Annotated in this window: 45 protein-coding genes (1 of these 45 running past the window's edge); 25 read left to right on the top strand and 20 right to left on the bottom strand. The window is 70.9% G+C overall.

What is annotated here, in order from left to right:
• Window positions 1–211: 211 nt before the first annotated feature.
• Window positions 212–1,243, top strand: coding sequence for a LacI family DNA-binding transcriptional regulator (locus tag OG496_RS50785; protein WP_405975806.1), 1,032 nt, complete (start codon window positions 212–214; stop codon window positions 1,241–1,243).
• A 115-nt stretch (window positions 1,244–1,358) separates the two neighbouring features.
• Here OG496_RS50785 and OG496_RS50790 read toward each other — a convergent pair whose 3' ends face one another.
• Both OG496_RS50790 and OG496_RS50795 read right to left on the bottom strand, forming a co-directional pair.
• The gene (locus OG496_RS50790) at window positions 1,359–2,192 is read right to left on the bottom strand and encodes a PIG-L family deacetylase (protein ID WP_405975807.1); all 834 of its coding nucleotides are present in this window, start codon (window positions 2,190–2,192) and stop codon (window positions 1,359–1,361) included.
• Window positions 2,193–2,438: 246 nt separating this feature from the next.
• Window positions 2,439–3,347 (bottom strand): helix-turn-helix transcriptional regulator, encoded by a 909-nt coding sequence (locus tag OG496_RS50795; protein WP_405975808.1) that lies wholly within the window; start codon window positions 3,345–3,347, stop codon window positions 2,439–2,441.
• 208 nt (window positions 3,348–3,555) lie between these two features.
• On the opposite strand from OG496_RS50795, the gene OG496_RS50800 reads away from it, so the two are divergent.
• The 6 genes from OG496_RS50800 to prcB all read left to right on the top strand — a co-directional run bounded on the left by OG496_RS50800 (window position 3,556) and on the right by prcB (window position 10,107).
• Complete coding sequence (locus OG496_RS50800; protein WP_405975809.1) at window positions 3,556–4,533, top strand: aldo/keto reductase; 978 nt, start codon at window positions 3,556–3,558, stop codon at window positions 4,531–4,533.
• 45 nt (window positions 4,534–4,578) lie between these two features.
• Window positions 4,579–5,607, top strand: coding sequence for a zinc-binding dehydrogenase (locus OG496_RS50805; protein WP_405975810.1), 1,029 nt, complete (start codon window positions 4,579–4,581; stop codon window positions 5,605–5,607).
• Between the two features lie 37 nt (window positions 5,608–5,644).
• Window positions 5,645–6,496, top strand: a complete 852-nt coding sequence (locus OG496_RS50810) for an aldo/keto reductase (protein WP_405975811.1) — start codon at window positions 5,645–5,647, stop codon at window positions 6,494–6,496.
• A gap of 249 nt (window positions 6,497–6,745) precedes the next feature.
• Window positions 6,746–8,227 (top strand): hypothetical protein, encoded by a 1,482-nt coding sequence (locus OG496_RS50815; protein ID WP_405975812.1) that lies wholly within the window; start codon window positions 6,746–6,748, stop codon window positions 8,225–8,227.
• Complete coding sequence (locus tag OG496_RS50820; RefSeq protein ID WP_405975813.1) at window positions 8,224–9,180, top strand: YbhN family protein; 957 nt, start codon at window positions 8,224–8,226, stop codon at window positions 9,178–9,180. The genes OG496_RS50815 and OG496_RS50820 overlap by 4 nt, the downstream gene beginning before the upstream one ends.
• Before the next feature lie 72 nt (window positions 9,181–9,252).
• Complete coding sequence (prcB, locus tag OG496_RS50825; protein WP_405975814.1) at window positions 9,253–10,107, top strand: proteasome subunit beta; 855 nt, start codon at window positions 9,253–9,255, stop codon at window positions 10,105–10,107.
• Window positions 10,108–10,257: 150 nt separating this feature from the next.
• On the opposite strand, the gene OG496_RS50830 is transcribed toward prcB, so the two are convergent.
• Entirely contained in the window at window positions 10,258–11,328 is a 1,071-nt protein-coding gene (locus OG496_RS50830) for a LacI family DNA-binding transcriptional regulator (protein WP_405975815.1), read from the bottom strand.
• 82 nt (window positions 11,329–11,410) lie between these two features.
• Here OG496_RS50830 and OG496_RS50835 point away from each other — a divergent pair, with 82 nt between their 5' ends.
• From OG496_RS50835 to OG496_RS50850, 4 genes are all read left to right on the top strand, one after another.
• A complete protein-coding gene (locus OG496_RS50835; RefSeq protein ID WP_405975816.1) occupies window positions 11,411–13,528 on the top strand; it encodes an alpha-galactosidase in 2,118 nt (705 codons plus the stop codon).
• Between the two features lie 213 nt (window positions 13,529–13,741).
• Entirely contained in the window at window positions 13,742–16,066 is a 2,325-nt protein-coding gene (locus OG496_RS50840; protein ID WP_405975817.1) for an ATP-binding protein, read from the top strand.
• Between the two features lie 106 nt (window positions 16,067–16,172).
• Window positions 16,173–17,168: an anti-sigma factor RsbA family regulatory protein gene (locus OG496_RS50845; protein ID WP_405975818.1), complete on the top strand. Its 996-nt coding sequence runs from the start codon at window positions 16,173–16,175 to the stop codon at window positions 17,166–17,168.
• Between the two features lie 143 nt (window positions 17,169–17,311).
• Window positions 17,312–17,995, top strand: a complete 684-nt coding sequence (locus OG496_RS50850; RefSeq protein WP_405975819.1) for an ATP-binding protein — start codon at window positions 17,312–17,314, stop codon at window positions 17,993–17,995.
• Window positions 17,996–18,017: 22 nt separating this feature from the next.
• Here OG496_RS50850 and OG496_RS50855 read toward each other — a convergent pair whose 3' ends face one another.
• Genes OG496_RS50855 through OG496_RS50865 form a run of 3 tightly spaced genes read right to left on the bottom strand, consistent with a single transcriptional unit; the run spans window position 18,018 to window position 19,989 of the window.
• A complete protein-coding gene (locus OG496_RS50855) occupies window positions 18,018–18,713 on the bottom strand; it encodes a phosphatase PAP2 family protein (RefSeq protein WP_405975820.1) in 696 nt (231 codons plus the stop codon).
• The gene (locus tag OG496_RS50860; protein WP_399398273.1) at window positions 18,710–19,315 is read right to left on the bottom strand and encodes a phosphatase PAP2 family protein; all 606 of its coding nucleotides are present in this window, start codon (window positions 19,313–19,315) and stop codon (window positions 18,710–18,712) included. Before OG496_RS50860 ends, OG496_RS50855 begins: the two co-directional genes overlap by 4 nt.
• Entirely contained in the window at window positions 19,312–19,989 is a 678-nt protein-coding gene (locus OG496_RS50865; protein ID WP_405975821.1) for a DedA family protein, read from the bottom strand. The genes OG496_RS50860 and OG496_RS50865 overlap by 4 nt, the downstream gene beginning before the upstream one ends.
• Before the next feature lie 232 nt (window positions 19,990–20,221).
• Between OG496_RS50865 and efeU the strand changes: the two genes are divergently transcribed.
• The 3 genes from efeU (at window position 20,222) to OG496_RS50880 (ending at window position 24,924) form a co-directional block, all read left to right on the top strand.
• Window positions 20,222–22,252 (top strand): iron uptake transporter permease EfeU, encoded by a 2,031-nt coding sequence (gene efeU, locus OG496_RS50870; RefSeq protein ID WP_405975822.1) that lies wholly within the window; start codon window positions 20,222–20,224, stop codon window positions 22,250–22,252.
• 77 nt (window positions 22,253–22,329) lie between these two features.
• Window positions 22,330–23,601, top strand: coding sequence for an iron uptake transporter deferrochelatase/peroxidase subunit (efeB, locus tag OG496_RS50875; RefSeq protein WP_405976866.1), 1,272 nt, complete (start codon window positions 22,330–22,332; stop codon window positions 23,599–23,601).
• A 159-nt stretch (window positions 23,602–23,760) separates the two neighbouring features.
• Window positions 23,761–24,924, top strand: a complete 1,164-nt coding sequence (locus OG496_RS50880; protein WP_405975823.1) for a HoxN/HupN/NixA family nickel/cobalt transporter — start codon at window positions 23,761–23,763, stop codon at window positions 24,922–24,924.
• A 3-nt stretch (window positions 24,925–24,927) separates the two neighbouring features.
• On the opposite strand, the gene OG496_RS50885 is transcribed toward OG496_RS50880, so the two are convergent.
• The 5 genes from OG496_RS50885 to OG496_RS50905 form a co-directional block, all read right to left on the bottom strand.
• A complete protein-coding gene (locus OG496_RS50885) occupies window positions 24,928–25,659 on the bottom strand; it encodes a hypothetical protein (protein ID WP_405975824.1) in 732 nt (243 codons plus the stop codon).
• Window positions 25,656–26,615 carry a hypothetical protein gene (locus OG496_RS50890; protein WP_405975825.1) on the bottom strand — a complete coding sequence of 320 codons (960 nt, stop codon included), beginning with the start codon at window positions 26,613–26,615 and terminating at the stop codon, window positions 25,656–25,658. Before OG496_RS50890 ends, OG496_RS50885 begins: the two co-directional genes overlap by 4 nt.
• A gap of 11 nt (window positions 26,616–26,626) precedes the next feature.
• Window positions 26,627–28,099, bottom strand: a complete 1,473-nt coding sequence (locus tag OG496_RS50895; RefSeq protein ID WP_405975826.1) for an APC family permease — start codon at window positions 28,097–28,099, stop codon at window positions 26,627–26,629.
• Between the two features lie 225 nt (window positions 28,100–28,324).
• On the bottom strand, window positions 28,325–29,728 hold the full coding sequence (sthA, locus tag OG496_RS50900) for a Si-specific NAD(P)(+) transhydrogenase (protein WP_399398270.1): 1,404 nt from the start codon (window positions 29,726–29,728) through the stop codon (window positions 28,325–28,327).
• A 69-nt stretch (window positions 29,729–29,797) separates the two neighbouring features.
• Window positions 29,798–30,004, bottom strand: a complete 207-nt coding sequence (locus tag OG496_RS50905; protein ID WP_405975827.1) for a hypothetical protein — start codon at window positions 30,002–30,004, stop codon at window positions 29,798–29,800.
• Window positions 30,005–30,177: 173 nt separating this feature from the next.
• Between OG496_RS50905 and OG496_RS50910 the strand changes: the two genes are divergently transcribed.
• Both OG496_RS50910 and OG496_RS50915 read left to right on the top strand, forming a co-directional pair.
• Entirely contained in the window at window positions 30,178–32,013 is a 1,836-nt protein-coding gene (locus tag OG496_RS50910; protein WP_405975828.1) for a glycoside hydrolase family 15 protein, read from the top strand.
• Between the two features lie 135 nt (window positions 32,014–32,148).
• On the top strand, window positions 32,149–33,636 hold the full coding sequence (locus tag OG496_RS50915) for an esterase (RefSeq protein WP_405975829.1): 1,488 nt from the start codon (window positions 32,149–32,151) through the stop codon (window positions 33,634–33,636).
• An 85-nt stretch (window positions 33,637–33,721) separates the two neighbouring features.
• On the opposite strand, the gene OG496_RS50920 is transcribed toward OG496_RS50915, so the two are convergent.
• The 4 genes from OG496_RS50920 to OG496_RS50935 form a co-directional block, all read right to left on the bottom strand.
• A complete protein-coding gene (locus OG496_RS50920; RefSeq protein WP_405975830.1) occupies window positions 33,722–36,454 on the bottom strand; it encodes a SpoIIE family protein phosphatase in 2,733 nt (910 codons plus the stop codon).
• A gap of 76 nt (window positions 36,455–36,530) precedes the next feature.
• Entirely contained in the window at window positions 36,531–39,074 is a 2,544-nt protein-coding gene (locus OG496_RS50925) for a SpoIIE family protein phosphatase (RefSeq protein ID WP_405975831.1), read from the bottom strand.
• Between the two features lie 279 nt (window positions 39,075–39,353).
• Window positions 39,354–39,650, bottom strand: coding sequence for a hypothetical protein (locus tag OG496_RS50930; protein ID WP_405975832.1), 297 nt, complete (start codon window positions 39,648–39,650; stop codon window positions 39,354–39,356).
• A 113-nt stretch (window positions 39,651–39,763) separates the two neighbouring features.
• A complete protein-coding gene (locus tag OG496_RS50935) occupies window positions 39,764–40,255 on the bottom strand; it encodes a hypothetical protein (RefSeq protein ID WP_405975833.1) in 492 nt (163 codons plus the stop codon).
• 398 nt (window positions 40,256–40,653) lie between these two features.
• Here OG496_RS50935 and OG496_RS50940 point away from each other — a divergent pair, with 398 nt between their 5' ends.
• Entirely contained in the window at window positions 40,654–41,847 is a 1,194-nt protein-coding gene (locus OG496_RS50940; protein ID WP_405975834.1) for a cytochrome P450, read from the top strand.
• A gap of 61 nt (window positions 41,848–41,908) precedes the next feature.
• Here OG496_RS50940 and OG496_RS50945 read toward each other — a convergent pair whose 3' ends face one another.
• Window positions 41,909–42,403, bottom strand: coding sequence for a MarR family winged helix-turn-helix transcriptional regulator (locus OG496_RS50945; protein ID WP_399390659.1), 495 nt, complete (start codon window positions 42,401–42,403; stop codon window positions 41,909–41,911).
• Window positions 42,404–42,549: 146 nt separating this feature from the next.
• Here OG496_RS50945 and OG496_RS50950 point away from each other — a divergent pair, with 146 nt between their 5' ends.
• Together OG496_RS50950 and OG496_RS50955 are read left to right on the top strand one after the other, a co-directional pair.
• Complete coding sequence (locus tag OG496_RS50950) at window positions 42,550–43,830, top strand: multidrug effflux MFS transporter (protein ID WP_405975835.1); 1,281 nt, start codon at window positions 42,550–42,552, stop codon at window positions 43,828–43,830.
• 363 nt (window positions 43,831–44,193) lie between these two features.
• Entirely contained in the window at window positions 44,194–44,889 is a 696-nt protein-coding gene (locus OG496_RS50955) for a DUF4232 domain-containing protein (protein ID WP_405975836.1), read from the top strand.
• Window positions 44,890–45,028: 139 nt separating this feature from the next.
• Here the strand turns inward: OG496_RS50955 and OG496_RS50960 are convergent, their stop codons facing one another.
• On the bottom strand, window positions 45,029–45,529 hold the full coding sequence (locus tag OG496_RS50960; RefSeq protein ID WP_405975837.1) for a CGNR zinc finger domain-containing protein: 501 nt from the start codon (window positions 45,527–45,529) through the stop codon (window positions 45,029–45,031).
• Window positions 45,530–45,584: 55 nt separating this feature from the next.
• On the opposite strand from OG496_RS50960, the gene OG496_RS50965 reads away from it, so the two are divergent.
• From OG496_RS50965 to OG496_RS50985, 5 genes are all read left to right on the top strand, one after another.
• A complete protein-coding gene (locus OG496_RS50965) occupies window positions 45,585–46,265 on the top strand; it encodes a hypothetical protein (protein WP_405975838.1) in 681 nt (226 codons plus the stop codon).
• A gap of 234 nt (window positions 46,266–46,499) precedes the next feature.
• Complete coding sequence (locus tag OG496_RS50970) at window positions 46,500–46,877, top strand: hypothetical protein (protein WP_405975839.1); 378 nt, start codon at window positions 46,500–46,502, stop codon at window positions 46,875–46,877.
• A gap of 164 nt (window positions 46,878–47,041) precedes the next feature.
• The gene (locus OG496_RS50975; RefSeq protein WP_405975840.1) at window positions 47,042–49,132 is read left to right on the top strand and encodes a hypothetical protein; all 2,091 of its coding nucleotides are present in this window, start codon (window positions 47,042–47,044) and stop codon (window positions 49,130–49,132) included.
• Window positions 49,129–50,670, top strand: a complete 1,542-nt coding sequence (locus tag OG496_RS50980) for a hypothetical protein (RefSeq protein ID WP_405975841.1) — start codon at window positions 49,129–49,131, stop codon at window positions 50,668–50,670. The genes OG496_RS50975 and OG496_RS50980 overlap by 4 nt, the downstream gene beginning before the upstream one ends.
• Before the next feature lie 134 nt (window positions 50,671–50,804).
• Window positions 50,805–51,590 carry an alpha/beta fold hydrolase gene (locus OG496_RS50985; RefSeq protein ID WP_405975842.1) on the top strand — a complete coding sequence of 262 codons (786 nt, stop codon included), beginning with the start codon at window positions 50,805–50,807 and terminating at the stop codon, window positions 51,588–51,590.
• Window positions 51,591–51,599: 9 nt separating this feature from the next.
• Here OG496_RS50985 and OG496_RS50990 read toward each other — a convergent pair whose 3' ends face one another.
• From OG496_RS50990 to OG496_RS51000, 3 genes are all read right to left on the bottom strand, one after another.
• On the bottom strand, window positions 51,600–52,256 hold the full coding sequence (locus OG496_RS50990; protein ID WP_405975843.1) for a response regulator: 657 nt from the start codon (window positions 52,254–52,256) through the stop codon (window positions 51,600–51,602).
• Window positions 52,253–53,569 (bottom strand): sensor histidine kinase, encoded by a 1,317-nt coding sequence (locus tag OG496_RS50995; protein WP_405975844.1) that lies wholly within the window; start codon window positions 53,567–53,569, stop codon window positions 52,253–52,255. Before OG496_RS50995 ends, OG496_RS50990 begins: the two co-directional genes overlap by 4 nt.
• 143 nt (window positions 53,570–53,712) lie before the next feature.
• A complete protein-coding gene (locus OG496_RS51000; RefSeq protein WP_405975845.1) occupies window positions 53,713–55,950 on the bottom strand; it encodes an MMPL family transporter in 2,238 nt (745 codons plus the stop codon).
• Between the two features lie 293 nt (window positions 55,951–56,243).
• Between OG496_RS51000 and OG496_RS51005 the strand changes: the two genes are divergently transcribed.
• On the top strand, window positions 56,244–57,671 hold the 5' portion of the coding sequence (locus OG496_RS51005; RefSeq protein ID WP_405975846.1) for a protein kinase domain-containing protein. It continues 96 nt past the right edge of the window; 1,428 of the gene's 1,524 nt are visible here — the first part of the coding sequence; its start codon is at window positions 56,244–56,246; its stop codon lies beyond the right edge, outside the window.

The raw sequence follows: 57,671 nt of genomic DNA on the forward strand, positions 1-57,671 counted from the left end.
TCCGCGACCGCCTGGTCCGCCTTGTGGGCGGCGTCGAAGGTGGTGGTGGAGTGTCCCCGCCGATCGCGGGCGACGTGCCAACGACCTTCATCGGAAGATCAGGACGTTGGGACGTCATGACAATTTAAAGCGCTTTAATTCCTGGTACTATCGACTCGTTTCTAGAGCGTGTCAAGGGTGTTGCGCGAGAAGATTGCGGCCGGGAGGCACAGTGGAGGACGTCGGGGCGGAACGTCGCCGGGCAGCCGCGAAGAAGCGCCCGCGGCTGGAGGACGTGGCCGCACGCGTGGGTGTCTCCACCGCGTCCGTCTCCCTCGTGCTGCGCGGTGTGGCGGGCCCCAGCGAACGTACCCGGCAGCGGGTCCTGAAGGCCGCCGCCGACCTCGGCTACCAGGTGGACCGCACCGCCAGCCTGCTGGCGAGCAGACGCACGAGGATGCTCGGCGTCATGGTCGACGTCCACAGCCCCTTCCACGCCGACCTGGTCGAGCACCTGCACTCGGCCGCCGAGGAGGTCGGCTACGACCTCGTCCTGAGCACCCAGACCCGCACCCGGGACGAGCGCACCGCCGTCGAGACGCTGCTGGCCTTCCGCAGCGAGGCCCTGATCCTCCTCGGCCCGACCGCCCCCGTCGACACGCTCGCCGCGCTCGACGGCAAGGCCCCCGTCATCGTCGTGGGCCGGCGGATCGAGGAAGGCGAACTGGACGTGGTGCGCACCGCGGACGACGACGGCGTGGGGCAGATCGTCGACCGTCTGGTGGCGCTCGGGCACCTCGCGATCACGTACGTCGACGGCGGCAAGGGCGTGATCGCCACCGACCGGCGCCGCGGATACCGCACGGCCATGCGGCGGCACGGTCTGGACGCGCACATCAAGGTGCTGCGCGGCGACAACACCGAGGCGGCCGGCGAGCGCGCCGCCCGCCACCTCCTCGACGCGGGCGAACTGCCCACCGCCGTGGTCGCGTTCAACGACCAGAGCGCGATCGGTGTGCTGGCCGCTCTGGCCCGCGCCGGTGTCTCCGTCCCCGGCGAGGTGTCCGTCGCGGGGTACGACGACGACAGACTCTCCCGCCTGAGCTGCTTCGACCTGACCACGGTCAGCCAGGGGGCCGAGGAGCAGGCGCGCTACGCGGTGGCCGCCGCCGTGGAACGCCTCGACCAGGGCCGTACCGAGCCCCGAGAGGTGGTCCTCGCCCCGCACCTCGTCGTGCGCCGCACCACAGCCGAGCCGCGCTGACCGGGTCCTTGCCCTCGGCTTGTGGGGTCTGTGCCCTCGATGCCCTTCGACTTCCAGGGTGAGCACGGGTGGGAGGCGGTGTCCCTGGACCCTGCCCTCATCCCGGCCGGGTGGATCAGCGCAGTCCGGCGAAGAGGTCGTTCTCGGGTAGGGCCGCGCCAGTGGTGTCCTGGACGCGTACGAAGGTCTCGATGCCCATCAGCTCGCCGAACCTCTCCTTGCCCAGTTTGAGGAAGAAGATGTTGTCGCCCTGGCTGGCGTGCGCGGCCAACGAGTCGAACTTCTGGCCGCTGAACGCGGTGGTGTCGACCCAGGTGGTGATCTCGTCGTCGGGGAGGCCCATCTTGGCCATCTCGGCCGCCTCGGCGGGGTCCGGTTCCGGCATGTCCGGATGGAACTCGCGCATGATCTCGCCGAACCGCCGCATCCCCGAGCGGGGCATCGTCGTCCAGTACACCTTCGGTGTCGGCTCGGTCATCTCCAGCGCCGCCATCGTGATGCGGTGGGCCTGGATGTGGTCGGGGTGGCCGTAGAAGCCGTTCTCGTCGTAGGTGACGACCACATCGGGTCGGTAGTGCCGCATGAGGTCGGCGAGCCGGGCCGCGCCTTCCTGCACGGGGGTCTGCCAGAAGGATCCGGGGGCGTCGTTGCTCGGCCAGCCCATCATTCCGGAGTCGGCGTAGTCCAGCATCTCCAGATCGCTGATCTTCAGGACCTCACAGCTCGCTTCGAGTTCCTGACGGCGCATCAGGGCGACGGCCGCCGGATCGTGGCCGGGATCGCCCGGCTTGACACCCCCCGGTCCGTCACCGCAACTACCGTCGGTACACGTCACGAGCACCGTGCGGACGCCTTCCGCCGCGTACCGCGCGAGGACCCCTCCGGTGCTGGTGGCCTCGTCGTCCGGGTGGGCGTGCACTGCCATGAGCGTCAAGGGCCGGTCAGTCATGAAAAAGTCCTCCTGCGGACATACGTCGTGGTTCGAGTGCGCGGCGGGCGTACCGCGATGCCGCTCTCTCAGTTGCTGCAACCGCGCCGGCCGGACCGGCTGTTCCCGGCGCGACCGTTTGGTCTTCCAGGCGTCGGCGTTTCGACGCGATCAAGGTACCGGCACGCCCGCATGTCTCGACGCCACACCGGAGGCGTCTGACAACGATCTCGGCCGCCCGAGAGAGCGAGCCGGGGCGCAAGCCGCCTACGGCCGCGGGCCGGTGGCTTTCGGGGCGGGGACAGGACGTCCGGTGGGCCGGGGCGCGGTCATGTCGAGCAGGAGCAGGGCGTCGTGGTCGGGGGTGCCGGGCTCGGCGGTGTAGACGCCGATGCGCTGGCCGGGGGTGCCTTCGACCTGAAGTGACTGGGAGGTGAGGGTGAGCGTGCCGACCTGTGGGTGCTGGAACGTCTTGTGGGCGGGCTTGCGGCCGGTCACTTCGTAGCGCTCCCACAGGCCCGCGAAGTCGGGGCTCTTGAGGAGGAGTTCACCGACGAGGCTGGTGAGGTCGGGGGCGTCGGGAGCGGTGCCGGCGACGGCACGCAGGCGGGCGACGCATGCGGTGATCTGCCGGTCCCAGTCGGCGAACAGACCACGGGCCGCGGGATGCAGGAACAGGTAGCGGGCGAGGTTGCGGTGCGTGGCCGGCCAGTCCTCCAGGCCCGCGTACAAGGCCAGGCCGCCGGGGTTCCAGGCCAGCATGTCCATGCTGCGGCTGATGACGTACGCCGGGTTCGGGCGCAGGGAGTCGAGCAGCAGCTTGAGATGGGGGCGCACGGTTCGGCTGGGCGCGGGCGGCGGCTCGGGGGCGTAGCGCGCGGCGCGGGCGGCGAGCTCGCGCAGGTGCTGGTGTTCCTGGTCGTCCATGTGCAGGGCGCGGGCGAGCGCGTCGAGGACGGCGGGGCTGGGGCGGGTCTCCTTGCCGCGTTCCAGGCGTACGTAGTAGTCGATGCTGATGCCGGAGAGGGTGGCCAGCTCCTCGCGGCGCAGGCCGGGGGTGCGGCGGATGCCCGCGCCGACGGTGAGGCCGACGTGTTCGGGGCTGGTCTGGGTGCGGCGGGCACGCAGATAGCGGCCCAGCTCGGCGCCCTCGCTGTGCGCGCTCTCGGATGCCATGACTCCAGTCTCACCCGCCGGGCACCCGTCGCGCGGGCGGGGAGGGGGGCCCTGTCGTTACCCCTGAAGATCCCGCCCTGCCACACCGCGGCGATCCGGGCCAGGGTGAATGAGGAAGACGCCCGCCCCCTCACCGCCGACCGGCACTACCTGCCGGGCCGGGCGAGAGTGGGAGACCGGGCACCACCACGGATCGGAAGAGGGCGAGATGCGGTACATCAAGCTGCGTGACCTGGAGGTTTCCCGGATCGGCCTGGGCGCGATGGGGATGTCCCACGGCTACACCGGCTCCGGCACCGACGACGCGGAGTCGATCAGGACCGTGCACCGCGCGCTGGAGCTGGGCGTCACGCTCATCGACACCGCCGAGATCTACGGCCCCTACACCAACGAGGAACTCGTCGGGCGAGCACTCAAGGGGCGCCGGGACCAGGTGGTGCTGGCCACCAAGTTCGGCCTGGTCTCCCACGGCGGAGAAGGTGCCTGGAACGTGGACTCCGGCGCGGCGAACATCCGTACCGCCGTCGAAGGCTCCCTGAAGCGGCTGGGCACCGACCACATCGACCTGTACTACCAGCACCGGGTCGACCCGGACACGCCGATCGAGGAGACCGCCGGCGCGGTCGGTGAGCTGATCACCGAGGGCAAGGTGCGCGCCTTCGGTCTCTCGGAGGCCGGCCCGGACACCATCCGCCGCGCGCACGCCGTCCAGCCGGTCACCGCGGTGCAGTCCGAGTACTCCCTGTGGACCCGCGGCGTCGAGGAGCGCGTCCTGCCCGTGCTGCGGGAGCTGAACATCGGCCTGGTGCCGTTCTCCCCGCTCGGCCGCGGCTTCCTCACGGGCACGGTCCGCTCCACCGACCAGTTCGACAAGGACGACTTCAGGCGCGACAACCCGCGCTTCACGGGCGAGAACTTCGGGCGCAACCTGGCGCTCGCCGACGAGGTCAAGGCCCTGGCCGACGAGGTCGGCGCCACGCCCGCGCAGGTCGCCCTGGCCTGGCTGCTCGCCCAGGGCGACGACATCGCCCCGATCCCCGGCACCAAGCGCGTCACCCGGGTCGAAGAGAACACCGCCGCTGACGCCGTCACCCTGACCGCCGGGCAGCTCGACCAGCTCAGCAGTCTGCCGCCCGCCGCCGGTGACACCCACACCGAGGCCCAGGCGCGCCTGCTCGAACGCTGACCTTCCGCACCCCCCCCGTATTCCCCGTTTGGAGTAGTGCCTCTCATGCGCGCAGCCTTGATGTACGGAGCCGGAGACGTCCGTGTCGAGGACCGGCCCGACCCGAAGATCGTGAAGCCCGCCGACGCCGTGGTCCGCGTCGTCGCCGCGTGCGTGTGCGGCAGCGACCTGTGGCCCTTCGCGTCCATGCCCGCCACCGACACCGGCCGTCCCATGGGACACGAGTTCCTCGGCGTCGTCGAGGAGACCGGCGCGGACGTGACCGGGCTGAAGACAGGCGATCTGGTCGTCGCCCCGTTCACCTACAGCGACAACACCTGCGACTACTGCGCCAAGGGCCTGCACATCTCGTGCCGCAACGGCGGCCGCTACGGCTTCGACGGCGTCGACGGCGGGCAGGGCGAAGCCGTCCGCGTCCCGTACGCCGACGGCACGCTGGTGAAGCTGCCGGTGGCCGCCGACTCCGCGCTGTTGCCGTCGCTGCTGGCGCTGTCGGACGTGATGACCACCGGCCACCACGGTGCCGTCACCGCACGCGTCGGCCGCGGCGACGCGGTGCTGGTCGTCGGTGACGGCGCGGTCGGCCTGTGCGCGGTGATCGCCGCGAGGCGGCTCGGGGCCGAACGGATCGTGCTCGCCGGCCGCCATGAAGCCCGTACCGCTCTGGGCCGCGAGTTCGGCGCCACCGACGTGGTCGCCGAGCGCGGCGAGGAAGGCATCGCCCGCATCCGCGAGCTGACCGGCGGCGTGGACAAGGTCATCGAGGCCGTCGGCACCCGCCAGGCACTCGACACCGCCCTCGGCGCGGTCCTGGACGGCGGCACCGTCAGCCGCCTCGGCGTCCCCCAGTACGAACAGGGGCCGATCGGCCCGGCCGAGTTCATGCGCAACATCACGCTGACCGGCGGGGCGAGCCCCGCACGCGCCTACATCGAGCAACTGCTGCCGGACGTCCTCGACGGCACGATCGCCCCCGGCCGCGTCTTCGACCGGACCTTCCCCCTCGACCGGACACCCGACGCCTATCGGGCCATGGCCGACCGCCAGGTCCTCAAGGCCCTCATCACCCCCTGACCCCGCGAACGCGTCCGCGCAGCAAAGGACTTCCCCCATGCAGTACGTAACCCTGAACAACGGCGTCGAGATGCCGCTCCTCGGCTTCGGCGTCTACCAGATCCCCGCCGAGGACACCGAGCGCGCCGTCTCCGACGCGCTGGCCGCCGGCTACCGGCTCCTCGACACCGCCGCCGCCTACGGCAACGAGGAAGCCGTGGGTCGTGCGATCAAGGCCGGCGGCGTCGCGCGCGAGGACCTGTTCGTCACCACCAAGCTGTGGGTCCAGGACGCTCCGGCCGAGGACAACACCAGGCGTGCCTTCGAGACGTCGTTGACCAAGCTGGGCCTGGACCACGTCGACCTGTACCTGATGCACCAGCCCTTCGGCGACGTCTACGGCCAGTGGCGCGCCATGGAAGCCCTCAACCGCGAGGGCCTCACGAAGGCGATCGGTGTCGCCAACTTCTACCCCGACCGCCTCCTCGACCTGATCGTCAACAACGAGATCACCCCCCAGGTCAACCAGGTCGAGACCCACCCGTTCTTCCAGCGCGCCGACTACCAGGACCTCATGCGCGAACACGGCGTGCGGATCCAGTCCTGGGGCGGCTTCGCCGAAGGAAAGAACGACCTCTTCACCAACCCGCTGCTGGCCGGGATCGGCAAGGAACACGGCAAGTCCGTCGCGCAGGTCGTCCTGCGCTGGCTGACCCAGCGCGGCGTCATCGCCATCCCCAAGTCCGTGCGCGCGGAGCGCATGGCGGAGAACATCGACGTCTTCGACTTCGAACTCACCGACGAGCAGATGGCTCGGATCGCCACGCTCGACACCGGTGCCTCGCTGTTCTTCGACCACCACGACCCCGAGATCGTCGCCTGGCTGGCCGAGCGACGTCTGGACGCCTGACTCGCGTTCACGGACGCCGTCCTGATCGCCTCCGGTCTTCCGGTGCGGAGCGTCCAGGCAGGTCAGGCGTATCGGCTCCGCTTCCAGCTGCTTCACGGCGTGTGGGGCCGTCAGCCGCTTGGCTGAATTACAGGCCGCGGTCCCGCCTGCCGCGAGGTAGTTTGTCCATGTTTTCCCTGGCTCCTGCCTTCAGAACCACGGGCTGTAGGGTGCTGGAAACCCTACAAACTGTAGGGGGAGGGGTGGGCAATGTCCGGCAGCGCGTACGCCACACTCGCCGGGACGCGACGGCTCGGACCGCCGACCGCGTCCCGCCGCTCGGAGTACCCGCTCGCCGCGGTGGCGGGGGCCTTCACCCTGGCCCAACTGGTCCTCGTACGCCCTGGGTCGGGCCTCGGCTGGGACGAGACGGTCTACGTCAGCCAGATCAGCGCGCACGCCCCCGCCGCCTTCTTCAGCGCACCCCGGGCCCGCGGCATCTCGCTCCTGGTCGCCCCCATCACCTCCTGGTCCTCGTCCACCACCCTGCTGCGCGTCTACCTCGCCGCCCTCTCCGGCCTGGCACTCTTCCTCGCACTCCGCGCCTGGCGCGGCCTGTTCCCGGTCCGTGTCCTCGCCCTCGCAGGCGCCCTGTTCGCCTCCCTCTGGGTGACCCTCCTCTACGGCATCCAGGCCATGCCCAACTACTGGGTCGCCGTGGGCGCCCTCGCTGCCGCGGGCTGCTGCCTGCGCGCCCGGGCCGACCGCTCCGACCGGGCCGCGCTGTGGGGCCTGGCGGCGAGCGCGTCCCTGATGGCGTGGATGCGCCCGACGGACGCGGTCTGGGCGACACTGCCGTTGCTCGTCCTCGTGATGGCCGGCCGCCACTGGCGTCTGCTCGTCGCCCTCCTCGCCGGGCTCGCCTCCGGTGCCCTGGAATGGGTGATCGAGGCGTACGTCAGCTACGGCGGCCTGACGCAGCGGCTGCACGAGGCCTCGGCCATCGAGGGCGGACTGGGCTGGCACGTCGCGGTCGTCGACCAGCTGCGCAGCCTGGGCGGACGCGCCCTGTGCCGCCCGTGCACGGGAGAGATGCCCAACCCGGCGGTCGACGTCTGGTGGCTCGTGCTGCCCGTACTCGCCGTCGTCGGACTGGTCTTCGCGGTCCGTGCGCGGCGCACGGCGGCCACCCTCGTCCCCCTCGCCTGCGCGGCAGCGGCCGCCTTCCCGTACCTGTTCATGATCGGATACGCCGCTCCACGCTTCCTCCTGCCGGCCTACGCGCTGGTGGCGATCCCGGTCGCCGACGCGCTGATCCACCTGGTCACCAGACCGGCCGGAGCATGGCGGGGGGTGGCCGTGACCCTGCTCGTGGTGGGGCTCGCCGGGCATCTGGCGGTCCAACTCGCCGTCCTGGAAAGGACGGTGAGCCGCACGAACGCCCAGCACCGCGACTGGTCCCGCACCGCCGCCGAACTCCACCGCCTCGGCGTACGCAAGCCCTGCCTGCTCACCGGTCAGGACGCCATCCCGATCGGCTTCTACGCGGGCTGTGCCTCCGCTGCGACCCATGGCCACAACGCCAACACGTCCCTGACGATCATCGACCGCACCGCGCGCAGTATGCCCGTCGCCAACGTCACGCCGACCGGCAGCCGCCCACCCGCGTACGCCCGCGACTGGCCCGCCCACCGTTATGGCGCGCTGGAGCTACGTGTCGCTCCGAGCGCGGGGAAGGGTGGAGGCGGATGACGGCACCGCCCGCCTCCACTCCGACTCCCACCCCCACCCGCCGCCGACACGCTTACTGGCAGACCGCGTTGACCCTCGCTGTCCTGGTCGCCGTCGTCTGTCTGGTGCGGCGGCACTGGCCCGTGCTCGCGAGCGGGGCCGGGCAGCTCGCCGTCGCCGATCAGGGGTGGTTGCTGGTGGCCGCGACGGCCGCCCTCGGGACATGGGTGTCCTCGGCGCTCGCTCAGCAGGGTGCCGTGCCCCAACGGCTGCCCGGCGGACGGCTGGTGGCCTCGCAGCTCGCCGCGTCCGCCGCCAACCACGTGCTGCCCGCCGGGCTCGGCGCCGGTGCCGTCAACCTGCGGTTCCTGATGCGCTGTGGACTGCCGGTCGGCCGCTCGGCCAGCGCTCTCGCCGTGAAGGCGACCGCCGGCGTGGCCGTCCGGATCGTGCTCATCGGCGTTCTCGCCGCCGTCTGTCCGGGTGTGCTGCGCGTCCCGGACATCTCCGTGGGCGTGGTGGGCGTCGTCCTCGCGGTCGTCGTCCTCGTCGCCGTGCTGCTCAACTGCCCGCTGTGGCCCCGGTGCCGGCGCGCCCTGGGCACGGTGCTGACCGACATCCGGGCCGTGCACGTCCGGCCGCACCGGGCTGCCGCTCTGTGGGGCGGCTCGGTGGCCTTCGCCGCCCTGAACTGCCTGGTGCTGATCTGTGTCACCCAGGCCGTCGAACTGCCGTTGTCCCCGGCCCGGGTGGCGCTGCTGTACCTCGCTGCCAGCAGTGCCGCCGCGCTGCTGCCCACGCCGGGCGGCATCGGTTCCCTCGACGCCGCGCTGGTGTTCGCGCTCACCGCCTCGGGAACCACGGCGTCGGCCGCCGCATCCGTCGTCCTCGGCTACCGGCTGCTCACCGTGTGGCTGCCGCTGATCCCGGGCCTGTTGGTGCTCGGGGTGCTGGTCCGGCGCAAGGCGCTCTGACCTCAACGGCGTTTCCCGCGCGGCCGGTTCAGGTAGGAGTCCGATATCTGTCCGCGGGCGAGAGGGAGTTGGATGGCGGAGAACGAGATGAGCGGCCGATTGGCGGACGAGTTCTTCACTCCCGGGACCTCGTCCTTCACCGAGTTCCTGTCGGCGCACCGGCCCGCGCTGCTGCCGACCCGCCGCCCGTTCCCGGCGGGCGTCCACGCCGCCGCCGACCAATTCCCGCACGGCACCACGGTGTTGGCCCTCTCCTACCGCGACGGCGTGCTGATCGCCGGCGACCGCAGGGCCACCATGGGCAACGTCATCGCGCAGCGCGACCTGGAGAAGGTGCACCCCGCCGACGACTACACCGCGGTCGCCTTCGCCGGTACGGTCGGGCTCGCCGTCGACATGGTGAAGCTGTACCAGGTCGAACTGACGCACTTCGAGAAGATCGAGGGCATCCCGATGACCCTCAACGCGAAGGCCACCCGCCTCTCCGGCCTGATCCGCCAGAACCTCGGCCAGGCCATGCAGGGCCTCGCCGTCGTGCCACTGCTCGTCGGCTACGACCCCGCGGCGCCCGAAGGAGCCAAGGGCCGTATCTTCACCTTCGACGTCGTCGGCGGCACCTACGAGAAGCCGGACTTCCACGCCGAGGGCTCCGGCTCCCCGTACGCCAGAGGCTCTCTCAAGAAACTGTTCCACAAAGGCATGTCCCGGCGCGACGCGGCCCTGGCCGCACTGCAGGCCCTCTACGACGCGGCCGACGACGACTCCGCCACCGGCGGCCCCGACATCAACCGCCGTATCTTCCCCATCGTTTCGGTCATCACCGAGGACGGTTTCGAGCGGCTGCCCGAGTCGGAGACCGAGGCCCTGACCCGCGAGATGGTCGCACAACGCCACACCCACCCGGACGGCCCGACCGTCGCGCCGTGAGCGACAAAGGCGGCGCGGTCGCGGTCAGCCCGAGGACACCGGCGGTGGCACGACGGTGCTGCGTTGATGTGCGACGACCGCGCGGAAGACGCCTGACGGATACGGCGAGCCCGGCGGACGTGACGGACAGGGCCACGACGGACGTCCGGCTCAGGCGTCCCGTGGCCCCGAGCTCTCCCGGAGGATGAGGGTGGGTTCGGCCGGTACCGGCACCAATTCCCGCTCATCGGTGTCGAGTTGGGCGCGCAGCAGCCCGAACGCGGCGCGGCCCAGCCCGTGGAAGTCCATCCGGACGGTGGTGAGCGACGGGGTGACGAAAGCGGAGTGCGGGGCGTCGTCGAAGCCGATGACGCTGACGTCCTCCGGGACCCGCCGGCCCGCGTGGTGCAGGGCGCGCAGCACACCCAGCGCCAGGTCGTCGTTGCCGCACAGGATCGCGGTGACGTCCGGGCTCCGGGCGAGCTTCTTCCCCGCCTCGTAGCCGGCCTGGGCGTCCCAGCCCTTGCCGGACGGCGGGGGTGGGGTGACGCCGGCCGCTTCGAGGGCCTGGCGCCAGCCCTCGGCGCGGGGGCCCGCCAGGCGCCGGGTTCCGGTCGAGGCGGGGATGGCGACGTAGTGGACGTTCGCGTGCCCGAGCGACAGCAGATGCTCGGTGGCGGCACGGGCCGCCTCGCGGTCGTCGGCCCACACCGCCGGCCGGCCGGGTGCCCGGCCCGGCGGCGGCGCCTCCACCAGCGCCGCGCACGGCACATGCGCCGGTACGCGGTCCAGGGCGGCGGCGCCGATGCGGTCGTAGCTGATGACCACCAGGCCGCCACCGGTGTCGGCGGCCGCGGCGATCGTCCGGTCCAGGTCGTCCTCCGGGGTCACCACCCGTACACCGAGCGCGTATCCGGCGGCGCGGGACGCCTCCTCCAGGCCCTGCAGGGTGGCCGCGTAGCCGTAGAGGACGGTGTTCGAGGTGATGACCGTGACCGATCGGGTGACGCCGCTGGCGAGGGCGAACGCGGTGGCGTTGCGCCGGAAGCCGAGGGTCTGGATGGCGGTGTCGACGCGCTTCCGGGTCTCCTCCTTGACGTTCGGGTGGCCGTTGATGACCCGCGAGACCGTCTGGTAGGAGACGCCTGCGGCAGCCGCGACGTCGCGGATACTGGCAGATTTCCGCGGTCTCTGAGGGGGGCCGCCGTGGCCGCCGGAGCTTGTGTGACCGGTCACATGCATGCGAGGATTGTGAGCGGTCACAACGTGGGCGTCAAGAGACCGTGACTGGGGATCTACCTTTCGAACCAGAAGGGGAAATGCGTTGACCAGTGTCATAGGAACAGCCGAGAGGTCCCGTATCTGGTCGCATCCGGCGCTCGGGCTGCACGCCGTCGTCGATGCCGCCGGAGCGGTCCGGCTGGGAGCGCCCGAGCAGGACTGGGCCCGCCTGGTGCCTCTCGTCGAGGTCACCGCAACGGGGCACGGGCGCATGTGGTCGGGGGAGCGCTTCATCGAGACGGCGATCGGCGACCGGCTGGCGTACCGCGACCACGAGACCGTGCGGGACGGAGGCGGAGACCGTACGACGATCCGGCTCGCGGACCGCGTGACCGGGCTGCTCGCCGAGGTCACCCTGGAGGCGGGCGTCGACGCGGGCTTCCTGCGCTCGCGGGTACGGCTGGTCAACGAGGGTGCCGAGCCACTCCGGCTGGAGAGCGTGACGACCCTGACCCTCGGCGGGATCACCTCCTCTGTTGCCGCATCCTCCGTTGTCGAAGACGGCCTCGACGGGCTGACCCTGCACTGGGCGGACAACGACTGGCTCGCCGAATGCCGTTGGCACCGGGCCGAACTCCGCGACGAGGTCGTGCCGTTGAGCCGGTTCGCCCACGGGCGCGAGGGGCGCGGCTGCTTCGAGCGCTCCTCGCAAGGGAGTTGGTCCACCGGCCGGCACCTCCCGGTCGCCGCCCTCACCGACCGGGAGGGCAATGCCTGGCTGTGGCAGATCGAGTCCAGCGCGGGCTGGCGCTTCGAGACCGGCGAGCGCGAAGGCGCGGCATACATCGCCCTGTTCGGCCCCGACGACGCCCACCACCAGTGGCACCAACTCCTCGCCCCAGGAGAGGACTTCCACACCGTCCCCGCCGTCCTCGTCCGTGCGGAGACCGGTGGCCTCGACGCCGCCTTCGGAACCCTCACGGACTACCGCCGGGGCATCCGTCGCGACCACCCCGACCACCGCACCCTCCCGGTGATCTACAACGACTACATGAACACCCTGAACGGCGACCCCACCACCGAACGGCTCCTGCCGCTCGTGGAGTCGGCGGCGGCCGCGGGCGCCGAGGTCTTCGTCATCGACGCGGGCTGGTACGACGACGACGCCCAGGGCTGGTGGGACTCCGTCGGCGCGTGGGAGCCCGCGGTCAACCGTTTCCCGGGCGGCATCCAGGAAGTCCTCGACGCCATCACGAAGCGGGGCATGACCCCGGGCCTCTGGCTCGAACCCGAAGTCGTGGGCGTACGCAGCCCGTTGGCCCGGACCCTGCCGCCCGAGGCGTTCTTCCGGCGCGGCGGCCTGCGCGTCACGGAACACGGCCGGCACCACCTCGATCTGCGCCACCCGGCCGCTCGCGCGCATCTCGACGAGGTCGTGGACCGGCTGGTGGGGGAGTGGGGCGTCGGCTATCTGAAGCTCGACTACAACATCAACATCGGCCCCGGCACCGAGAACGGGACCGAGAGCGCGGGCGCCGGACTGCTCGGGCACCACCGCGCCCACCTCGACTGGATGGCCGGACTCCTCGACCGCCATCCCCGACTCGTCCTGGAGAACTGCGGATCAGGCGGCCTGCGGATGGACTACGCCCAACTGGCCGTCGCCCAGCTCCAGTCCACCAGCGACCAGCAGGACCCGCTGCGCTACCCGCCCATCACCGCGGCGGCGGCCACCGCCGCGACACCCGAACAGGCCGCGGTGTGGGCGTACCCCCAGCCGGACCAGACCTTCGACGAGATCGCCTTCACCCTCACCGGCCCGCTCCTCGGCCGTATCCACCTCTCCGGCTTCCTCAACCTCATGAACCAGGAGCAGTTCGACCTCGTCCGCTCGGCGGTCTCCGTCTACAAGGAGGTCCGGGGGGAGATCGGCACGGCGCATCCGTTCTGGCCGCTGGGGCTTCCCGGTTGGGAGGACGGGTGGATCGCGCACGGGCTGCGGGGGGCGGACGCGACGTACGTGATGGTGTGGAGACGGAAGTCGGACGACACCGGCCGCGCTCTCACGGTGCCGCATCTGCGCGGTGCCTCCGTACGCGCGACCGTGCTGTATCCGGGGACCTCGGACGCGGGCGTGGAATGGGACGTGGCCGAGGGGCAGTTGACGGTGTCGCTGCCTCGTGCCGACACCGCTGTTCTCGTTCGGTTGAGCGCCGGCTGAGTCCTGAGTCCTCCGGTCCGGTGGGCCGGAGGACTCCAGCGCTGTCGTTGCACGGCTGATCCACCGGTGATCGCCATGCGGCGTATTTCGTGCATGTTCCGTCAGAAAAGTGCCTTCAACTGGCAATGCCGGACTGCGGATGCTTCGTCCGCGTCCGGCCCATACAGTTCTTGAAGTCCACTTTCGGAGGCGGGACCGATTGTGCAGGTATCCGTGACAAGGCAGAACATCGGCCGACCCGTCAGAGCGTCGAGTTTCGTCGGCCGGCGTCAGGAGACCGCCGAGGTCAAGCGTCTGGTGGCCGCCCACCGGCTGGTGAGTCTGACCGGGACGGGCGGTGTCGGCAAGACCCGGCTGGTGCTGCACGCCGTGCCCCGGTTGGCGCGGGCGTTCGCCGACGGGGTGCACATCGTGCAGCTGGCCGGTGTGCGGGATGCCTCGCTGGTGCCGCTCGCCCTGATCGAGGCGCTCAACATCCGTGACGTGTCGGGTCGTTCGCCGGTGCGGGTCCTCGTCGACCATCTCCAGGACCGGGAGTCGCTCCTCGTCCTGGACAACTGCGAACACCTGGCGGACGCGTGCGCACGGCTCGTCGAGACGCTGCTCGCGGAGACCGCGGCGGTGCGGGTGCTGGCCACCAGCAGACATCCGCTGGACGTGACCGCCCAACACGTCCTGGAAGTACAGCCGTTGGCGACTCCCACGCCGGGCGAGCCGCTGCCGCCGAAGCCCGCGCTGGAGTATCCGGCACTGGCCCTCTTCGCCGACCGGGCCGCCGCCGTCCTGCCCGGGTTCTCCCTCACCACGGCCAATCAGGACGCGGTGGCCGCCCTGTGCCGCCGGCTGGACGGGCTGCCGCTCGCGATCGAACTGGCGGCCGTACGGATGCGCGCCCTCGGAGTGCAGCAGTTGCTCGAACGCCTCGACCGGCGCTACCGGTTGCTGGCCGACGGCGTGGGCGGCGCGGACAGCGAGGACACCCTGCCCCGGCACCGCACCCTGCGCGCGGCCGTCGACTGGAGCCATGACCTGTGCACCCGTGAGGAACGGACGGTGTGGGCGCGCGCCTCCGTCTTCGCCGGGAGCTTCGACCTGGGCGCGGCCGAGGAGGTCTGCGCCGGGCCCGGTCTCGACCGTGACGAGCTGGTGGACGCGGTGGCCGGTCTGGTCGACAAGTCGCTGCTGGTCCGGGACGGCGACGCCGTCCACGCCCGGTACCGGATGCTGGAGTCGATCCGGCAGTACGGCCTCGACCGGCTCCGCGAGGACGGCGCCGGCGCCGAGTCCGCGGCCCGGCGCCGGGTGCGGGACTGGTGCCTGGACTTCGTCGAGGAGTGCGAGCGGCGCTGGTTCGGCCCCGACCAGCCGGAGTTGGTCCGCAGGCTGCACGCGGAGTCGGACCTCATCCGCTCGGCGTTCGAGTTCTGCCTGAACACTCCGGGGGAGCTGCGGGCCGGGCTGAAGCTGGCCGGGCATCTGTGGTTCTTCTGGTTCGCGACCGGCGCCCTGGTCGAGGGCAGGTACTGGCTGGAGCGACTGCTCGCCGCCGCGCCCGAGCCCACCGTCGCACGGGCCCGCGCCCTGTGGGCCCTCGCCCTGATGCTGCTCAGCCAGGGCAACGCCGGCCGGGCCGCGCCCCTCGTCGAGGAGGCCCGCGAACTCGCCCTGCGGCTGGGCGACGAGGCCGAGGTGGCGCACACCTTCTTCGGCCGCGGCGGCGCCTGCCTGATCAGCGGCGACTACGAACGGGCGAGGACCGTGTACGAGGAGGCGCTCGCCCTCCCGCCGCGCGAGGGCGAGTCGATGAGCCTGGTCGGCTTCAAGTACGTGGAGCTGGCCCATGTCCTCGCGATCCAGGGCGAGTACGACCGCGCCATGGCCCTGTGCGAGGAGTTCCGGCAGGTCTGCCTGACCTATGGCGAACAGTGGATCCACTCCTACCTCCTGCGCATCCTCGCCTTCGCCGAGTGGGCCAAGGGCGACCAGACGGCGGCCAGGGTCCACGCCCGGGAGTGCCTGCGGCTCAAGCGGGCGGTCGGCGACGTGTTCGGCACCGGCATGACGCTGGAACTGCTCGCCGCGGTCCACGCCCGCGACGGCGAGGGCCGCCCCGCCGCCGTCCTGCTGGGCGCCGCCAAACGGATCTGGCAGGACGCCCACGTCGCGCTGGACCGCACCCCGTCCCACGGCCCGGTGCGCACCGAGGCCGAGGCCGGTGCCCGCGCGCTGCTGGGCGACGGATTCAAGAACGCCTACCGCGAAGGCCTCGACCTCACCTCGGACCACGCGGTCGCCTACGCGCTGGGCGAGCGGGCGTCCGCGCCCCCGCCGGTGCTCGACAGCCCGCTCACCCGCCGCGAGACGGAGGTCGCCGAACTGATCGCCGAGGGGCTGACCAACCAGCAGATCGCCGACCGGCTGGTCGTCGCACTGCGCACGGCGGAAGGCCATGTGGAGCGCATCCTCAGCAAGTTGGGCTTCACCTCGCGCAGCCAGGTCGCCGTCTGGGCCGAGGCGCGTCGGGTCACCCGCCCCTGATGCCGCACCGGCCGTGACGAGCGCACGGCCGTGACGACGTACTGCCGGACCACGTACTGCAGAGATCACGTACGGCCGCGAACCGAACGAGAAGGAAGGCAGACCGATGGACCACGGAGAACCCACCACACGCACCCGACCCGTCCCACCCGTCCCCTGCGTGAAGCACCACGCCGGCATCCACTCGTCCGACGAGGAGTTCCTGGCGGTGGTGGTGCCGTTCCTCAGGGACGGCGTCGTCGCCGAGGACGAACCGGACCCGGTGGTCATCACCACCCCGCGCAAACTGGACCTGCTGCGGGACGCGCTCGGCCCCGACGCCCGCCGGGTCGACTTCCGCGACTCCGCCCGGTGGTACCGCGGAAGCCCCGCCAACAGCATGGCCACCGCCCTCGACTACTACGTCACGCACGCGAGCCCCGAGGGCCTTCTCCACATGACGGGCGAGCCGGTCTGGGACGGCCGCTCGCCACGCCAGATCCCCGAGTGGAAGCGGTACGAGGCACTCGCCACCGAGCTCTTCACCGGCGCCCCGCCCGACCTGATGTGCCTGTACGACACCCGTACCGCACCACCGGACGTCGTCGAGGCCGCCCGGCACACCCACCCGACGGAGCTCAACCGGCAAGGTATTCAGCCCAGTTCGCTCTTCACGGAGCCCGCCGTCTACGCGGCCCAGGGCCTCGGCCCGCTGCCCGCACCGCCGCGGGAAGCGGTCGGCGTCGGCCTCGACGGGGACCTGACCGCCGGTCACCGGTTCGCGGCGGACCAGGCAAGGGCGCGCGGCATGGCACCCGACGAGGCGACCCGCTTCGGGCAGGCGGTATCCGGTGCCACGCGCTACGCGGCCTCCCAGGGCTGCGACCGCGCACACCTGCGGCTGTGGTCGACCCGGCAGCGCATCATCTGCGAACTGCGCACCCCGCGCGGCCGTATCACCGACCCGTTCCTCGGCTTCCGGCCGCCGGGTCCCGAAATGCGGCCGGAGGACGGGCTCTGGCACACCCGCCAGGTCTGCGAGTTCGTCGACATGAGGTCCGGCGACGGGACGAAAGGGGGGTGGACCATCCGTATGGAGACGGCCCTCGTATCGGCAGGTTGACGAACCGGCCCGCGGATTCGGGTAGTTCCCCCCGCGCCTCGAAGGGCACGGCGGACGCATGGTGGATACGAGGCCGGGTCTGTTGGCGGACCCCGCCTCGCAGCGCACGAGCCGAACGCCCCAGGGGCCGAAGGGAAACGACCATGCCGAACGACCGCCCACGCGGCCTGCCTACCGTGGGCGATGGCTGTACGACGATCCTGGGCCCGGGAAAGTCCTCGGTCCGCCAGGCCAGGGAACTCGTCCGCAAACGGCTCGCCGAGTACGGCCTCCAGGACCTGGTGGACATCGCCGAACTGCTGGTCAGCGAACTCGCCACCAACGCCGTCGTGCACGCGGGCGGCCGCTACCGGCTCACCCTGTCCCTGGGCATCGGCATACTGCGCTGCGAGGTCGCGGACGAGCGGCGGCACCTTCCCCGACCGCCGCACCGGCGCGTCGAGCGCGACGACGACCTCGACGTCGACCCCGACAGCGAGAACGGCCGCGGTCTGTTCCTGGTCGACGCGCTCGCCTACCGCTGGGGCAGCCGCCTCGTCGAGGAGGGCAAGGAGGTCTGGTTCGAGCTGGAGATCGACGCGTCGGACAGCACCGGTGACGACGTGGTGGAGACGGATGTGCACCTTCCGGCACCGGCTGGGCCACGGGCTCAAGAGGCGCACGGCTGCACCGAGTTGGATCACGAGCGGGCGGACCACCACTTCAGCCCCGACGGCGACCGTGCCGAGGATCTCGGACTGCTCGGCCGGTACCACCCACGGCGGCCGGTGCCGGGCACGGTGTCTCGGGCGCCCCACGGTTCGGCACCGGCCGCCGTTTCCGCTTGAGCACGCCCACCGGTGAGCGCGTCTACGGGCGGGTCCGCTCCCGCGCTGGTCCGGCCGGATCCGCCCTCTCGGCGACCAGCCGCGCCGGCAGCCACCGGGCCGCCGCGCACAGGCACACCCCGAGCCAGCCGACGGCGAACAGCCAGCCACCCAGGACATCCGTGAACCAGTGCACGCCCAGATACACCCGGGTCAGTCCGACCAGCGCGCCCCAGCAGCCGACGGCCAGGCAGAGCGGGGTTCTCCCGTGCGGGGCGCGCACGGATATCGCGAGGATCACCAGTCCGGCGGTGAGCGCCGCCGTGGTGGTGTGGCCGGAGGGGAAGGACCAACCCGAGGCGTGGCCCGCCCAGTTGCTCAGCGCCGGGCGGGGCCGCGAGACCAGTTCCATCACGCCGTAGCGCAGGCCCTGGCCGGCTGCGAGGCAGGCCGGGGCGAGGGTCGCGGCGAGGAGGCGTTGGCGGGTGGTGCGGCCGGTGAGGAGTCCGGCGAGGACGACGAGGACGTACGGGATGACGCCCGTGCCGGTCGCGGTCAGACCGCGGGCGAACGCCAGTGCCACGTCCGGGCGGTGCGCGACGGACCAGGACAGCGCGTCCTCGTCCGTGAAGAGCGGAGCGCCCTGGTGCCCGATCACGACCATGCTCAGTACGCCGAACGCGGTCCAGGCGCCGAGGCCCGCGCTGCCCGCCAGTTCGGCGATGTCCTTGCGGTTCATGACACCAGCAGGGGTCGCAGCCGGGTGGCCGTGATCCGGCGGGTCAGTGACTCCGGCCGTCGTCTCAGCAGGACCATCGCGCCGAGCGCCAGGAGCGCGCCGACCGCCACGCCCGCCACGACGTCGTGCGGATAGTGGACCCCGACCCAGACCCGGGAACCCGCCATCGCGAGCGCGGCCACGGCGGCGACCGCACCGAGCCGGCGGGAGACGAAGAACAGGGCGACCGCGGCCGCCGCCGCGATGGTCGCGTGGTTGCTCGGGAAGGACCAGTCGCCCCGCACCGGACACGCCTCCAGTGTGACCACCCGGAGGGTCTGACAAGGTCGGCTCTCCCGCACCGCCGACTTGAGCAGCGAGTCGATGCCGTACGCGGCGACCACGACCACCGGCACGGCCAGCGCCGTCACCGCGGCCTCGGCACCGACCCGGCGCGCCCGCCACCAGCCGACGACCATCAGCACGGCGAACACCACGAGCCCGTACGTCGACCACGCCGACACCGCGCCGTCCAGCCAACTGGGCGCGTGCTGGGCGGAGTCGACCACATCCGTGTAGGCCTCGCCGTCGATCGACGACCCCTGGAAGGCGACCAGGATCATCCGCGCACCTCCCCGGCCTTGGCGGCGCGGGTGGCCTTGCGGGAGCGGTACACCTCGGCGGCGAGGGGCAGCAGCGACACGATCACGATCAGGGCGACCATGGGCAGCAGGTACCTGTCGACGTTCGGGATCGAGGAACCCAGCGCGTACCCGGCGAGCGTCAGCCCCAGGCTCCACACCAGACCGCCGGCCACCTGCCACACGGTGAACGTCCGGACGGGCACGCCGAGAGCGCCCGCCATCGGGTTCAGGACCGTCCGCACGACCGGCACGAAGCGGGCCAGTACGACCGCCTTCGCGTAGCCGTACCGCTCCAGCAGCTCCTCGGCCCGCCGGGCGCCTTCGTGCAGGCGGGCCGAGCGACTGCGGGCGAGCAGGGCGCCGCCCGCCTTCCGCCCGAGCAGATAGCCGCACTGCGCCCCGGCGAGCGCGCCCACCGCCGCCGCGACGAGCAGGGGCGGCAACGACAGCTTCACGGCTCTGTCGGCGCCGCCGGTGCACAACAGGCCCGCCGTGAACAGCAGGGAATCGCCGGGCAGGAAGAACCCGATGAGCAGCCCCGTCTCCGCGAACATCACCACGCCGACACCCAGCACACCGAAGGTGGCCAGCAGCGACCTGGCGTCCAGCACGTTCACGGCGAGCTGGGAGGCCAGGTCCAGGGATGTGGTCATCGGCGCGCGCCCTTCCGCAGGTATGACTGCAAACGATCTGACTACAAATCTGTAGACGGTCTACTCAACTGTAGACGATCGCAGCCCACGGGAAGTTCCGCACTTTTGCCCGGTCGTTGCCGATTCATGACTGATCGACTACATGCATGTAGTCATGATGGTCCGCGGCAGTAAGGCATGCCTTCGCTAACCAACGTCACGGGGCCGGTACGGCCGGGGAGGGCTGCACGACATGTGGGACGACGCGTTTCCGAGCTTTCTGATCGGGCTGCGGGAGGGGCTGGAGGCGGGACTCATCGTCTCGATCCTGGTCGCCACCCTCGTCCGCGCCGATGCCAGGTCCCGGCTGCCGCAGGTGTGGACGGGCGTCCTGGCCGCGATCGCCCTCGCGCTGAGCTTCGGCGCCGTCCTCACCTTCACCGCGGCGAACCTCTCCGCCACGGCCCAGGAAGCCTTCGGCGGCGTCCTCAGCGTGATCGCCGTCGCGTTCGTCACCGCGATGGTGTTCTGGATGCGCCGCTCTGCCCGCACCTTCTCCGGTGAGATCAGGGAGAAGGTGACCGGCGCGCTCGGCATGGGCGCGGGCGTCCTGATGCTCACCTCGTTCCTCGCGGTGGGCCGCGAAGGCCTGGAGACGGCGCTGTTCCTGTGGACCACGGCCCGCGCGGCCGGCGAGTCCGCCGGACCCCTGACCGGCGCCGGCATCGGACTCCTCCTCGCGACGGCCCTGTGCTGGGGCCTGTACCGCCGCGTCCTCAGAATCAACCTGACGAAGTTCTTCACCGCCACCGGCGTCGTCCTGATCGTCATCGCGGCCGGCGTCCTCGGCTACGGCCTGCGCGACCTCCAGGAGGGCGGCATCCTCCCCGGCCTGACCGCCTACGCCTTCGACCTCAGCGGCAGCGTCGACGCCGGCTCCTGGTACAGCACCCTCATCCAGGGCGTGTTCAATCTGATGCCCACGATGACCTGGCTCCAAGTGGTCGGCTACGTCGCCTATTTGGCGGTGGTGATGCCCCTGTTCGTGCGCGGGGTAAAGACGAAATCACCCGACCTCGCGGCTACGACAATCCAGTTGAGCGAGTCACCTCTGTCATCGCGGCGCCGCCCCGTCTGGGTCGTCCCGGTCGCGGTGGTCGCCGTACCCGCGGTCGTGGCCGGTCTCGTCGTCGCCTTCTCCCGCCCCAAGCCCGCGAGTTCGGAGACGGTGGCCGTCTCCGAGACGGAGTGCGGCAAGGGCTTCACCGCGCCCGACACCGGCCGGCAGACCTTCCAGATGCACAACACCGGCGACAAGACCGCCGAGGTGTACCTGATCGACCCGGCCACCAACGCGGTCTACGGCGAGGTCGAGGGCCTCGCTCCCGGCACCACCCGGGACCTCGTCGCCACCGTCGCGGGCGGCTCGTACGCCTGGCGCTGCGTGCCCACCGGCGCGAAGGCCGTCACCTCCGCCACGGTCCATGTCAGAGGCGGGGGAGGCGCGGTGAAGGCGGTCGTCCCCGTCTCCGAGAACGACCTCGCCGCGCCCCTCAAGGCCTACAAGGTGTACGTCGACCAGGGCCTGGCCACGCTCATCACCCAGACCCGGCAGCTCAGTGACGATATCACGGGCAACCACCTCGCCAAGGCGCGCACCGACTGGCTCACCGCCCACCGGACTTACTCCTCTCTCGGCGCGGCCTACGGCACCTTCGAGGACTTCGACCAGAAGATCAACGGCCGGGCCGACGGGCTGGCCGGGGGAGACCAGAACAAGGACTTCGCGGGCTTCCACCGCATCGAGTACGGGTTGTGGCACGGGCAGTCGGCGGCTGAGTTGAAGGTGCCGGCACAGCAACTCGCCGTCGAGGTCGTGGGGTTGAAGAAGGCGTTCCCCACTCAGGACTTCGACCCGGGCGACCTGCCGCTGCGGGCCCACGAAATCCTGGAGAACGCCCTGCAGTTCGAGCTGACCGGCGATACCGACGAGGGCAGCGGCACCAACCTCGCGACCGTCGACAGCAACCTCGCCGGCACCCGCGAGCTGCTCACCGTACTCAAGCCGCTTCTCACCAAGGAGTCCCCGAAGCTGCTCCCCGGCGTCGACGCCGACATCGCCCGGCTGCAGAAGCTGCTCGACTCGGCGCACCAGGGCGGAAGTTGGACACCCGTCGAGCAGCTGGACGAGACGGCGAAGACCCGACTCGACGGCGCCACCGGGCAGTTGCTGGAGGACCTGGCGCCGGTGCCGGACCTGCTGGAGATCAGGAAGTCGGCCTGATGAGCACCGAGAACGACCGATACGGCACCGACGACACCCACCCCACCCAGAACCCCCGCAGCGAAGGGAACCGCCCGATGCCGTCCGCCGAAACCCCTGGCTGTCCGGCCGGAGCCGGTCGCCGTTCCTTCGTCCGGACGGCGCTCGGTGCCGGGGCCGCCGGAGCGGTGCTGGCCGGCGGGGCGTTCGCGCTCGCCGAGACCGGCGGTACGGCTCAGGCGCAGGCCGCCGACACCACGAACGGCGCCAAGGTGCCCTTCCACGGCACCCACCAGGCGGGCATCCTCACGCCCACCCCGGCCGCCGCGACCTTCGTCTCCCTCGACGTGATCGCCGACAACCGGGCCGAACTGGTCGACCTGCTGCGGACGATCACCGAACGGGCCCGCTTCCTCACCTCCGGCGGCACCCCCGCCGACCTCGGTGTCGGCGCGCCGCCCGCCGACAACGGCATCCTCGGACCGGACGTACCCGCCGACGCCCTCACGGTCACCGTCGGTGTGGGCGCGTCCCTCTTCGACGACCGCTACGGACTCGCCAAGGCCAAGCCGCGCCGGCTGACCCCGATGAAGACGTTCCCGAACGACAACCTGCGCGCCGCCGAGTGCCACGGCGACCTGTCGCTCCAGGTGTGCGGCGCGCGCCAGGACACGGTGCTGCACGCGCTGCGCGACATCGCCCGGCACACCCGCGGCGGCATGCAGATCAAGTGGCGCGTCGACGGTTTCCAGAACACCCCGCGCCCCACCGGCGCCCAGCGCAACCTGCTCGGCTTCAAGGACGGCATAGCCAACCCGGACGTGAAGTCCACCCGCGAGACCGACCGGCTGATCTGGGTCGGCGACGGACAGGACGAGCCGGCCTGGGCGAGCGGGGGCAGTTACCAGGTGATCCGGATCATCCGCATGCTCGTCGAGTTCTGGGACCGGGTCTCGCTCAGTGAGCAGGAGCTGATGTTCGGCCGCCGCAAGGACACCGGTGCCCCGCTGGACGGCGCCAAGGAGACGGACATCCCGCACTACGCCAAGGACCCCAAGGGCACGGCGATCCCGCTCGACGCCCATATCCGCCTCGCCAACCCGCGCACCGCCGCCACCGACACCTCGCGGATCCTGCGCCGCGGCTACAACTACGACCGGGGCATCGACGCCGTGGGCAACCTCGACATGGGCCTCGTCTTCTGCTGCTACCAGCAGGACGTGCGGCGACAGTTCGAGGCGACCCAGACGAGGCTGATCGACGAACCCCTGGTCGACTACATCTCCCCGACAGGCGGCGGCTACTTCTACGCGCTGCCGGGTGTGAAGGACGCCAAGGACTGGCTCGGCAGGGGTCTGATGGCGACCTGACCAGGGACTTTCCCTCCCTTTGGGCAAGACCTGCCGTGGTCTTTGCCGACCATTACTGCGAATGGGTTGCAGGTACGGGAGGATGGCACGAGGTTGCTCGCGGCAACCGCGCAGCCATGCTCGCACCCGTACCTGTATCCGGCAGAAAGACCCTCCTCGATGACGGCCGCCCCCGAGTCCATTCCGACCCTCCCTGCCACGACCGCGGCTTCGCGGCCGTCGCTCTGGTCTCGCGTCCGTACGTCGATGACGCGGCAGGAGTGGACCCGGGTCGGCGGGATGGCCGCGTTCGTGCTGGGGCTGCATGTGATCGGCTGGTTCACGCTCGTGTGGATCGTGGCGCCGGGGCACTACAGCGTCGGCGAGAAGTCCTTCGGTATCGGCATGGGCGTGACCGCGTACACGCTCGGCATGCGGCACGCGTTCGACGCGGACCACATCGCGGCGATCGACAACACGACCCGCAAGCTGATGAGCGAGGGGCAGCGACCGCTGTCGGTGGGCTTCTGGTTCTCCCTCGGCCACTCCAGCATCGTCTTCGGCCTGACCCTCCTGCTCTCCCTCGGCGTCAAGGCCCTCGCCAACCCGGTCCGCGACGACAACTCCCAGCTCCACGACGTCACCGGCCTGATCGGTACGACCGTCTCGGGCACGTTCCTCTACGTCATCGCCGGCATCAACCTCGTCATCATGGCCGGCATCTGGAAGGTGTTCCGCCAGATGCGCTCCGGGCACTACGACGAGGCCGCGCTGGAGGAGCAGTTGAACAACCGCGGCTTCATGAACCGCATCCTCGGCCGCTTCATGAAGTCGATCACCAAGTCCTGGCAGATGTACCCGCTGGGCCTGCTGTTCGGCCTCGGCTTCGACACGGCGACGGAGATCGCGCTGCTGGTGCTCGCCGGTTCGGGCGCCGCGTCCGGCCTGCCCTGGTACGCGATCCTGTGCCTGCCGGTCCTGTTCGCCGCCGGTATGTCGCTGCTCGACACGATCGACGGCACGTTCATGAACTTCGCCTACGGCTGGGCCTTCTCCAAGCCGGTCCGCAAGGTCTACTACAACCTCACGATCACCGGCCTGTCCGTCGCCGTCGCCCTGATCATCGGCACGGTCGAACTCCTGGGCCTGTTCGCCGAGAAGCTCGACCTCCACGGCTTCTTCTGGGACTGGGTCGCGGGCCTCGACCTCAACGTCATCGGCTTCCTCATCGTCGGCCTGTTCTTCGCGACCTGGATCGTGGCCCTGCTGGTCTGGAAGTTCGGCCGCATCGAGGACAAGTGGACAGCGAACCTGGCCCAACCGGCGGAACAGCCCGCGGAATAGCCGCTAGTCGGCGGTGAGCTCCGCGAGCTGCTCGGCAGCGGTGACATTGCCTCCGGCGGCAAGCCGCCGCAGTTCGTCCAGATCGTCGAGCTCGGTGGCGGTCTCGACGAGCTGATCGGTCGCAGTCGGGTTGCCTGCATCGGCGAGCCGTCGCAGCTCCGCCAAGTCTCCCTGCTCGGCGGCGAGTTGAATGAGCTCATCGACGGCGTCCGAGCTGCCGCCCTCGGCAAGTCGCCGCAGCTCCTTCAAGTCACCGAGTTCGGCTGCGAGTTGGACCAGTTCGTCGACGGCGTCCGTGTCACCGCTCTCGGCCCGCCCCCGCAGGGCGGCCAGCTCGGAATCGGTCATGACGTACGACCTCCAGGTGGGGGCAGCTCGCCGCTTGCCCTGAGTTGATCGCGATGGGCGTGCCATTCGTCCATGAGCGCGACCATCTTCCTCCAGCGGGGCGCGCTGCTCTGGTGCCGCGTCGGTGAACAGGGCCAGCCCCTCACAGAACCGTGCCGCGTGTTCCGTATGGATCGCGGAGTCGAAGTTCTGCGGCTGCTGGTTCGTCGGATCAAGCCCGACCCGGTCCATCCGCTCACCGGGGGCCCGCGTCCGCCGCGCCATCAGGTAACCCTCCAGCAGGTTGGCCGCGCTGGTGACGGCGGTGCGACCGGTTAGCAGGGCGTCGCCCAACTCGTCGTTCGTCTGGTGCGGCGAGCCGAAGGCCGCGCCGGCAGGCCGCCTCACGGACGCACCCCCAGCTCCTTCCGCCACTTCACGATCTGCTTCTCCGCATCCCCGGTGTACGACCACGGAGTCGTCGTCGCCCGGCGGCCCATCATCCCCAGTACCGCTGTCGAGATGTCCTTCGTGCCCGCGTAACAGGCCGCGTGGGCGAGGTAGTTGAGGTCGCGGAGTTCGCCGGGCGGGAAGGGGCCGTCCTCGCGGGCCGTGATCCAGCGCTGCCAGGTGCGGCGTACGTCGCTGACGGCGCCGTCGTGGGTCCAGTGCTGGCCGAGGCCCACCGCTGCCTGGTGGCCCTTCGCTGCGTCCAGGACGTAGCGGTACTCCTCGACGCGGGCGTACTGCACCAGGACCGGCAGGGTGCAGCCGGGCGGTGCGACACCCGCCGCGTCGCGGGCGAAGTCGTACATCAGGCCGTGACTGCCGTGCCAGCGGGAGGAGTAGTAGTGGAGGACCTGGAGGTGGCCCTCGACGCTGTAGGGGTCGCGCCGGTGCAACTCGTCCCACCAGCGGGCGAGTTCCTGGCGTCGTACGCCTGAGGGATAGAGGCGGGCCACGGAGATCAGGGAGATCCACGGGGTGGGGTCGTCCGGGTACGCCTCCGAGGCCTGGAGGCAGGCCATGACGGCGGCGTCGATGCGGTTCCGGTCGATCGGCACGCCCCGGCCCGCCGCGATGGCCACGTTGAACGCCCGCGCCGTCTCCGTCGCCGCGCGCAGCGTGAGCGCGTCGCCGCTGTGCGGCTCGGCGGCCAGCCACGACTCGACCGTCGAACTGCTCGCGCAGGCCTGCGCGAGCGTCCGGACCCGGTGGCCCCGGCCGAGCCAGTGCGCGCCGGTGTTCCGCAACAGGTCCCGCAGGCCCTGCCAGCGGCCGATGACGATGTCCTGGCGGGCCGAACTGAGGTACGCGTCCCCGCAGTCGGGGTCGAAGTCGGGGGTGTAGCGGTCTCGCGCCATCGGATGCACCCTCAGAAGTCGGTCGGGAGACCCTGATGGACCCGGGACTGTTCGGGCACGAAGTCGTCCGGGACGTAGTCCGTCTCGACGGTGCGCGTGGCGTCGAGGCGCGCGGGGCGGTAGTAGTCGCTGCCCTGCTTCCAGTACCAGAGCATCGGGACCAGCCCTACGGCCAGGCCGCCGATGCCGATGGCGATCGCCGCGTCGCTCAGGTCGCCCAGCGACTCGACGAAGATCCAGAACATGAACAGGGCGCCGAACAGCGGCCACAGCCCGCCGAAGAGGAAGTTCGCCGCCGACTTGAACAGCATCTTGCGGTACGCGACGACCACTGCGAGGCCCGCCAGGCCGTAGTACACGGCGATCTGCAGACCGATCGCCGAGATCGCGTCCGAGAGGATCTCGCCCACCGAACCGAGCGCGTTCGAGGCGATGAACATCACCAGCGCCACCCCGCCGACCACGGTGATCGCGACCCACGGGGTGTTCCAGGTGCGGTGCACCTTGCCCAGCGCGGCCGGCATCGTACGGTCGCGGCCCATCGCGAACAGGGAGCGCGTGACCTGGATGAGGGTCGTCTCCAGGGTCGCGATGGTGGACAGCATCACCGACACGATCAGCAGCTTGCCGCCCCAGCCCGGCCACAGCTCGTCGCCGAGCACCGCCAGCACGTTGGCCTTGTTGCTCTCGATCTGCCGCGAGGTCAGGATGATGTTCACCGCGATGGTGAACACCTCGAAGAGCAGGAAGACGATGCCGACGCCGATCAGGCCCGCGAGTCCGGTCGTACGACGGCTGTTGCGGGTCTCCTCGCTGAGGTTGCTGGTGACGTCCCAGCCCCAGTAGTAGAACGCGGCGATGAGCCCGCCCGACGCGAAGCCCGACACCCCGTCGAAGTGGCTGAAGCCCAGCCAGGACCAGTCGAAGGCGCGGGCGTTATCGGTGTGGACGAGGGCGAACACCGCGAACAGCGCCAGAATCCCCAACTCGACACCGGACATGAGGAGTTGGGCCCGGACCGTGAGCCGGGCCCCGCCGAGCACCACGAGCAGCATGATCACGAACCAGGCGGCGCCGACCACCGTCGACAACGCCGTGTTGTCCGCGAGGCCTTGATCGAAGAGGGACAGGGTCATCGACCCGGCGGGCAGTGACCCGGCGACCATGAAGATGGTCGCGGAGACCACCAGGGCCCAGCCGCTGATGAAGCCCAGAAAGGGGTGCAGGGTGCGGCCCACCCAGGAGTAACTCGCCCCCGCGTTCACGTCGATACGTCCGAGATAGCTGAACGCCAGCGCGATGCCCAGCATCGGTATCGCGCAGTACAGGAGCGCCGCCGGACTGGCCACCCCCACCGCGCCGACCAGCACCGCCGTGGTCGCGGCCAGCGAGTACGCCGGCGCGCTGCCCGCCACGGCCATCACCACGGTGTCGAACGTACCGAGGGCATTGGCCTGTAGCCCTCTGCCCCTGTTGTTGCTCATGGATGCGCTGCTTTCCGTCTTGCACGACGTGGGGGGTTGCGCGAACCGGCCCCGGACCCGGAGAGGGATGGCCTCGGGTCAGTGGCCGGTCGGAACAACAAAAAGGGAATGGTGGATACCCGTTGAACCGCTGCGTCGGCGGACGGTCACACCGTGTGTGGGTGTGATGATAGCCGTACCTCTTGACCTTTCAAGATTGACCAGCGAGTAATCTCCTGTGAACGGTCAGTCGCCGAGTCGGTCGATCTGCCGCAGTTTGTTCGTCGCGTCGAGGGCGGCGACCTTGTAGGACTCGGCGAGCGTCGGGTAGTTGAAGACCGCGTCCACGAGATAGTCCACAGTGCCGCCGCAGCCCATCACCGACTGGCCGATGTGAATGAGCTCCGTCGCGCCGGTACCGAAGCAGTGCACGCCGAGCAGGGTGCGGTCCGTGGGGGAGACCAGCAGCTTGAGCATGCCGTGCGAGTCGCCGATGATCTGGCCGCGCGCGAGTTCGCGGTAGCGGGAGATCCCGACCTCGAACGGCACGCACTCCTCGGTGAGTTGGTCCTCGGTCTTCCCGATGAAACTGATCTCCGGGATGGTGTAGATGCCGATCGGCTGCCGGTCGTCGATCCGGTGCACCGGCTCACCGCAGGCGTGGTACGCCGCCGTACGGCCCTGTTCCATCGAGGTCGCGGCCAGCGCCGGGAAGCCGATGACGTCGCCGACCGCGTAGATGTGCGGCACCGCGGTGCGGAAGTTCTCGTCGACGTCGATCCGGCCGCGCCGGTCGGCGGACAACCCGGCCTTGTCCAGGTCGAGTTCGTCGGTCAGACCCTGCCGTCCCGCGGAGTACATCACCGCGTCGGCCGGGATCTTCTTGCCGCTCTCCAGCACGGTCAGCGTGCCGTTGGTGTGCCGCTCGACGGCGGCGACGGTCTCCCCGAAGCGGAAGGTGACGGCGAGGTCCCGCAGGTGGTACTTGAGCGACTCGATGACCTCCAGGTCACAGAAGTCGAGCATCCCGGCGCGCTTCTCCACCACGGTGATCTTGCTGCCGAGCGCGGCGAACATCGAGGCGTATTCCATCCCGATGACGCCCGCGCCGACGATGACCATGGACCGCGGGACCTTGGGCAGGTCCAGCACGTTGTCCGAGTCCATGATGGTCCGCCCGTCGAACTCGACGGTGTCCGGGCGCGCGGGGCGGGTCCCGGTGGCGATGATGATGTTCTCGGCCGTCAACAGCCGTTCGTGGCCGGTGATTTCGGTCAGCGCGACGGTGTGCGGGTCTATGAAGCGGCCCGTGCCGGCGAACAGGGAGACCTGGTTGCGGGACAACTGGTTGCGGATGACGTCCACTTCACGACTGACCACGTGCTGCGTGCGCGCGGTGAGGTCGCCGACGGTGATGTCGTCCTTCAGGCGGTAGCTCTGCCCGTACAGATCGCGCTGGGTGAGGCCGGTGAGATACAGCACCGCCTCGCGCAGCGTCTTGGAGGGGATGGTCCCGGTGTGGATGGAGACCCCACCGACCATGTCGGGGCGGTCGACGACGGCGACCCGGCGGCCGAGCTTGGCCGCGGCGATGGCGGCCTTCTGGCCACCCGGTCCTGAACCGATGACAAGCATGTCGAAGTCGGGCACCTCCGGAGTCTGTCAGCCGGAGCGCCCTCTCCGAAAGGGTGAACGGGTAACCAGGTGCCGACGAGACGGCTAGGGAAGCAGTTTGTCCAGCGCGGCCGCCCCCTCCGCCTCGATCTTCCGCCGCGCCCACTCCAGATTCTCCGGCGTCACGTCCCGCCCGGCCGCCAGCACCACGTCCTCCGGTGCCACCTCGGTCCCGGTGCGGGCGTGCAGCAGGTCATCCGGTGTGGCGCGATCCTCGGGCGGGACGGACGCGTCGGACTCTGACATCGACATGGGGCCTCCTCCTCGGAACCGGACAGCTGCACCGGCATCGTACGAGTGCCGTGGGTCCCACTCCCACGATTCCCCGCCCGGCTCTTCCCTGCATCCGGAAGAGTGGCCGATCGAGAACCTGAACCTAAGCTGGGAACCGGCCCGCGCGGGCCCGAACCAGGGAGGCTGCCGCGATGGTCGAGACCCCGCCCCACCAGGACACCCCCACCGGACCCGGATATCTGCCCATCGCCGAGCACGGACTGATCGGCGATCTGCGGAGTGTGGCGCTGGTGGGGACCAACGGCACGATCGACTGGTACTGCTGTCCGTCCTTCGACGCCCCCAGCGTCTTCGCCGCGATCCTGGACGCGGAACGAGGCGGCTCCTTCGAGCTCGCCGCCTCCGTGCCCGCGCGCACCAAGCAGTTCTACTTCCCCGACACCAACGTCCTGATCACCCGGTTCTACACCGAGGAGGGCGTCGGCGAGGTCCAGGACTTCATGCCGGTGACCGGGGAGTCGGACGCGTCCGCCCGGCACCGCCTGATCCGGCGCGTGCTGTGCGTGCGCGGCTCGGTCCCCTTCCGGACGCGCGTCGCCCCGAGGTTCGACTACGGCGCCAGCCCGCACACCGCGCGGATGGTCGGCGACGTGGCCCTCTTCGAGTCCGCAGAGAGGTCCCTCGCGCTGACCGCCACCGTCCCCCTGGAGTGCGACGACGTCGACGTGTGGGCCGACTTCAAGCTCGACGAGGGCGAGTCCGAGGTGTTCGCCCTCGACCAGGTCGACGGTGAGGTGACCTCCCGCCCCTGCGCACGGCAGGAGGCCGAGGACGAGTTCGCCTCGACCGTCGCCTACTGGCGCCGCTGGCTCTCCCAGTCCCGCTACCGGGGCCGCTGGCGCGAGATGGTCCACCGCTCCGCCCTCACCCTGAAGCTGCTGACCTACGCCCCCACCGGCGCCATCGTCGCCGCCCCCACCACCAGCCTCCCCGAACAGCTCGGCGGCGAGCGCAACTGGGACTACCGCTACGTCTGGATCCGCGACGCCGCCTTCTGCGTCTACGCGCTCCTGCGCCTCGGCTTCACCGGCGAGGCCAAGGCGTTCATGCAGTTCGTGACCCGCTACATCAGCCCCGGCGACGGCAACCCCTCCGGCCCGCTGCAGATCATGTACGGCATCGACGGCCGCACCGAACTCACCGAACACGAGCTCCCCCACCTCGAAGGCCACCAGAAATCCGCCCCGGTCCGCGTCGGCAACGCGGCGTCCGACCAGCTCCAACTCGACATCTACGGCGCCCTGATCGACTCCATCTACCTCTACGACAAGTGGGCCGAGCCCATCTCCAGCTCCCAGTGGGACGACGTGTGCGCCCTCGTCGACTGGGTCTGCGACAACTGGGACCAGCCCGACGAGGGCGTCTGGGAGACCCGCGGCGGCCGCAAGAACTTCCTCTACTCACGCCTGATGTGCTGGGTCGCGATCGAGCGCGGGATCCGCCTCGCCAACCGCCGCGGCCTGCCCGCCGACCTCCCGCACTGGCTCCAGTGCCGCGACACCATCTACCGCCGCATCATGGACCGCGGCTGGTCGGTCAAACGCCAGGCATTCGTCCAGTACGAGGGCAGCGACGTCCTCGACGCCGCGCTGCTGATGATGCCGCTGGCGAAGTTCATCGCGCCCACCGACCCCAAGTGGCTTTCCACACTGGACGCGTTGACCGAGGAACTCGTCTCCGACTCCCTCGTCTACCGCTACAACCCGCAGGCCAGCCCCGACGGCCTGCGCGGCGACGAGGGCACGTTCTCCATCTGCTCCTTCTGGTACGTCGAGGCCATGGTCCGCGCCGGCCGCGTCGACGAGGCCCGCCTCGCCTTCGAGAAGATGCTCACCTACGCCAACCACCTCGGCCTGTACGCCGAGGAGATCGGCCGCACCGGCGAGCAACAGGGCAACTTCCCCCAGGCGTTCACCCATCTCGCCCTGATCAGCGCCGCGTTCAACCTGGACAAGGCGCTCGGCTGATCCGGCTGCGTTCGTCCGGCCCGCGCAACAAGTGTCACTGAGGCGTCACAGCACGCCGGGGCACCACAACCACCGTGGCATGTCTCGTGTCGAACCCGTTGACCGCACCACATTTGATCCACGGGGGAACACATCATGACGAACGTGTCACGCAAGAAGGTCTCCGCCGCCGTCGCGTCCGCGACCTTCCTGCTCCTGGCCGGCGCCGGCATCGTCGCCGCACCGGCCAGCTACGCGGGCGTCCCCGGCGGCACCAGCGCCGTCGACCGCAACAGCGACTTCAACGGGGACGGCTACGACGACGTCCTCATCGGCGCCCCGGACGGCACCGTCGACGGCAAGCAGGGCGCCGGTTACGTCACCGTCCAGTACGGCGCCCCGAACGGCATCGCCACCAACACCACGGTCCCCAAGGGCAAGACGGCCGTCATCAGCCAGTCCACGCCCGGCGTCCCCGGTACCTCGGAGACCTACGACTCCTTCGGCCGGGCCGTCGCCACCGGTGACGTGAACGGCGACGGCTACGACGACGCGCTCATCGGCGCCCCCGGCGAGGACGAGGGCAGCCTTGAGAACGCCGGCCGCGTCACGGTCCTCTACGGCTCCAAGGCCGGCCTGGGCGCCGAGGCGAACACCTCCTTCACCTCCACCAAGCCCACCGCGGGCGCCCGCTTCGGCCAGTCCGTGGCGGCGGCCCGTTTCACCGGCGCCACCGACGCCGACGAGATGGCCGTCCTCGACGACAACGGCGCCCAGATCTTCGCCTACCACACCGACATCCTGCACCTGATGGGCACGCTGAACACGACCACGGCCCCCGGCGGCCACCGCATCCAGCCCGCCTACCTCACCACCGGCGACTACGACCGCAACGGCTTCGCCGACCTGGTCGTCTCCGGCTACAGCCCCGACGACGACTACCAACAGGGCTGGTCGGCCCTCTACGCGGGCGGCGACACCGAGTTGACGTACCGTCAGGACCTGAACGGCGGCCTCGGCACCGCCTCCGGCGACATCAACCACGACGGCTACGACGACCTGGTGGTCGGCCAGCTCAGCAGCGCCGACGACAAGGCCGAGGGCGACGACGGCGGCAAGATCGCTGTCTACTACGGCAGTTCGGAGGGCCCCACCGGTCCCGCGGGCTGGTGGTCGCAGAACTCCCCGGGCGTGCCCGGCACTTCGGAGCACGGCGACGCCTGGGGCAACGACCTCTCCGTCGGCGACGTCAACGGTGATAAATACGCGGACATCGCCGTCGGCGCACCCGGCGAGGACATCGGCACGGTCCAGGACGCGGGCGCCGTATGGCTGTTGCGCGGTTCGAGCAAGGGTGTGACCGCGACCGGCGCCCAGTCCTTCGACCAGAACACCGCCGGCATCCCCGGCACCGCCGAGTCCGACGACGCCTGGGGCACCCAGGTCCGGCTGGCCGACACGGACGCGGACGGCCGCAGCGAACTGGTCGCCTCCGCACCGGGCGAGAACGCCGGCGACGGCTATGTGTGGTTGCTCCCGGCCGGCCCCAAGGGCCTGCTCGCCGACGGCTCCTCGCTGTACAGCGCGGCGGACCTCGGCGGCGCGGCGAAGGGCGCGGGCTTCGGGGCGGCGATCGACGAGTAAGCCTTCGGCGACTGAGGGGAAGCAGTGCGACAGCGCCCGCACCGGCTCGGCAGCCGGTGCGGGCGTTGCCCGTGAACTGGGTTGGTCACAGTGCCTGTTCGGCCCAGATGACCTTGCCCGCCGGGGTGTACCTGGTGCCCCAGCGTTCCGAGAGCTGGGCCACCAGGAACAGACCCCGGCCGCCCTCGTCCGTCATCGCCGCGTACCGCAGATGCGGCGACGTGGTGCTGCCGTCGTAGACCTCGCAGATGAGGGTGCGGTCGCGCAACAGGCGGACGCGGACGGGGTCGTTGCCGTAGCGGATCGCGTTGGTGACCAGTTCGCTGAGGATCAGTTCGGTGGTGAACGTCAGCTCGTCCAGGCCCCAGTGGGTGAGTTGGCGGGTGACCGAGGCGCGCATGTCGGCGACGGCGGCCGGGTCGGACGGGACGCGCCACTCGGCGATGTGGCCGGCGCCCAGCGCGCGGGTGCGGGCGACGATCAGGGCGATGTCGTCGCTCGGACGTACCGACAACTCCGAGTCGAGGACGGCCCGGCAGGTGTCCTCGGGGGAGTCGCCGGAGTCGGTGAGCGCCGTGCGCAGCATCTCCAGGCCGACGTCGATGTCGCGCTCCCGGTCCTCGACCAGGCCGTCGGTGTACAGGACCAGCCGGGTGCCCTCGGCCAGCTCCAACTCGGCCGTCTCGAAAGGGAGTCCGCCGAGGCCGAGCGGGGGACCGGCCGGGACGTCGGGGAACTCGACGGTGCCGTCCGGCCGGATGAGGGCGGGTGGGGGGTGGCCCGCGCGGGCGACCGTGCAGCGCAGGGTCACCGGGTCGTAGATCGCGTACAGGCAGGTCGCTCCGGTGACCGGGGCGACGCTGTCCTCGGTCGTCTCGTCCTGGTCGATGCGGCCCACCAACTCGTCGAGCAGGCCCAGGAGTTCGTCCGGAGGAAGGTCGAGCGCCGAGAAGTTGTGGACCGCCGTGCGCAGTCGGCCCATCGTGGCCGCCGCGTGCAGACCGTGACCCACGACATCGCCCACGACCAGGGCGACGCGGGCGCCGGACAACGGCAGGACGTCGAACCAGTCGCCGCCGACCCCGGCCTTCGCGGGCAGATAGCGGTAGGCGACGTCGAGGGCGCTCTGCTCGGGCAGCCGGCGGGGCAGCAGGCTGCGCTGGAGGGTGACCGCCATGCCGTGTTCGCGGGTGTAGCGGCGGGAGTTGTCGATCGACACCGCCGCGCGGGCGACCAGCTCCTCGGCGAGGGCCAGCTCCTCCGTGTCGAACGGCTCCGGCTTGTCCGAGCGCCAGAAGTTGACCACACCGAGGATGAGGGCACCGGCCCGCAGCGGCACGGTGATCAGCGAGTGGATGCCGTACTCGACGACCTGCGCGGTGCGTTCGGGGTCCTGGGTGAGCCAGCCGGGGGCGTCGCTCAGCCGGGGTTCGACGACGGCCTCGCCGGTGTCGAGGCTGCGCGCCTGTGGGGAGGACGCCACGAACTGGATCTGCTTGCCGACCGGGTAGAGCGGGGCGTCGTCCCGGACCCCGGTGTTGGCCGTGCGGCGCAGCTCGGTCCCGGGCTGGGGTTCCTCGCCGCTGAGTACGGCGTCGTAGAGGTCGACCGTGACGAAGTCCGCGAAGCGGGGGACGGCCAGTTCGGCGAGTTCCTCGGCGGTGCGGGTGACGTCCAGGCTGGTGCCGATGCCCACTCCGGCGTCGTAGAGCATGTTGAGGCGTTCGCGGGCGACCTCGGCGCGGCCGGAGAGGGCGCGGAGTTCCGTGGAGTCGCGGAGCGTGGTGACGCTGCCGGCCGGGCCGCCCTTGAGGTCGGTGGGGCGCTGGTTGACGGCGAGCAGCCGGTCGCCGACCCGGTGCACCTCGTCCGTCGCGACCCGCGCGGAGGCCAGCAGCGCGGTCATCTCGGCGTCGAGCCCGAGGTCGAGGACCAGACGTCCCTCGGCGTTCTCGGGCAGGTCGAGCAGCTGGCGCGCCTCGTCGTTGGCGAGCAGCAGGCGGCCCTCGCCGCCGACGATGATCACGCCCTCCCGTACGGCGTGCAGCACCGCGTCGTGGTGCTCGTACATCCGGGTCATCTCGTGCGGGCCCAGGCCATGGGTCTGGTGCTGCAGGCGTCTGGTGACCAGGGCCGTACCCCCGAGGGCGAGGATGAGTGCCACCCCGGCGGCGGTCAGCAGGAGCGGCAGCTGCTGGTCGGCGGCGCCGCCGACGTTCGCCTTCGTCACCCCGGCCGACACCAGACCCACGACCTTGCCGCCGGGGCCCCGGACCGGGACCACGGCCTGCACCAGCGGTCCGATGGTGCCGGTGATCTCCTCGGTGACGACGTGCCCGGCGAGCGCGGGGGCGATGTCCCCGACGAACTTCTTGCCGATGCGGTCCGGCTTGGGATGGGTGTAGCGGATGCCGTCGGTGTTCATCACGACGATGAAGTCGACCTTGGACGTCTTCCGCGCGGCCTCGGCGCTCGGCTGCAGGATCGCCGTGGGGTCCGCGCTGCGCAGGGCCGCGACCGTGCCCGGCGCGTTGGCGAAGGTCTCGGCGACGGCCACCGACCGGTTGCGGGCCTCCTGCGTGCTGTCGTGCCGCACCTGGAGCACCTGTGCGACCACGGCCGACACGACCAGCAGCAGCACGATCACCAGCTGCAGCATGAACACCTGCCCGGCGACGCTGCGGCCGCCCAGCCTCCCGCCCAGCGGCGCCCGCCGGTGTTCGCGCGCCCGACGGGCACGGTCGTACGGGCGCTGCGCGCGCAGACCGTCGGGGCGGTGGGTCGACCGGGCCCCGGGCCGACCCGTCAGGCGGACCATGTGCCCATGTCTACACTGCCCGACCTCAGGAGGCGAGGGGCGTCACAGGCGGTGACAGGCCGTGGCCGGCCGGGGGTCACGGGTGCCGTCCGGGCTTGGCGCGGCGGGCGGCGAGCAGCAGCGCGATGTCGTCCGGGCGGTCGGCCGCGTGCCGGGCGGTCGCGGTGAGCCGGTCGGCGACACCGCCCAGGCCACCCCCGCCCGGCCGTGCGGCGGGCCCGCCCGCCTTCGCGAGGGCGACGCGCAGGGCGGCGATGCCGTCGTCGATGTCGACACCGGGCCGCTCGACGAGGCCGTCCGTGTAGAGCGCGAGGATGGAGTCGGGCTCCAGTTGCAGCTCCGCGACCGGGTACTGGGCGTGCGGGTCCACCCCGAGGACTACGCCTCCGGGTATGTCCCAGACGCGGGTGCGTCCGTCCGGGGTACGGATCAGCGGCGGCGGATGCCCGGCCCGCGCTACCCGGACCAGCCCGCTCGCCGGGTCGAGCCGGAGGTAGCAGCAGCTCGCGAACTGCCCGGGGTCGAGGTCGATGAGGAGGTGGTTCGTGCCGCTCATCACCTCGTCGGGCGGCCGGTCACCGAGCGCGAACGCCCTTACGGCGCTGCGGAGTTGACCCATGGTGGCGGCGGCCTGGACACCGTGCCCCTGCACATCCCCGATGACCAGGGCGAGACCGTCACCGGCTTCCACCACGTCGTACCAGTCGCCGCCCACCTCCATGCCCTGGGTGCCCGGCAGATAGCGCCCCGCGGTCTCCACCTGCGGGTGGGCGGAGAGCCGGCGGGGGAGGAGGGCCTGCTGGAGACCGCGGGCGAGGGCGGCCTCGGAGTCGTAGCGCTGGGCCTTCTCCATCGCGTGGGCGATCAGTCCGGCGAGGGCGGTGAGCACCGCGCGCTCCTCGCCGCTGAAGCTGCGGGACCGGTCGAAGCCCAGGATGGCCGAGCCGACCGGGCGGCCGGACGCGATCAGCGGCAGGAACGCGCGGGCGCCCACCTCCGCGTCCAGGGGGATGCCCGGGTAGGCGTCCGCCAGCTGCTGCATGGAGTCGAAGAAGAGCGGGCGTCCGGTGGTGAGGGTCTCGACGCCGGGCAGCCGGGTGTCGAGACCGACCCCGTCGAACGGGGCGAGGAAACCCTGCGGGAAGCCGGTCTCCCAGGCCAGGTACAGATGCCGTTCCTGCAGCAGATAGATCGCGAGGCGCCGGCCGCCGAACGCGGGCAGCAGCTCCTTCATGACCACCGCGGACACCTGGCGGGCGGTGACCGCCTCCGTGAGCGCGATGGCGAGCACGATCGGCCGGTACAGCGGGGCCAACGAGGTCACGCCGTTGTCCGGGCCGCCGTCCCCGTCGGCGCGCACGGGCACCAGCGGCAGCGGCGGTCCCGCCACCCGGGTCGAGGGGGCGACCGTGCAGGTCAGCCGGTCCTGACCCGGATGGACGGCCATCGCCAGCCAGTCGCTCTGGTACGGCTCCTGTCCCTGCTCCCGCTCGTCCGGGCGCCGGACGTGGAAGTGCACCGGCCCCAGCGACAGCAGGGCGCCGCGCAGCTGGTCCTCGCAGCCGATCTGGTTCAGCCAGGGCACGCCCTCCCACAGCGGGCGGCCCAGCAGCTCCTCGCGCGGCCGGCCCAGCAGCTGGGCGGCGCGCGGATTGGCGTAGGTGACCAGGCCGAGCCGGTCCAGGCAGAACACGCCGTCCGGGAGGAGATCGGCCACGCTGTCGGCCAGCGGTGCGGAGCTCGGGTCGACGACGACACCGCTGACCGGGTAACCGCCGTCAGGCGGGAGAGGCCCGGTGGCGGGCGTCCACAGATCCAGCAGCCGGGCCGAGCCGTCCGCCGCCCGCACGCGCAGGGGCAGCGGCGGGGGCTTCCCGGCGGCCGTGGCCCGCAGCGCGGCCATGACCTGGTACGTGTCGCCCGGCGCCACGACGTCCGCGAGGGCCTGCGCGGTGCCGGGGAACTCCGCGGGCTCCACCCCCAGCAGGGCGTGCAGGGAGCCGTCCCCGGTCACGGCCGCGGTCTTCGGATCCCACGAGAACCGAGCCATGCGCCCCTCTGGGCGATGCGTGGCCGCCGTCCGGACGCACACGGGCTCGCCGTCCCAGGCGACGTACGGACCGTCCTCGTCCTTGTGCTCGTCTTCCAGCTCGGCCAGCGCCCTGCCCAGCTCCTCGGCCAGCCGGGTCATCCGGTCCAGACCGGACAGCACCTCGGTGGCGTCCGGGGCGGAGGGCCGCAGCACGGTCAGCACGCCGTACGTCGTCGACCCGCCGATGACGGGGACGTACAGGGACCCGAACTGGAACGGCAGGCTCGCGGCGAACTGCGGATAGCGGCGCATGGTCTCGGTGGCGTTCGGCAGGACCACGTGCACGCCGAGCCGGTAGGCGTCCGCGACGGGGAACTTGCTGTCGACGTGCAGCCGCCCCCAGGGGCGGAACAGCGGCCCGGGCAGCCCCGCCAGTACGCCGAGACGCAGCAGTCCGGGCGTGCTCGACCGAAGGTAGACGCCCCCGGAGTGGCCGCCGGCCGCGTCGATCGCCTCCGTCGAGGCGTCGATGAGCAGCTCGGCGAGCCGTCCGGGCGTCCCCTTCTCGCGCTCGGCACTCCCAGTCATTGGGGCTCTACCTCGTCCCTGTGGCGCCGGGTGGGTGACACAGCAAGAATGCGCCAGGACGCGGCCCGGGTCACCTGGGCGGACGGGATGGGCTGGAGGGGCACGGGTATCGCCGGTCCGTCGGGGTCTGATGAAGTGATCAAGAGTGACTCAAGTGTGGTGGGGTCGGATGCGGGGTGTCGGATGACGAGTAGGGTGCGGCGTCGCCGGCGGTTCCGTCGGTGTCGTCGGCTCATGACGAAGGCCCCTCGGCGTCGGTGCGGAGGGGCTTCCCGTGGGTCAGGCGACGAGGGTGGGCCGAACGGGGCGGGTGCGGCGGTCGCCAGCGATGCCGTTGTGGTGCGGGAGCGTGTTCTTCGCGTGCGGTGTGTTCGGTTTCTTCGCGTTCTTCGAGCGCGGTGTGTCGCATACGTCGAGGCCGACGGCCCCTGCGCGGTCGGGTCGCCCGTGGCCGGTCATCCGGAACGCGGCGGACCTGTCGGTCGTCGCCGGGTCCGCCGGGTCACGGTCGTGCGTCGTCCGGCCGGTGCGCTCGGGTACGGCGAGCGTTCTTCCGGCGGACCGGGGTGTGGCCATGGGGCTGGGCCCTTTCGGATCGACGCGATAAGTAGGCAGGCAGGAAAAGGGAGTTGAGATCCGACCCGCGTCAGCGATCGGTCCTCGACCCATGGCGTTCAGGATGGCGCAAACTACGCCTCGCGCGGGGCGAATTCGATCTGTTGCCCTCGCCGGTAATGACCGGCCGTCCGCCGATTCGCCGGCCATATACCGCGGACCAGCGCCCACAGCAGCAGCCCGGCCACCACGGGACCACCGAACAACACGGTCAGCCCGGCCCCGACATTGACGCCGAGCACCCCGGCCGTCAGCACCCTCCAACCGACTCCGACGATGACCCCGGCCGGCATCAACGGCGCCAGCACCTCCCACCACCGCCGCTCCAACTCCCCACGCCGTGAAGCCCGCACGAGCAGAGCACCCCCAACTCCCGCCAGCAGCAGGGCGACCACCCCGACCACGGCGGCCGCCCCGTCCGAGATGTCCAACGGCCGGTAGGCATAGTCGAGTTCGGAAGCGGAGAACCCCTCGGCATCCTGCCGCCCCAGCAGGCCCCATACGGCGACCGGTACGGCGGCGACCAGAGTGGCGGCGGCCGACAGATGTGTTGCTCGCGGTGTCATGGGTCGATGGTTGCGGGGAGGGGCGGGTGGGGGCATGAGCACGGGTACTTAGTCGGGGGTGGGGGTGGGGGGCTGGTACTTAACTGGGGGGCGGGCCGGGGTGGGGTGCCTTGGTTGGGGGCGTCCCCGTTGGGGGCGGCTACTAGGTGCAGGCTGGCCCGCCTCGTTCGGTCGCGTCTTCAGCAGGGTGCAGGTGCTCGCTCGGTGCACGGCACCTGAATCGCCCGGCGGCGCCTCCGGTACGGGAGCCGCTGTGACTTTGCCAGCCCCCTCGGCGCGCCCGGCCGCGCACCACAAACCCCCCGCCCGGGAACCGCACCGCCCCCGCTCACCCCACCCGCAGCCCGATTGTTAGCCTCGGTCATGGCCAGATTCCCCCTGCCCCGTCATGGATCGCGATGAGTACGGTCGCCGCCGCCTCCTTCCCGCTCGGTGCCGGGACCACGCTTGCCGAGCTCGCTCAGGACCCGCACGCACGGTTGGCGCGGCTTCGTGAGCGTGAACCCGTGTCCTGGCTGCCGGAGTTGGGTGGCTGGCTGGTCACGCGGCGGGACCTCGCGTTGGGTGTGATGCGGGACGCGGGCACCTTCACCGTGGACGACCCGCGCTTCTCCACCGCTCAGGTCGTCGGCCCGAGCATGCTGTCCCTCGACGGGGAGCGGCACGCCCGTCACCGTGAACCCTTCACCGCGCCCTTCCGGCCCCGCGAAGTACGGGACGGCTTCGCCTCGTTCATCGAGCGTGAGACCGACCGGCTCGTCACGGCGCTGTGGCCGGCCGGCGCCGGTGAACTGCGGCGTGCCTTCGCGGGCCCGCTCGCGGTCGCCGTTGTCACCGAGGCACTCGGGCTGACCGGTACCACTCCGGACACGGTCCTCTCCTGGTACGACGCGATCGTACGGGCGGTCTCGGACATCACGGCCGGCCACGAGGCGGGAGCCGCCGGCACCAAGGCGTACGCGGAACTGCGCGCCTCCGTCGAAGCCACCGTCGCCGACCGGGGCAGAGCCTCACTCCTCGGCGTCGCCGCCGGACAACTCACACTCCCCGAAGTGGCCTGCAACGCAGCCGTGTTGATGTTCGGCGGCATCGAGACCACCGAGGCGATGATCACCAACGCGCTGCTGCACCTACTGCGCCACCCCGACCAACTCGCCCTCGTCCAGGCCGACATGGGCCTGCTGGACGGCGCGATCGAGGAGTCGCTGCGCCTCGAACCCGGCGCCGCCGTCGTGGACCGCTACGCCACCCGCGACACCGTCCTCGGCCCGGCCGCGATCCGCGAGGGCGACCTGGTCACCGTCTCCCTCACCGGCGCCAACCGCGACCCGGCAGTCTTCCCCGACCCCGACCGCTTCGACGTGCGCCGGGAGAACGCCCGCCTCCAACTCGCCTTCGCCCACGGCCCGCACTACTGCCTCGCCGCCCACCTCGCCCGCCTGGAGACCCGTATCGCCCTCCGGCACCTGCTCGAACGCCTCCCCGCCCTGCGCCTAGACCCGGACCACCCCACCGCCCCGCACGGCCTGGTCTTCCGCAAGCCGCCGACACTGCACGTGCTGTGGGACGCCACGAGTCGAGTCATGCACTGAGGGATGTCACCACCTGACGCGGAGTCGAGCCCCCCGAGGGTGACTGTCCGTCAGGAACCCTTCAATCACGGCCCACTTGGCGCTCCATGACCTCCACCAGCCGCCCCAACGCACTCAGCACCTGATCCCGGTCCTCACCCAGCCCTGCCAACAGCTGCACCTCGGCGGAGAGTTGGCGCGGAAACAGGTCGTCCACGGCCTTCGCCCCGGCCGGGGTGATGGTCACCAGCGCGGCACGCCGGTCCGCCGGGTTCGGCGTACGCGCGATGAAGCCGCGCTTCTCCAGCTTGCCCAGGGCCTTGCTGACGCCCGCGCGGGACAGGCCGAGCCATTCGGCGAGGCGGCGGGCGATCACCGGGTCGGTGGCGTGCCGTAGGGGGATCAGCATGTCGACCTCGGGGGCGGTGAGTTCGGCGCCCGCGTAGAGGGGCTCGACGGCCCGGTTCAGGAGCCCGGTGGCGTGTTTGAGGAGGCCGATCAGCTCCATGGGGGAGGTGTCGAGGCCGGGATTGTGCTCGGTCCACTGCGCGCGGACATCGGCGGGGGAGGGCGACATGCGGCTCGTCTTCTCACTTCCTGGACCGGGCCTTCGTAGGCCTTCGCAGACCCGATCCGCAGGCTTTCATGGGTCTTCACGGGCTGACGGGGGCCTTCACCGGTCCGTCATTGTTAACCGGTGAACCATCGGTTACCGTTACGGTCATGGTATCGCCGTCCCCCTCCAGTTCCGCCGCCGCGCGCCCCACCGCACCGGCCGACTCCACCGATCCCTCGCGGCGCACAGCCGTCGCCCTGGTCGCCGTCCTCGCCGCGCTGACCGCGGTCGCCCCGCTCGCGACCGACATGTACGTCCCCGGTTTCCCCGCGATGGGGGACACGCTCGGGGCGAGCAGCTCGGCCGTGCAGCTGACGATGACCGCGTTCCTGGCCGGACTCGTCGTCGGCCAGCTGCTGATCGGCCCGCTCAGCGACAGCCTCGGCCGCCGCGGACTGCTGCTGTCCGGAACGGCCGCGTTCACGGTCTTCTCCGTCGCCTGCGCCCTCGCCCCCAACATCGGCGTCCTCACCGGAGCCCGGTTCCTCCAGGGCCTGGCGGGCGCAGCCGGCATGGTGCTGGCCCGCGCCGTCCTGACCGACCGCTTCCAAGGGGCCGAACTGCCCCGCTACTTCGCGGTCCTCTCCCAGATCATGGGCGTCGCGCCGGTCGCCGCACCGGTGCTCGGCGGCGCGATCCTCGCCGTGTCGACCTGGCGCGCGGTGTTCGTCGTACTGACCGTGATGGGCGGCCTGTTGCTGCTCGGCGTGGTCCGCAAGGTCCCGGAGACCCTGCCGCCCGAGCGGCGGCACGCCGGCGGGATCACCAACACCTTCCGCGCGATGGGGGAGTTGCTCGGCCGTCGTACGTTCATGGGCTACGTCCTTGTCCTCGCGTTCATCTCGGCGGCACTGTTCGCCTACATCAGCGGTTCCAGCTTCGTCTTCGAGAACCTGCACGGAGTGTCGGCCACGACGTACTCCCTGATCTTCGCCAGTAACGCCGTCGCCATGCTGATCGCCGGCGCGACCTTCTCCCAACTCGCCGGACGGGTACGGCTGAACACCCTCCTCGTGGCCGCGGTCGCCGTCGCCGCGGTCGGCGCGCTGGCCCAGGTGCTGCTGGTGCTGACCGTGGGGGAGACCCTCGCCGGCACCTGGATCACCCTGTTCATCACGGCCGGTGGCATCGGCATGGTCTTCCCGTCGACCCTGAGCATCGGGCAGGCCCTCGGCCGCAACGCCCCGGGCGCGGCCTCCGCCCTCCTCGGCGGCCTGCAGTTCCTGTTCGGCGCGCTCGCCGCGCCGCTGGTGGGGGTGTTCGGCGAGGACGGTTCGCTGCCGATGGCGGTGATCATGCTGATCGCCGTGGCAGCGGCGGGAGTTGCGCTGGTGGGGCTGGCCAGGCCGTGGGAGGGGGAGGGGGAGCCGACAGAGTCGGCGAAGTAGCTGACGACCCGTCTGGAAACTGTGGCTTCCGGCGAGTTCCTTCGTTCGGTCGGCGGGATGCTCAAGGCCGGCGATCGGTTGTGGTTCTCGGGTTACGGATCTGTCCCAACGACCGGTGGCCGCGCACGAGTTCGCGACGGCGGCGGGAACCGCCGTACGGGCTTGCCGTTGGGGCGCTCCGGCGCGTTGTGCCTGGTGACAGTGGACGTCGTACGGGGAAGTGTGTGTAACAGGAATGTCTTATGCGGTGGCTGTGCGGAACGGTCGACCCGGCCGAGCCGCTCTTGATGATCAGAAACGCCCGCTCGTACCGACCCGTACGGAGCGGCCGGCACTGACACCACCGATCCTGAGGATGAATCGATGCGCGTTCACAAGCTCACCTTCGCCGCCCTGGCCGTCGCCGCCGGTCTCTCGCTCACGGCCTGCCAGAGCGACGACGCCAGCACGGGAAAGAGTGACCCGTCGTCCGCGCCCACGGCGTCGTCCGGGTCCAACGCCTCGTCCTCGGGCGGCAGTTCGGACACGGGCGGTTCGGACCAGAGCGGTGCGAAGGCCACCACGGGGACCAGTTCCGGCGGGTCGAGCTCCGGCGGCACGGGGACGGCTGCCGGTACCGGGTCCGACGTGAACGCCAAGGCCGGCCAGTGCCGTACCGACGAGCTGGAGGTCACGGCGAAGGACAACACCATCGACGGCGACCCGAACGCCACCGTCGTGGTCGAGTTCAAGAACGGCGGCGGCCGGGACTGCACGATCTCCGGGTACGCGGGTGTCGACCTGAAGACCAACGCGGGGACGGTGTCCGCGAAGCGCACCGGTCAGGCGACCACGTCGGCCGTCCTCAAGAACGGGAAGTCGACCTACTTCCCCGTCAACTACCCGTTCAACAAGTCGGGCGGCTCCGGTGTCCGCATCACCGGGCTGGTGGTGACCCCGCCGAACGAGACCAAGTCGGTCACTCTCGCCTGGCCGGGCGCCGCCACCCTGCCCGTCACGAACGGCTCCGGCTCCTCCGTGACGGTCGGCCCGGTCGGCAGCGCCGGCCAGGGAGGCTGACCCGCACACCCCGCCCCATGTCCGCGTGGCGTCCGGGTCGGACGCCCTGGCTGTCATCCCTACGCCTCAGGCCCGCACGAACTCGCTTAGTTCGTCCGCGGTAGCGCCGGCGCCTGTTTGAGAGCGGGCACGGCGGCGATCAGGAGTTCTTCGCCGCCCGGGCCCGATACGCCGCGACCGTCGTCCGGCTCGCGCACGCGTTGGAGCAGAATCGGCGGGTGCGGTTCCGTGACTGGTCCACGAAGTAGTTCTCGCACCCGGCCGCGGCGCACCGGCCCAGCGTCACCGCCGGGTCCCCGGCCGCGACCAGGGCGAGTTTGGCGGCGATCAGCTGGCCGAGCCAGCGCTTGGCCGGGGTGCCGTTGCGGCTGAAGTGGATGTGCCAGCCGTCGAGGCCGTCGTGGTCGGACAGATGCATCTCCGGCGGATAGTCGCGCAGCAGGCGGTGAACCGCTTCGGGGGCGGCGCCGTCGACCGACTGCGCCAACGCCGTGCGCACGAGGTCCCGCAGCTCGTCGTAGTCGCCGCCAGAGGGCGGAGTGACCTCGTGCTCCGCGAAGAACGCGGCCACCAGGTCGCCGTGTTGGTCGAGGGTCCCGGTGTTGGCCAGCTCGACGGCCAACCGCGCCACGTTCCCCATGTAGTCATCGTATTGCACTTGACCGCCTACATCGCTGCTTCTTATTGTAGGTGCCATGATAGCTGACAGCACCTACATCGCTCGTCGCCTGCAGATGCTCGGAGAGTGGGACGCCGCGCTCGCCGTCCTGGGCCCCGACGCCGAACCCGAGGTGCGCGCGGAGATCGCCGTAGACCGCTGGTTCTTCCGGATCGAGGGTCATGAGGAGGCCGAGAAGGCGGTCGCGGCGCTCGGTCCGGCATCGCCGACCGCGTACCTGCTCGCGGCGCGGCTCGCCTACAGTCGCCTGCTGTTCGGGCGCGAACCCCGCGCGGACGACCGCGCCGTGGCCGAGGCCGGCTACCGCGCGGCGATCGAGAGCGGCGACGAGAAGACGCGCGCCTGGGCCGAGTACCACTGGGCCGTTCTGCTGGACAACATCGACGAGGACCGGGCCGGTGCCCTACCGCTCTACGAGTCGGCCCTCGATGTCGCGACGAAGTCCGGCGACGGCTACTTCGAGTCGTACATCATCCGGCACCTCGCACCGCACAAGGAGCCCGCCGAGCGGATGGCGATGCTGCGCCGCTCGCTCAACCTGCGCGCCGCGCTCGGCGCCAGGCCCCAGGCGATCGCCGCGCAGGCCCTCCTCGCCGAGAACCTCCCCGAGGGCGACCCCGAGCGCGCCGAGCTCGTTGAGATGGTCCGCCCGGGTGCGGAAGAACTGCACATCGGCTGGCTCCTTTCCGAGGGGTGACCTGGTTCGCGCAACGGAAGTGCCCCTTCCTCCCATAGGTCCTCTCATTGATAAGCCGGTTCAACGGTGTTGAGACCGGCGAGGTCGTTCAACGCTGTTGAATCGGTCATTCCGTCGCGGTGGTCGGTTGCCGTACGAAGTGATTCCCGAGCTGGACGTCCGACGTGTGACCCTCGTCGAGGACTCGACGCACCCGTCCGCTCCCATCTGAACGATTGTTGATCCCCTACTGCCATGAGACGACGCCACGAGGGGCGCACCCGCGTCGACAGCCGCTGTGCGTGCCCTGCCGAGCCCACGGCGAGGGCTGCCGCCCGTGAGGCGGGTGTCGATCCGGCGCTTGTTCTGTACTACTTCGGTTCGGAGGAAGCCCTGTTCCTGGAAACCATGGCCTCCGCCCTGAAGAACGAGCTGGTTTTCGACGAACGCGTCGAGCATCTTCGCGAATACTTCATCCGGCACCTTCTCAATTCCGACGACGAGCACCGGAGCATTCTTCTGGCGCTCGTTCGCGCGAGTGACGCCGATGAGGAACTCGCCGCCATCGATCACGAGAAAATCGTCGTTATCTACGGCGTGCTGCTTCAGCAATTGCTCGACCCTGGAGCGTGACAAGAACGGTCGGGAAACCGCCGTCATCCGTCGGTCCGACCGTGAAAGACGCCCACAATCCGTCACATCGGCGATGACACGGATTTCCACCCTCTCCTGCCCCTACCTTCGGTCCCTCGGCGCCGAGCCCACCCGGCGCCGGTGCCAAGGGGGTTGAGGGAACAGTGGCCGAACGGCTCTACGGGGTGGACCCGTTGCTCGACGGGTTGGTGCCCGGCCTCGTCGGGTTCGACCGGAACGGCGGTCGGTGTGACCGCGTCGAACTGCCCGGCGGGCACCCCGTCATCGAACTGGTCGGCGGCCGTCGCAGCGGCAGGACCAGCGTGCTCGCGGCCCTGTCCGCCGCCTACGCCCCCCTCGTCCCGCTCGTGCGCGCGGACCTCGCCGCACCCGATTTCGGCGACCCGCTCCTCGCCGATCTGCCCGACACCCGCCCGGACGGCTCGCGCCTCACCGACCTGCTGTACCTGCTGTCGTACAAACTCGGCCTGAGGGTACGGCGGACCACACAGCCCCTGCGCTTCCCCCGGCTGTCCCTCGGCCTGTTGGCCGTGACGGCGTGGCGCCCCGACGGGACGTCCGACGACGTCGGCGCCGCACTGGCGCCGCAGGACCTGCGCCGCGCGGAGCAACGCCTCAAGGGTGTCATCAACCAGAACGGAGACGGCGGCCCGGAACGCCAGGCGCGTCTCGCCGAGTGGATCCAGGCCCTCGAACGTGCCGTTCCCGCAGGGGTGTCGGGCCTCGGCGTGCTGGAGGGCGCCGGCCGGGCCGCGCTCCGTACCGCCGCGCCCCGGCTGCTGCGGTCACGGGTGAACCGTGGCGCGCTGCGCTGGTGGGGCGATCATCTCGAACACGAGCAGGGCGACGCCGTACAGAAACTCTTCGCATTCGTACGGGACTTCCGTCGGCCGGGCGGCGACCAGGCCCGCCTGGAAGAGATCCTGATCAGCGCCTTCGTCGCGGACATCACGCACCACTACGGCCTGCTGCGCCGCAACAACGACGTGCCCCCGCCCCTGATCCTCCTCGACAACGCACACGTGCCCCTCGGCGCACGCCTCCTCGGACCGCTGCGGCGAAAGGGCGCCGACAAGGATGAGATGGGACCCGTCGTGGTGGCCGCACGGCTCGGTGACGCCACGGCCCACCGCGCGCTGCGGCAGGTCGCCGACCCGGCGGCCGCCCTCGCGGATCAGGTGGACGGCATACTGCGGCTGGGTCTGCCCGCGTTGGAGCGCGGCGACATCGTCCGCATCCTCGGCGCTTCGGACCGGCCGGCGTATCTGCCGCTGCTGATCGACCGGTTCGCCGGCGGCCGGGCGGGCAGTGCCCGGACCCTCGCCGAGGCGGCGGACGCCGTTCCTCATGGTGGCGCGCCTGACGCGCAGCCGGCGGCCCCGCTGCTCGACGCCGCCGCGCCGGACGGGAGCGGTACGACGGTGGAGCGGCTGCTGGCCGTGCTGTTGCCCGATCCCGCGAAGTGCTCCCGGCTGACACTGCTGGCCCCGGCGCTCGACGTCACAGCCGCCCGCAGGTTGTGGACCGGACTCCACTCCGGCGACACCCTGGCGCGGCGCGTGGACGACGCCCTCGAACTGCTGGAAGACGTCTGCTGGGAATCCGCCTTCTGGCCGAGCACCGACGGTTCCATGCCTCTCGTCGCGGACCGGGGCCTACGACACCTGCTGCTCCACCAGTTGCGGACCCGGACCGCACCGGAACGCTGGCGGCAGATCCATCAGCACCTGCGGGGCGGTTACGTACCGCAGGAGCCTCCACCCGACGGTGAGCCTGGACCGATCCCGTCCGCGTACCTGCACCACACCCTCGCCCTGGGGCTCACGGAGTCGGTCGTGCGCTCCCTGCACCACTGGCTCGGCCGCAGCACACCGTCCGTGTGGTTGTCGGCCGTGAACGTCGTCTGCGCCGCGCCGCGTCCTCCGGCGGGATTCGAGGCCGAGGCCGTGCCGGACGACGGACCGTGCGGCGGCTGCCGTCACGGCGAACCGGCTGCCCGGGACGAGGTCGTCCACCGGGCCGTGGCGCGGCTGGTGGAAGCCCTGTGGGAGCAGTCGGACCCGCTCAACGCGCCCTGTCCCGACCGTATCGACCAAGTGGAGTCCGCATTGCGCACGTTGCACGAGCACGAGGCCACCGACGCCTTCCGGCAGGTCCTCCGGCACTGGTCCGCGTGGCTGCGCGAGGGTGTTCAGGCCCCGTACCTGACCGTGCCGGAAGGGAGCGGGCGATGAGGTTCCGCACCCCGGGCCGGCTGACCCGCCGCGCTCTTCTCATGGTGTTCGTCCTCCTCGTGTGCACGGGTTCCTGGTACGGATACCGCGCCTACAAGGACACCTCCTGCGGTGACGGAGCGCACGAGGAGTCGTCTCCCCACGAGTGCGTCGGCGTCACCGACGGCAGCATGAGCTTCGACCCCGTTCTGGACCAGGTCTCCGCCCGGATCAAGGCCGAGAACGACAGGGTGACCAAGTCCGGTGCCCCGTATGCCACCATCGCGCTGATGGTCCCGATGTACTTCGCCGACCGGACGGCCTCGGTCGACCGCAAACACCTCCTGTGGGAGGTGCAGGGCGCGTACTTCGCCCAGTACCGCGCCAACCACAGGGCCAACGGCCAGGCACCGGCCATCCGCCTGGTGCTCGCCAACCCCGGGCTCGGGGGCGGTCATTGGCGCCCGGTGGCCGACCGGCTCGCGGACATGGCGGCCTCGCCCGAGCACCGGCTGCGCGCCGTCTTCGGGTTCGACATCAGCCTGCCCACCACCCAGCGGTCCATCGCCTATCTGACGAACGAGAAGAAGATCCCCGTGGTCGGCGGCGCGCTCACCGCCGACGACATCGCCAACACGCCCCAACACTCGCACGCCTACGAGGGGTTGGTCCGCGTCAACCCCAGCAACACCGACCAGGCCGCCGCCCTCGCCCACGCCGACCACGGTGTCGGGGCGCGGCAGACCGTGCTGGTGGAAGACGCGCGGAACGACGACAACTACATCACCAGCCTCCGGAAGGTCTTCGAGGCGCGGACCGAGGGGGCCTCGCTGGCACCCGAGCAGTTCCGTTCCCCGCCGGACATCAGCGCGGAGGGCACGACGTCGAACGACTTCCGACAGATCGTCGCCAACATCTGCGAATCTCCGGCCAACGAGATCTACTTCGCGGGCCGACCGGTCCAACTCCGCCAGTTCCTCAACGAATTGGGCAACCGGGGCTGCCGCGCCCGCTCGTACACCGTCATCACGGGCCCGGCCGCCAACGCCCTTCCCCTGGACGGTGCTTTGGAGTGGGACACCCTGCGCCACGGCGTCACACTGGAGTTCACCGCGTCCTCACACCCGGACGCCTGGACCGGCCCGAACACCCCGGCCACCGGCGGCTCGGCCGAAGCCTTCAAGACACTCAAGCAGCTGACGAACCGTCAAGTGACGGGCTCCGTCGGCCCGGTGGACCTGACCGACTCCCGCGCCATCGTCACCTACGACTCGGCCTGGACCGCGATCGAGGGCATCCGCGACGAAGCCGTCCACGGCCACGCGGTCCCCTCCACCGACGAGGTCCGCAACGCCTGGCTGCGCCTGCACGGCGCCCACCGCGTCGAAGGAGCCAGCGGCTGGATCTGCCTCGACAACCAGGGCAACCCCTACGACAAGGCGGTCGCCGTCGTCCGCCTCGACCCCACCACCCACACCGGCCGCTTCGTCACCCTGTCCTGGCCGACAGGCCGTCCCCCGAACGGGAGTTGCACGGCACCGCGCGCTCCGACGACCTGACAGCCCACAGGGGTGAGCGCACCCGACTCCCGACGATCTCGATCTCGTTGCGGATACCGCCCACAAGGCCAACTCCGCTGAGTCCAGGGCAAGATCGGGATCACGCCGGTCGTTGCCGCACCTCAGGAGCCCCCATGCCGAAGCTCGAAGTCGACGGCGCAGTACTTGTGTACGACGACGAGGGCCCCCGTGACGGAGACGGCGGTGTGCCGCTCGTGTTCATTCACGGGTGGACGGCCGACCGGCACCGCTGGGACGACCAGTTCGCGCACTTCGCGGTCGGGCGGCGAGTGATACGGCTCGACTTGCGCGGGCACGGGGAGAGCACCGGTGCGGGGGCGCGGACCGTCGGCGAACTCGCCGCGGATGTCGTCGCGTTGCTCGATCATCTGGAGGTCGACCGGTTCGTGCCGGTCGGGCATTCCATGGGCGGGATGATCGCCCAGACCCTCGTCCTCGACCATCCCGAGCGGGTCGAGCGGATGGTGCTCGTCGACTCGATCAGCCGCATGACCTACAGCCGGGCGCGCGGACTGCTGTTGGCGGTGTCCACGCTGCTGCCGTTCAAGCTGTTCGTCGCCGTCAACATCCAGCGCGCCTTCGCCCCCGGCTACCCCAAGGAGAAGATCCGCGAGTACATCGAAGCCTCCGCCGCCACGCCCCGCGAGGTCGTCATGACCTGCTACGGCGCGATGCGGGCCTTCGATGTGCTGGACCGTGTCGGCGGGATCAGCGCGCCCACGCTCATCGTCCACGCCTACCACGACATCCAGCTGCCGCTCTCCCAGATGCTGCGGATGGCCAACGCCTACCCGGACGCGGTCGTGCGGATCGTCGACGCCGGGCACGAACTACCCGTGGAGGAACCGGCCCGACTCACCGCGCTGATCGGGCAGTTCGTGTCCGTGCCGGCAGCCTGAGGGGAGACCTCAAGCCGGCCGTACCAACCCCGCGTCGTACGCGAAGATCACCGCCTGCACCCGGTCTCGCACGCCGATCTTCGCGAGGATGCGGCTGACGTGGGACTTGACGGTGGACTCGGCCAGGCACAGACGTTCGGCGATCTCGGTGTTGCTCCAGCCGGCCGCCATGACGGTGAGGACCTCGCGTTCGCGGTCGGTGAGGGCGTCCAGGCGGCGGTCCTGTTCGGCGGTGCGGCCGGGCATGCGGTCGGCGAAGGCGTCGATGAGTTTGCGGGTCAGGCCGGGGGAGATGACGGCGTCACCGGCGGCCACCGCGCGGATGCCCGCGACGAGTTCCTCGGGCAGCGCGTCCTTGAGGAGAAAGCCGCTGGCCCCGGCGCGCAGCGCGGCGTACGCGTACTCGTCGAGGTCGAAGGTGGTGAGGACCAGGACGCGGGAGCGGCCACCCGACTGCACGATCCGGCGGGTGGCCTCGATGCCGTCCATGCCGGGCATGCGGACGTCCATCAGGACGACGTCGGGGCGGAGTTCGGCCGTCAGCCGGACCGCCTCGCCGCCGTGCGTGGCCTCGCCGACGGTGCTCAGGTCGGGGTACTGCTCGATGAGCATGCTGAAGCCGAGGCGCTGCAGGGCCTGGTCGTCGACGATGAGGACGGTGGTCATGCCGGGTGCTTCTCCGTCAGGTCGGGGGCGGTGGGCAGGGGGACCAGGAGGGCACGGACGGTCCAGCCACCGCGGGAGTTGGGGCCCGCGACGACCTGTCCGCCGTAGAGCGCGGCCCGTTCGCGCATGCCGACCAGGCCCTTGCCCTGTTCGTCGGTGCCGGACGCCTTGTGCGGGCCGGTGTCCTCGACGGTGACGATCACGGCCTCCGGAGCGGCCGTCACCGTGACCTCGACCGTCGTGTTCGGCGCCGTGTGCTTCAGCGTGTTGGTGAGGGCTTCCTGCACGATGCGGTAGACGGCGAGCTGAAGTCCCTGCGCGAGACCGGTGAGTTCGCCCTTGAGGCGGAGGGTGGCGGCGGGGCCCGCGGCCCGCACCCGTTCCATCAGGGCGTTCAGGTCGGCCAGTCCGGGCTGGGGTGCGAGCGGGGTGTCGCCGGGTTCGTCGTCGTGGATGACGGCGAGCAGCCTGCGCAGTTCGGCCAGGGCGCCGCGCCCGCTGTCGGCGATGATCCGCAGGGTGTCCGCGCCCCGCTTCGGCTTGCTCTCGGCGAGTCCGGCGGCGCCGCCCGCGAGGCCGACGATCACGGCGAGGGTGTGCCCGAGGATGTCGTGCATCTCCCGTGCCACGCGGGCGCGTTCGGTCGCCGCGGCCAACTGGGCGCGCTGGTCGCGCTCCTTCTCCAGCCGCACGGCGTGCTCCTGGAGGGCCTCGATGTAGGCGTTCACCAGTTTTCCGGCCAGCCCCAGCGCGGCCATCGACAGCACGGCGACCACGGCGAGGAATGCCAGTACCGAGGTGCTGGCATCGTTGTTCGACAGCCTGGAGCCGCCGTTGAAGAAGATGAACGACACGGCGGTCTGCCCGAGAGTGTACGCGACGCCGATGGCCAGCTGGCCGGGGGCCCCGAAGCGTCCCAGGTTGAGCAGCGCGACCAGCTGGGTGGCGCTCGAACCCGAGTCCACCCCCAGGGACAAGGACACCTCGGAGATGACCACCAGGAAGGCGAAGACCAGCACCGGCCGCTGCCGCCGCCACAGCAACGGCACGGTGTACCCCGCCGTGATCGCCAGCATCAGCACGAAGGCGGCGACGGAATCGTGGCCCGCGCGGACCAGGGCCGGAATACCGGCGAGGGCATAGCAGGCGGGCACCCCCCACCGCCTGACCCGCGGATGCGCCAGGTCGACCGCTCGCACCCGCCCCAGCCACGTGAGCAGCCGGACGACCGACCGGTACTCGGAGTCGCCCAGCCGGGTCCGTCCGATCAGGTTCTCGGGATGGACGGACCGGTCCTTGGGCGGTGCGGTCACGAGAGACACCCTCCATGGTGCAGGCGGGCCGCCCGCCGGTCCCAGGGGGAAGGGGACCGGCGGGCGGGGACGGTGTGGTCGAACAGGGGCGGGAGCCGTACGGCCGTGAACGGCGTCCTGGTGTGGATCGTACGGCCGCCGCCTCAGCTCTTGCCGGTGGCGCCGGACGACACGGGCGCCTTGTCCGGGCCGGTGGAGTCGTCGTCCGGGGTCTCGGCCAGCAGGTGGCGCAGCCGCTCGCCCTCGACGTCCACGTTGGGCAGCTTCCGGTCGAGCCAGCCGGGCAGCGCCCAGGCGCGGTGGCCGAGCAGGGTCATGATCGCGGGCACGAGCGTCATGCGGACCACGAAGGCGTCGAAGAGGACGGCGGCGGCGAGGCCCAGGCCGATCGACTTGATCAGCGCCACGTCATCCAGCAGGAACCCGGCGAACACGGAGATCATGATGACCGCGGCGGCCGTGACCACCCGGGCGCTGTAGCGGAAGCCCGCGATCACCGCCTCCGTGGGCTCGGCCCCGTGGACGTACGCCTCACGCATCCGGGTCACCAGGAACACCTCGTAGTCCATGGCGAGTCCGAACACCACGCCGATCATGAAGATCGGCAGCACGCTCACGATCGGCGAGGTCTGGTCGATGCCGAACAGGTCCGCCAGCCAGCCCCACTGGAACACCGCGACCACCACACCGAGCGTGGCGAGCACGCTGAGCAGGAAGCCGAGGGCGGCCTTGAGCGGGACCAGGATGGAGCGGAAGACGAGGAGCAGCAGGACCAGGGCCAGGCCGACGACCACACCCAGGTAGGGGATCAGGGCGCCGCTCAGCTTGTTGGACACGTCGATGTTCAGCGCGGTGGTGCCGGTGACCATCAGTTCGGCGCCGGTGTCGTCCTTCAGGGCGGGGCCCCGGTCGCGTATCTCGGAGACCAGATCGACGGTGTCCGCACTGCTGGGCGAGCTCTTCGGTACGACGGAGATCAGGGCCACGTCGCCGTTCTGGTTGAACACCGCGGGGCGTACGGCGGCGACGTCGGACAGCTTGCCGAGCTGGGCGACCGCGTCCTGCGCGGCGGTCTTGGCGGCACTGCCGCTCGGGCCGTCGACGACCACGGTCAGCGGGCCGTTGTAGCCGTCGCCGAAGCCCTTGGTGATCGTGTCGTAGGCGATGCGCTCGCTGGTGCCGGGCGAGGACATGCTGTCGTCGGGCAGGGCCAGGCGCATCGACAGGGCGGGGATGGCGAGGACACCGAGCCCGACGACGGAGACGACCAGCATCTTCAGCGGGTTGCGGGTCACGAACCGGGCCCAGCGCACGCCCGTCGTCTCGCCCTCGCCGCCCTCTTGCAGGGCGCGCATCCGGCGGCTGGTGAACCGGCTGCCCATGATCCGAGTCCCGGCGAAGCCCAGCATCGCGGGCAGCAGGGTCAGCGCGATCAGTACGGCGACGACGACCGCGAACGCGGCGCCCAGGCCCATGGTGGTGAGCATGCTGATGCCGATGATGCTCAGGCCGGCCAGGGCGATGACGACCGTGAGACCGGCGAACACCACCGCGGAACCGGCGGTGCCCAGGGCGCGGCCCGCGGCCTCCTCCGGTTCGTGGCCGTCGCGGATCTCGCTGCGGTACCGGGAGACGATGAACAGGGCGTAGTCGATGGCCACCGCCAGGCCCAGCATCAGCGCCAGCGTCGTGGCGGCCGAGCTGAGGTTGAAGATCGAGCTTGCGACCGTGATGGCGGCGACCGCCGTCCCGACCCCGAAGATCGCCGTCAGCAGCGGCAGCCCGGCCGCGAGCAGCGACCCGAAGGTGATGACGAGCGCCACGGCCGCGATCAACAGGCCGATCAGCTCGGTGCTGCTGCTGCCCGCCTTCTCCTGTACGGCGTTGCCGCCCAGGCTGACCGCGAGGCCGGCCTTCTCGCCCTTGTCGGCCACGGAGTGCAGCGCGTCGCGCGCGGCGTCGGTGACGTCGGGCTGGCCGACCTTGTAGGTGACCTGGGCGTAGGTGATGGTGCCGGACTTGCTGATCAGGCCGCTCTGGTACGGGTCGGAGACGTTCGCGACCTGGGGCGCCTTCTTCAGATCGGCGATCAGCGACTGGACCTCGGTCCTGTCGGCGCCGGACGCCAGTGTGTGCCCCTTGGGCGCTTCGAACACCACGCGGGCGGTGGCACCGGAGGCAGACGCCTGCGGGAACTCCTTCTCCAGCAGGTCGATCGCCTTCTGCGACTGTGTGCCGGGGAGGCTGAAGCTGTCGGACGTGCTCGTCGTGACGTTCATGGCACCGATGCCGACGACCGCCAGGGCGGCGATCCACAGCATCAGGACGAGCCGTCGGCGCCGGAACGAGAACCGGCCCAGCCGATAGAGGAAGGTGGCCATGGGGTACTCCCACCAGGTTCGATAGAAAGTGGAGGGCCTGCGCGACCCACGGCTTCACGCTATGAGCGGCTTTCCTCGCATCCGCAGCACCGGGGAAGTGAAAACGGCCGGGGTGACTAGTACCGGGGTACTAGACCCTCTCCACCCACCAGTCGAGGTGGGGGACCCGCCTGCCGAGGCGCGCGCCCCTCCCGTCGACGGTGGGCACCGTGATCCGCCCCACACGATCCGGGACAAGAGCCGGTTATGGTGACCAGGCGAATCGAACATGGACAGAACCGGCGGAGGACACCGTGTCGGACGAAGGGCGTCGCATCGCCGGGCGCTACCGGCTGACCGAGCAGATCGGCCGGGGCGGCATGGGCACCGTCTGGCGGGCCGACGACGAGGTGCTCGGCCGCCAGGTCGCCATCAAGCGGCTCCACGTACGCCCGGAACTCTCCGCCGACGAACTCGCCACCCTCTTCGAACGCACCCGCCGCGAGGCCCGCAGCGCCGCCCGCATCGCGCACCCGAACGTGATCGTCGTCCATGACGTCGTGGACGACGAGGGCCGCCCCTGCATCGTCATGGAGTACGTCCCGGGCCCCACGCTCGCCGAACTCCTCAAGGACGGCCGGACCCTCCCGTACCAGGAGGCGGCCCGCATCGGCCTCGACATGGTCGCCGCCCTGCGCGCCGCCCACGCCGCCGGTGTGCTGCACCGCGACGTCAAGCCCGGCAACGTCCTCCTCGGCACCGGCGACCGGCTCGTCCTCACCGACTTCGGCATCGCCATGACGGACGGGACGTCGACGCTGACCAAGACCGGCGAGATGGTCGGTTCCATCCACTACATGGCTCCGGAACGGATCCGCGGGCTCACCCCCGGAACCGCCTCCGACCTGTGGGCCCTGGGCGCCACGCTCTACCAGGCCGTCGAGGGCCGCCCGCCGTTCCGCCGGGTCACCGCGATGGAGACCGCGTACGCCATCGCCGTGGACCCACTCGAACCCATGAAGCAGGCCGGACCGCTGGAGCCGCTCATCGAGGCGCTGCTCATCAAGGAGCCCGACGAGCGGCCGACGGCGGAACAGACGGAGCGGGCCCTGCAGACCGCGTGGTGGGGCGAGTCGACGGCCCAACTGGCCCCGGCCACGGCCAACTTGACCGTCGTGGAATCGGAGCCTGCGAAACCGGCAGGAGACTCCGGCGGTGGCGGTGGCGGTGGCCGTGGGCGGCGCCGGAACCGGAAACGTCTTGTCCTCGGGGGGATCGTCATCGCGGTGGCCGCTGCCGTGGCGGCCACGGCGTTCGTGCTGCACACGACGTCGACGTCGGCACCCGGGCACGCGACGGGCAGCCCCACCACCACGGCCTCCGCATCACCCGTGCCGGAGGGCTATCACCTTGTCCGGGACCGTCAACTCGGCGTCTCCTTCCCGGTTCCGGACGGCTGGAAGGCCGGCAAGCGGACGGCGGAGGGCGTCACCTACACCGACGAGACGGGCCTGGCCGGGCTCACCATCGGGATCGTCGACCCGGCGGGCCCCGACCCGAGCACGCACTTCGCGGACATCGAGGCCAACACCAAGGTCAACTACCCCTCGTACCGCAGACTCCGCATGCAGCAGACCACCTTCCAGCAACAGCCCGCCGCGATCTGGGAGTTCACCTTCCAGGGCCGGGTCCGGGTGTTCCGCGCCATCGACCTCGGCTTCGGCCGGGAGGGCGGCCGCGAG

The organism is Streptomyces sp. NBC_00988 (assembly GCF_045162645.1).
GTDB lineage: Bacteria > Actinomycetota > Actinomycetes > Streptomycetales > Streptomycetaceae > Streptomyces.

Excerpts from the sequence above, each read along its gene's own strand:
- OG496_RS50790 (WP_405975807.1), bottom strand. The coding sequence starts at position 2,192 with ATGACTGACCGGCCCTTGACGCTCATGGCAGTGCACGCCCACCCGGAC.
- OG496_RS50795 (WP_405975808.1), bottom strand. The coding sequence starts at position 3,347 with ATGGCATCCGAGAGCGCGCACAGCGAGGGCGCCGAGCTGGGCCGCTAT.
- OG496_RS50800 (WP_405975809.1), top strand. The coding sequence starts at position 3,556 with ATGCGGTACATCAAGCTGCGTGACCTGGAGGTTTCCCGGATCGGCCTG.
- OG496_RS50805 (WP_405975810.1), top strand. The coding sequence starts at position 4,579 with ATGCGCGCAGCCTTGATGTACGGAGCCGGAGACGTCCGTGTCGAGGAC.
- OG496_RS50810 (WP_405975811.1), top strand. The coding sequence starts at position 5,645 with ATGCAGTACGTAACCCTGAACAACGGCGTCGAGATGCCGCTCCTCGGC.
- OG496_RS50815 (WP_405975812.1), top strand. The coding sequence starts at position 6,746 with ATGTCCGGCAGCGCGTACGCCACACTCGCCGGGACGCGACGGCTCGGA.
- OG496_RS50820 (WP_405975813.1), top strand. The coding sequence starts at position 8,224 with ATGACGGCACCGCCCGCCTCCACTCCGACTCCCACCCCCACCCGCCGC.
- prcB (WP_405975814.1), top strand. The coding sequence starts at position 9,253 with ATGGCGGAGAACGAGATGAGCGGCCGATTGGCGGACGAGTTCTTCACT.
- OG496_RS50830 (WP_405975815.1), bottom strand. The coding sequence starts at position 11,328 with ATGCATGTGACCGGTCACACAAGCTCCGGCGGCCACGGCGGCCCCCCT.
- OG496_RS50845 (WP_405975818.1), top strand. The coding sequence starts at position 16,173 with ATGGACCACGGAGAACCCACCACACGCACCCGACCCGTCCCACCCGTC.
- OG496_RS50850 (WP_405975819.1), top strand. The coding sequence starts at position 17,312 with ATGCCGAACGACCGCCCACGCGGCCTGCCTACCGTGGGCGATGGCTGT.
- OG496_RS50855 (WP_405975820.1), bottom strand. The coding sequence starts at position 18,713 with ATGAACCGCAAGGACATCGCCGAACTGGCGGGCAGCGCGGGCCTCGGC.
- OG496_RS50860 (WP_399398273.1), bottom strand. The coding sequence starts at position 19,315 with ATGATCCTGGTCGCCTTCCAGGGGTCGTCGATCGACGGCGAGGCCTAC.
- OG496_RS50865 (WP_405975821.1), bottom strand. The coding sequence starts at position 19,989 with ATGACCACATCCCTGGACCTGGCCTCCCAGCTCGCCGTGAACGTGCTG.
- efeU (WP_405975822.1), top strand. The coding sequence starts at position 20,222 with ATGTGGGACGACGCGTTTCCGAGCTTTCTGATCGGGCTGCGGGAGGGG.
- efeB (WP_405976866.1), top strand. The coding sequence starts at position 22,330 with ATGCCGTCCGCCGAAACCCCTGGCTGTCCGGCCGGAGCCGGTCGCCGT.
- OG496_RS50880 (WP_405975823.1), top strand. The coding sequence starts at position 23,761 with ATGACGGCCGCCCCCGAGTCCATTCCGACCCTCCCTGCCACGACCGCG.
- OG496_RS50890 (WP_405975825.1), bottom strand. The coding sequence starts at position 26,615 with ATGGCGCGAGACCGCTACACCCCCGACTTCGACCCCGACTGCGGGGAC.
- OG496_RS50895 (WP_405975826.1), bottom strand. The coding sequence starts at position 28,099 with ATGAGCAACAACAGGGGCAGAGGGCTACAGGCCAATGCCCTCGGTACG.
- OG496_RS50905 (WP_405975827.1), bottom strand. The coding sequence starts at position 30,004 with ATGTCGATGTCAGAGTCCGACGCGTCCGTCCCGCCCGAGGATCGCGCC.
- OG496_RS50910 (WP_405975828.1), top strand. The coding sequence starts at position 30,178 with ATGGTCGAGACCCCGCCCCACCAGGACACCCCCACCGGACCCGGATAT.
- OG496_RS50915 (WP_405975829.1), top strand. The coding sequence starts at position 32,149 with ATGACGAACGTGTCACGCAAGAAGGTCTCCGCCGCCGTCGCGTCCGCG.
- OG496_RS50920 (WP_405975830.1), bottom strand. The coding sequence starts at position 36,454 with ATGGTCCGCCTGACGGGTCGGCCCGGGGCCCGGTCGACCCACCGCCCC.
- OG496_RS50925 (WP_405975831.1), bottom strand. The coding sequence starts at position 39,074 with ATGACTGGGAGTGCCGAGCGCGAGAAGGGGACGCCCGGACGGCTCGCC.
- OG496_RS50930 (WP_405975832.1), bottom strand. The coding sequence starts at position 39,650 with ATGGCCACACCCCGGTCCGCCGGAAGAACGCTCGCCGTACCCGAGCGC.
- OG496_RS50935 (WP_405975833.1), bottom strand. The coding sequence starts at position 40,255 with ATGACACCGCGAGCAACACATCTGTCGGCCGCCGCCACTCTGGTCGCC.
- OG496_RS50940 (WP_405975834.1), top strand. The coding sequence starts at position 40,654 with ATGAGTACGGTCGCCGCCGCCTCCTTCCCGCTCGGTGCCGGGACCACG.
- OG496_RS50945 (WP_399390659.1), bottom strand. The coding sequence starts at position 42,403 with ATGTCGCCCTCCCCCGCCGATGTCCGCGCGCAGTGGACCGAGCACAAT.
- OG496_RS50950 (WP_405975835.1), top strand. The coding sequence starts at position 42,550 with ATGGTATCGCCGTCCCCCTCCAGTTCCGCCGCCGCGCGCCCCACCGCA.
- OG496_RS50955 (WP_405975836.1), top strand. The coding sequence starts at position 44,194 with ATGCGCGTTCACAAGCTCACCTTCGCCGCCCTGGCCGTCGCCGCCGGT.
- OG496_RS50960 (WP_405975837.1), bottom strand. The coding sequence starts at position 45,529 with ATGGGGAACGTGGCGCGGTTGGCCGTCGAGCTGGCCAACACCGGGACC.
- OG496_RS50965 (WP_405975838.1), top strand. The coding sequence starts at position 45,585 with ATGATAGCTGACAGCACCTACATCGCTCGTCGCCTGCAGATGCTCGGA.
- OG496_RS50970 (WP_405975839.1), top strand. The coding sequence starts at position 46,500 with ATGAGACGACGCCACGAGGGGCGCACCCGCGTCGACAGCCGCTGTGCG.
- OG496_RS50980 (WP_405975841.1), top strand. The coding sequence starts at position 49,129 with ATGAGGTTCCGCACCCCGGGCCGGCTGACCCGCCGCGCTCTTCTCATG.
- OG496_RS50985 (WP_405975842.1), top strand. The coding sequence starts at position 50,805 with ATGCCGAAGCTCGAAGTCGACGGCGCAGTACTTGTGTACGACGACGAG.
- OG496_RS50990 (WP_405975843.1), bottom strand. The coding sequence starts at position 52,256 with ATGACCACCGTCCTCATCGTCGACGACCAGGCCCTGCAGCGCCTCGGC.
- OG496_RS51000 (WP_405975845.1), bottom strand. The coding sequence starts at position 55,950 with ATGGCCACCTTCCTCTATCGGCTGGGCCGGTTCTCGTTCCGGCGCCGA.